Source organism: Streptomyces sp. NPDC047081, from assembly GCF_040643775.1.
Lineage (GTDB): Bacteria > Actinomycetota > Actinomycetes > Streptomycetales > Streptomycetaceae > Streptomyces.
In genome coordinates this window covers 512,526-567,721 of record NZ_JBEYUY010000002.1, presented here as the reverse complement: position 1 = coordinate 567,721, position 55,196 = coordinate 512,526, and the positions used below count along the sequence as shown (strand labels likewise).

Below are 55,196 nucleotides of genomic sequence, written 5' to 3'. Positions count from 1 at the left end.
CTCGTCGGGGTCGCCGACGTGGTTCCAGCCGCGGCTGGAGACGCCGACCGGGATGGTGCCGATCCCGGTGTACCGGTTGGCGCTGTTGGCGGGGACCTCCACCGAGGTCAGGCCCTGACTCTCGGTCAGCGGGTCGGCGCGGTCGGAGCCGACCTCGGTCCAGGTGTCGGCGGCGGAGGCGGGCGGAGCGGCCGACAGGACCGCCGCGGCGGCCAGGGCGAGGGCAGCCGTGAGAACTGCTTGACAACGTTGCCGGGCGCGCAGGGGCATGGGAGGGCTCCTCCATGGCGGGGGTGGGCGCGGGGCGTGCTCGGCGGACAGTCTGGCCCGCTGGTGTGGTCATGTACAGACCAACAGGCTAACGGGGGCTTTCGGCTCGGCGACGGTCGGTGCCGGGTACTGTCGTGACCGCCGCCGGGGACGCTCCCGCGTGTGTTGAGGGATGGTGGAGGTGGGCGACGGGGGCGTCACAGGGACGGTTGAACGCGGTAGAACATGGGGAGTCGGCACGGGGGACGGCGTGCCGCGCGAAACGGGCGAAGGCGGTGCGTGGGATGAGTGCACCCGGGTTTCCGGCGGCCGAGGGCCAGGAGCCGGTGCGGCCGAGCGGGCTGCTCGACGTGCTGGGCGTGGCCTCGGTGGTCCTGGACGCCCGCGGGCACGTCGTGCTGTGGAGCCCGCAGGCCGAAGAGCTGTTCGGCTATCCCGCGCAGGAGGCGCTCGGGCAGTACGCGGCCCGGATCATGGTCCACGAGGAGCACCTGGACCTGGTGGTCAAACTCTTCGCCGACGTCATGCTCACCGGCCAGAGCTGGGCCGGGGCCTTCCCCATCCGGCGCAAGGACGGCACCACACGGCTGGTGGAGTTCCGCAACATGCGGCTCCTCGACGACCACGGCGACGTGTACGCGCTGGGGCTGTGCGCCGACCGTTCGACGGTACGGCGGCTGGAGCGGGACGTGGCGCTGTCCACGCAGGTCATCACCCAGTCCCCGGTCGGGCTCGCCGTCTTCGACACCGATCTGCGGTACGTGTCGGTCAATCCGGCACTGGAGCCGCTCAACGGGGTGCCCGCCGGCGAGCACATCGGCCGCTCCGTCCGCGAGGTCCTGCCGCTCCTCGACGTCGACGCCATCGAGACGGCGATGCGCCGGGTGCTGGAGACGGGCCGGCCCGTCGTCGACCGGAAGACGGTCGGGTGGACGCCGGCCGCCCCGGAGGACGAGCGTGCCTGGCTGATCTCGCTGTACCGGCTGGAGGACGCCACCGGCACCGTCCTGGGCCTGGCGGGCTCGGTCGTCGACGTCACCGAGCAGCACCGGGCGGGCATAGAGGCCGAGGCCGCACGCCGGCGGCTGGCCCTCATCGCCGACGCCTCGGCCCGTATAGGCACGACGCTGGAGCTGGACCGCACCGCACGCGAACTGGCCGACGTGGCCGTGCCGGAGCTCGCCGACATCGCCGCCGTGGACCTCCTCGAAGCGGTGGTGGAGGGCAGACGAAGCAGCCTGGGTCCCTCGGAGTCGGCGGTGATCCGGGCCCTGGCCGTGGAGGCGGACGACGCCCCGGAGGCGCTGCGTGCGGCCGATCCGCCCGGGCAGGTGGCCCGGTACGGCCCGGACCGCCTGGTGACCGAGTGCGTGCGCACCGGCCGGCCGGTCATGGTGGCCGAGGTCCGGCCCGCGGACCTGCCCCGCATCGCCCGCTCCCCCGAGGCGGCCGAGCTGCTGGCCGAGGCGGGCGTCCACTCCTATCTGGCCGTACCCCTGATCGCGCGCGGCGAGGTGCTGGGCGCCCTCGATCTCAAGCGCACCCGCAACCCGGTGCCGTTCGGCGAGGACGACCTGCTGCTCGCCCGGGAGCTGGCGGCCCGGGCGGCGGTGCAGATCGACAACGCCCGCTGGTACCAGAACGCCCGCGACACCGCCCTCACCCTCCAGCGCAGCCTGCTGCCCAGCCACCCACCGGTCACCGGCGGCCTCGAGGTCGCCTCCCGCTATCAGCCCGCGGGCGCCACCAGCGAGGTCGGCGGCGACTGGTTCGACGTGATCCCGCTGGACGACGGCAAGACGGCGCTGGTGGTGGGCGACGTGATGGGCAGCGGCATCAACGCGGCCGCCACGATGGGCCGGCTGCGCACCGCGACGAACACGCTGGCCTCCCTCGACCTCGATCCGGCGCGGCTCCTGGAACACCTGGACCGGATCACCGATGGCCTGGACCACTCCATCGCGACCTGCGTGTACGCCGTCCACGACCCCGAGCTGCGGCAGTGCAGGATCGCCAACGCCGGCCATCTGCCGCCGGCCCGGCTGCGCGCGGGGCGCCCGCCGGAGCTGCTCGAACTGCCCACGGGAGCCCCGCTGGGCGTCGGCGGCGTCGCCTTCTCCACCACCACGGTCGACCTCGAACCCGGCGACCGCCTGGTCTTCTACACCGACGGTCTGGTGGAGACCCGCCAACACCCGCTCGACGAACGCCTGGACGCGCTGCTCGCCCTGCTGGACGGCCCCGACCGGCCGCTGGAGGAGGTCTGCGACCTGCTGCTGCGCACCCTGCACCAGCCGGACAACTCCGACGACGTGGCGCTTCTCATCGCCCGCGTGCAGAAGGCGAGTTGAGGATCCTCGTAGACCGGGGACGTACGCCCGGTTTTCACAGGTATTGATTACCTGCCCCTTATCGCCGCCATCGCACAATCACAGCAAGGCATGGCATGGGGATGCCGGGTGCCGTGGCCGATGGGAGCGAGCCGTGATGCACGAACCGGACGAGGAACAGGGCGGGACCACACCGGAGTGGGAAGTGATGACCGGCCCGGGCGGCCCCGAGCGGGCGCAGGAGCCCGCCTGGGACAGGGTCTGGCGCAAACGCTCCACCCGGTCGCGGGCGGTCATCGCGGTGGCCACGGTCGCCGTGCTGGCGCTGGGCGGCACGGTCGCCTACGCCGCGACCAGCAGCGGTCCGGCCACGGGCGCCACGCCCTCGGCGTCCGGTTCGCCGTCCCCGAGCGGGCCCGACGGCGGGCACGGCGGCCGGTGGTTCGACTTCGGTGGCATGGGCGTGCACGGCGAGTCGACCGTCAAGGACCAGGACACCGGCAAGTGGGTCGTACGGGTGTGGCAGCGCGGCACCGTCGAGAAGGTGTCCGGCGACCAGGTCACGGTCAAGAGCGAGGACGGCGCCGAGTGGACGTGGACCGTGAACTCGGACACGACCGTGCTGCAGGACGGCACGAAGAGCACCGGCTCCGGTGACCTGAAGAAGGACGAGACCGTCTTCCTGGTCGGCACCCGCTCGGACAGCGGCACCAGGACGGCGACCCGGGTGCTCTCCGGGACCTTCGACGACAAGGGACAGGACGGCAAGGGCCCGGGCGGCGACGGACGCGGCGGATTCCCGGGCCACGGCCCGCGGGACTGGCGCATGCCTTCCCCGCCGGCCAGCCCGTCACCGAGCCCTTCGGGGAGCGGCGCGACGACGTGAGAACCGGGCGCGTTAGGCCCTGATACCGATCACCACGTTCGCGTACCGCTCCTCGTCGGTCGCCAGACGTGCCTTCAGGCCGCTGTCGGCGAAGGCTTCCACGGCCGCCGGGGCCTGCGCCTCGCTCGTCTCGACCAGCAGGCAACCTCCCGGCGCCAGCCAGCGCGGCGCCTCTACCGCGACCCGGCGCAGGACGTCGAGGCCGTCACCGCCGCCGTCGAGGGCGACGAGCGGCTCGTGGTCGCGGGCCTCGGCGGGCAGCAGGCCGACCTCGCCGGTGGGGACGTACGGCACATTGGCCGCGAGGATGTCGATACGACCGCGCAGTTCGGCCGGCAGGGCCTCGTACAGGTCGCCCGCGTGGACGTGGCCGCCGACGCCGGCGACATTGCGGCGGGCGCAGCGGACCGCGGCCGGGTCGATGTCGGCGGCGTGCAGCTCGATCTCGCCGAGCGCGGTGGCGAGAGCCGTGCCGACGGCCCCCGAGCCGCAGCACAGGTCGACCACGACGGACGCCCGCGGGGCCAGGGCGAGGGCCTGTTCGACGAGGAATTCGGTACGGCGGCGGGGCACGAAGACGCCAGGTTCCACCGTGATCCGCAGTCCGCGGAACTCGGCCCACCCGAGGACGAGTTCGAGGGGAAGGCCGGCTACCCGGCGGTCGACCAGGCCGGACAGTTCCTGCGGGGTGCGGGCGGCGGCCAGGATCAACCGGGCCTCGTCCTCGGCGAAGACACAGCCGGCGGCGCGCAGCGCGGCGACGACCGAGTCGCGTACGGACGGAGAGATTGGAGGCATGGAAGCCGAGAGCCTTTCGGGGAGTCGAAGGGCGCTCTCGCGGTCGCCTACCGGCGGTGATCCGCGTCGATCCGAGGTGAGAGCACCCGACCTGCCACAGCGGTAATGGGTCTCACCTCCTCGGTCTTTGGCGGCCGGGTCGATCCACGGCCGCCGGTCACATTACCCCAACGCTCAGACGCCGACGGTCTCCTCGACCTCCTCTTCCTCGGCAGCCCGTCGCCGCCGAAGTACAGGAAGCTGCGGATGCCCTCGACGAATCCGGCGCCGTTCCAGAAGGCGTGCAGGGTGCCGAAGAAGCCGTTCTGTGGTCCAGCGCTTGAGGAAGGTGTGCAGGCCCACGCCGATGAAGAGGATGCCGGCGGAGTAGAGCCAGGCCATGCCCCACAGGCTCGTGAGGTCGTGGTGGGCGAGGCGGAAGACGGGTCCGGCGAGCAGCGCGCCGATGCCGCTGACGACCGCCGAGACGTCGAGCGCGGCGACGGACGCGTAGGAGCCGATGCTCAGCGCGATCAGCAGGAACAACAGGCCCTGTCCGGCAGGGTCGTCGTCGACCGGGGCGGCGATGTCCGTCACCATACGTGGAGCTTGTCTCCCGGCCCCGTCCTTGACGTCACTGCGAACACCTTGGCCTCGGGCCCGGCGCCGACCACGGCGACCGGCAGATGGTGGGGCTCCGGAGTCACGGACGCCCCCCATGTACGCGGGCCCCATGCCGACGACGCCCAATGGTTGACTTATACAACTCCCACCAAGTTGTACTATACAACCAGGCGAGTGAGGGAGATACCGGTGGACGCGGACGAGGCCGTGGAGGCGATCCAGCGCGAGATGACGGTCTTCGCCCGCCGGGCCCGGGCCTCGGCGGGACGCATGCACCCCGAGCTGTCCCTGGTGTCGTACACCCTGCTCGGGCACCTGGAGGAGAGCGGCGGCTGCCGGGCCACCGATCTGGCCGCGCACTACGCGCTGGACAAGTCGACGGTCAGCCGGCAGGTCGCCGCGCTGGAGCGGGCCCGGCTCGTGGAGCGGCGGCTGGACCCGGACGACCACCGCGTCCAGGTCCTGCATCTGACCGAGCCGGGCCGCCGGATCCTCGCCCAGGTGACCGACAGTCGCCGCGCGGCCTTCCGGGAGCGGCTCGCGGGCTGGGCCGAGGACGACCTGGAGCGGTTCGCCGACTACCTCGTGCGCTACAACTCGTGGACACCGCCGGAGGGCGACGCCTAGGAGAGGGCCAACGCCCTCTCGTCCGGGAGGTGTTGGGGCGCGCGGGCCGCCCCGAACACGGTGGTGCGGCGCAGGGCGAAGCCGAGGGACTCGTACAGGCGGATGGCGGTGGTGTTGGCGGCGCCGGTGTGCAGGAACGGGGTCTCGCCGCGCTCCCGGATGCCGTGCGCGACGGCCAGGATCAGCCGGGTCGCGAGGCCCTCGCCGCGGTACGCAGAGTCGGTGCAGACGGCGCTGATCTCGGTCCAGCCGGGCGGGTGCAGCCGCTCCCCCGCCATGGCGATCAGGGCGCCGTCCCGGCGGATGCCCAGGTAGGTGCCGAGCTCGATGGTGCGTGCCTCGAAGGGGCCGGGGCGGGTGCGGGCGACCAGGTCGAGCATCTCGGGCACGTCGGCGGGGCCCAGACGGACGGCCTCCGGGTCCGGTGCGGCGTCCAGGCCGTCGTCGACGAGCTGTACGCCGTCGATCTTCATGGTGATCTCCCAGCCCTCCGGGACCTCGCCCCGGAAGCCGGGCAGCGGCACCTCGGCGCCGGGGCCCCAGAGCGCCGCGAGGTCCGCCCAGTCCTCCGCGTCGGGCTGGTCGGGCAGCGCCAGCCAGGGCGAGACGTCGACGGGGTAGCGCAGTACCCGGCCGCGGCGTTCGGCGAAGTGCGCGTGCGGACCGGTGAGGGAGGCCAGGGCGGGGTTGTCGAGTATGTGGCTCATCCCGCGACCTCGATCACGATCTTGCCGCGGGCGTGGCCCTCCTCGACCGTGCGCAGCGCCTCGCCCGCCCGCTCCAGCGGGAAGGTCTGCGTGACGTTCGGGTCGAGGTCGCCGTTCAGCACCAGCTCGGCGACGGCGTCGAGCACGGCGGCGGTGCGGGCCCGGGCGACCCGGGCCCCGCCGAGTTCCTCGACGACCTCGGCCGGTGCTCCGGCGGTGATCAGTTTCGTACGGTCGTCGAGGAGGCTCGCGGCCTCGGTGAGCACCTCGCCGCCGACCAGGTCGTACACGGCGTCGACGCCGTCGGGGGCTGCCGCGCGCACCCGCTCGGCGAGGTCCGGGCCGGACGGGACGTGGACCGCGCCGTACGCCTCGACGAAGTCCTTCTTGGCCTCGCTCGCGACGCCCACGACACGCAGCCCGAAGGCGCGGGCGATCTGCACGGCCGCGATACCGACCCCGCCGCCCGCGCCGGTGACCAGGACCGTGGCGCCGGCGGGCAGGTCGAGCTGGCGGATCCCGTCGTGCGCGGTGGCCGCGGCCACCGGGAGGGTCGCGGCGTCCCGGAAGGAGAGCGCGGACGGCTTGCGGGCCGTGACGGCGGTGGGCAGCAGGGTGTACTCGGCATAGCCGCCGGTCGCCGTGTTCCCGAAGACCTCGTCCCCGACCGCGATCCCGGCCGCATCGGGGCCGGTCTCGACGACGACGCCGGACACCTCGTTGCCCAGCACCACCGGGAACTCGCGCTCGCCGCTCTCGCCGGGCCGCCGGTAGCCGGTGCGCTGCTTCCAGTCGACCGGGTTCACGCCCGCGGCACGCACCGCGACGAGCACCTGGCCCGGGCCGGGCACCGGCCGGTCCACCTCCACGAGCTCCTCGGTCTCCGGTCCGCCGTACCGGGTGAAGACGTACGCCTTCGGCATTGCTCCCACTCTCCTTCGCTCGCGCCTGGCATCAGTCGGCAAGGAAGATCGGCGAGCTGCTATTCCCCGTGCGCGGGAGTGTTCATACGGCCGCAATGATCGCCGCGCTGACCAGGGACGGAGCACCGAAGACGGCACGTTACGGTTGAAGCATGAACGTCACCCGAGGCTTCACCGGACGCGCCCGCGTCCACAATCCGGGGCTGCCACCCGGCCAGTACGACGCGGGCGAGGACTGGCCCGTGCTGTCCGCCGAGGTCACGCCCGAGCTGACGCCGGCCGACTGGAGCTTCCGCGTCGACGGGCTCGTGGAACGGCCGCGCAGCTGGGACTGGGAGCAGGCGCACGCGCTGCCGGCGTCGGAGTACCGGGGCGACATCCACTGTGTGACGAGCTGGTCGAAGTTCGGGGTCCGGTTCGGGGGCGTGTCTTTGGACGCCTTCTTCAATGTGGTGCGGCCACATGTGTCCGCCACACATGCCGTCGCCTACTCGCACACCGGCTACACCACGAACCTCCCGCTCGCCGACCTGACCGGCGGGCGCGCCTGGATCGCGTTCGAGTACGAGGGGAAGCCGCTCGACCCCGAGCACGGCGGTCCGGCGCGGCTGCTGGTGCCGCATCTGTACTTCTGGAAGAGCGCCAAGTGGATCGCGGGCATCCGGCTGCTGGACCACGACGAGCCGGGGTTCTGGGAGCAGAACGGCTATCACGCGCGGGGCAACCCGTGGGAGGAGCAGCGGTACTCCGGTGACTGAGACCTTCACTCCCCCGACCCGCTTCGCCGTGCCCGGCCGGATCGCGGTGAGCAACCGGGCCGCCGCGGTGTGGCAGACCGCCACGCTCACCGAGATCCGCCGTGAGACTCCGCACGCCTCGACGTTCCGGTTCGCGGTGCCCGCCTGGGCCGGGCATCTGCCCGGCCAGCATCTGATGCTGCGGCTGACCGCCGAGGACGGCTACGCGGCCCAGCGGCACTACTCCATCGCGTCCGCGCCCGAGGACGCCGGGCACATCGAGCTGACCCTGGACCATGTCGAGGGCGGTGAGGTGTCGGGCTGGTTCCACACGGTGGCCAAGCCCGGCGACGAGGTCGAGGTGCGCGGTCCGCTGAGCGGCTTCTTCGCCTGGCCCGGCGACCGGCCCGCGCTGCTGATCGGCGCGGGCTCCGGGGTCGTACCCCTGATGTCGATGGTGCGGCACCACCGGGCGCGCGGCCTCGACGTGCCGTTGCGGCTGCTGGTGTCGGCGCGCAGTCCCGAGGAGCTCATCTACGCGCGGGAGTTCGGCGCGGAGACGACGCCCGTCTTCACACGGATTGCGCCGGAGGGTGTGGCGGTAGGACGTATGGCCGCGGCACATGTGGCGCCGCTCCTGGCCGAGCAGCCTTCTGGTGGGTGGGAGGCCTATGTGTGCGGGTCGAACGCCTTCGCGGAGCACGCCTCGCGGCTGCTCGTCGCGGCCGGGCAGCCCGTGGACCGGATCAGGATCGAGCGCTTCGGCTGATTTTCCGGTCGCTTCGGCCGATTTTCCGGTGCCGCCGGGCCCGAACGACGTGAACGTTCTCCGACGGGTTGGGTATCCGGTTGTTACGGGCACTCGCGCGCAAACACGGTGCGGAGAGACAATACGGATCTGACACGGTACGGCCCCTCCGGCTCCGGTGACGGCGAGGAGGTCGAGATGCGAACCCGGGTGCGCGGCTGGCGCTGGCGGCGCAATCCGCTGCGGCGTCGGTCGGACGTCGTCGAGGCGTGGACGGCGCTGGTCGCCGCGGTGCTGCTGTTCGTGGGCGCGCCGCTGGTGGGCGCGCTCGTCGGCTGGTGGGCGCACGGCGAGGCGCGGTCCGTCGCGGCGGCGGAACGGGCCGAGCGGCACCGGGTGCGAGCCAAGGTGATCGGCACGACTCCCGACCAGTTGCCCTCGGTGCAGGGCGGGCGTGAGCACTCGTTCCGGGTGGATGTGCGCTGGACGGACCCGGTCACCGGCACGCACACCACCAGGGCACGTGTCCCGGCGGGGACCGGTCACGGCGACACGGTCGACGTCTGGCTCGACGCCCAGGGCCGGACGGTCAGCCCACCACCCGGCCAGACCCAGATCTGGCAGCACACGGTCACGATCGGCACCTGCGCCGCGGGCGGCACGGTGGCGGTGGTCCTCCTGGCCAACGCGGTGATCCACCGCGTGACCCTCGGCCACCGCCTGACCGAGTGGGAAGCGGAGTGGACCCGCACGGAACCCTTGTGGACACGGAGGCAGGCGGGCGGGCCCGACAGTGGTCCGGCGGGGACGGTGTGACGAACGCTGAACGGTTGGGCGAGGACGGTCTGACGACGGTCAGGCCGGGCGCGGTGTGACGATGCTGGGGCCGGGTACGGCGATGCCACCCGAGCCGCGGAGCCGCCGAGCCGCCGAGCAAGCCCGCGATCCCGTCTGCACGATCCGTCAGCAGCCCGGTGAGCGCGGCGTGACGGCGGTCCGGCACGCGGTCTCACGGCTCCCCGGCGGGTGCGGTCCGACCGCCGCCCCCTCGGCCCCCGCCGCTAGCCGGCCCCCTGCATCCGACGCGCGACCCGCCCATGGTCCCGCAGTGCATCCGCCAGCCCCGGCAGCACAGGTTCGGCCCGGTCCACCAGTACCCGGCCACCCACCACCGTCGTCCAGGCGCGAGCCGGCCCGCAGCGGAGCCAAGCCTCGATCGGGTCGGTCAGCGCGCCCGCCAGGGCGACCTCGTGGAGGTCCCAGACGACCAGGTCGGCGCAGGCGCCGGGGCGCAGGTGCCCCAGTTCGTCGGCGCGGCCGAGGCAGCGGGCCGAGCCACGGGTCGCGAGGTCGAGGGCGTCACGGGCGGTCATCGCGCCGGGGCCACCGCGGTAGCGGCCCAGCAGCAGGGCGCCCCGCGTCTCCATCCAGAGCGAGGCGTGGTCGGTGGAGGCCGAGCCGTCGCAGCCGATGCCGACGGGCAGCCCGAGTTCGCGCATCTCCCTCACCCGGGCCGTACCGCCGCCGATCAGCATGTTGGAGCTGGGGCAGTGCGCCACCCCGACACCGGCGTCCGCGAGCCGGCGCAGTTCGTCGTCGTTGGGATAGATGCAGTGGGCGACCCAGGTGCGGTCGCTCATCCAGCCGCAGTCCTCGAAGTACTCGACGGGCCGGCAGCCGTACGTCTCCAGGCAGTACGTGTCCTCGTCGTGGTCCTCGGCGAGGTGCGTGTGCAGGCGTACGTCGTACCGCTCGGCCAGCTCCGCGGTCGCCGTCATGACCTCCTTGGTCACCGAGAACGGCGAGCAGGGCGCGAGCGCGACCCGGATCAGCGCGCCCGGTTCCGGGTCGTGGTGCGCCTTGATCAGCCGCTCGCTGTCGGCGAGGACCTCGTCCGTGGTCTGGGTGACGCTCCGCGGCGGCAAACCGCCGTCCTCCACGGAGCGCGTCATCGAACCGCGCGTGGCGTGGAAGCGGAAGCCGATGTCGCGGGCGGCGCGGATCTCGGCGTCGACGAGGTTCGGGCGGGGGTGGACGTACAGGTGGTCGGACGACGTGGTGCAGCCGCCCATGAGCAGTTCGGCCATGCCGACGTACGCGGACACGTAGGCGGCCTCCTCGTCGAGGGCGGCCCACAGCGGGTAGAGCGTGGTCAGCCAGTCGAAGAGGGTGCCGTTCACGGCGGGGGCGTAGGAGCGGGTGAGGTTCTGGTAGATGTGGTGGTGCGTGTTGATCAACCCGGGGGTGACGAGCCTCCCACCTGCGGAGACGGTCGTACGCGCCGCGGGCTCGCTCCCGGGCGTGCCCACCGCCGTGACCCGGCCGTTCGTCACGGCCAGCCAGCCGCCGGGGATCTCCCGATCCCCGTCGACGACCAGCAGTCCGGCGTCCTTGACCAGCAGATCCACGAGTGACGACATGGCGCCATCGTAGAGGCGCGGTCCGGGAAGGACCTGGCGAGTCGTCCGACCTCACACGTACGGTGTGATCATCCGGTACGTCCCTACTCAAAGGCGGTCCTACATGGCCCTGTTCGACCTCCCCCTCGACGAGCTCCACGAGTACCGCAGCGCGTCCGCCGAGCCCGAGGACTTCGACGCGTTCTGGTCCAAGACCCTGCAGGAGGCCCGCGAGCACGACCTGGACGCCCGCTTCGAACCGGTCGACACGGGTCTGACGACGGTGCGGGTGTACGACGTGACGTTCGCGGGGTTCGGCGGGCACCCGGTGAAGGGCTGGCTGACGCTGCCCGCCCAGGCGGCCGAACCGTTGCCGCTGGTCGTGGAGTTCATCGGTTACGGGGGCGGACGCGGCCTCCCGCACGAGCACCTGCTGTGGGCGTCGACCGGCCGGGCGCACTTCGTGATGGACACGCGCGGCCAGGGCAGCGCGTGGGGCGGCGGCGGTGGCACCGCGGACCCGGTGGGCGGGGCGCCCGCGTACCCCGGATTCATGACGCGCGGCATCGACGCGCCGGAGAACTACTACTACCGCCGCGTCTTCACGGACGCCGTGCGCGCCGTCGAGGCGGCCCGCTCCCACCCCCTGACCGACGCCTCCCGCACGGCGGTCCTCGGCGCGAGCCAGGGCGGCGGCATCACGATCGCCGTCGCGGGCCTGGTACCCGACGTCGTCGCGGCGGCCCCGGACGTCCCCTTCCTGTGCGACTACCCGCGCGCCGCGACCCTGACGGACCGTCACCCGTACCGCGAGATCGGCCTGTTCCTCAAGACCCACCGCGGCCGCTCCGCGGACGCCCTGCGCACCCTCGCCTATTTCGACGGCGTCCACTTCGCCGCCCGCGCCCGCACCCCCGCGCTGTTCTCGGCGGCCCTGGAGGACCAGACCTGCCCACCCTCGACGGTCTTCGCGGCCTTCAACGCCTGGGCCCACGAGGACAAGCAGATCGAGGTGTACGACTTCAACGACCACGAGGGCGGGGGGCCTTACCAGGAGGCGGCCAAGGTGAGGTGGCTTCGGGAGTACGCCTGAGCGGCTCCAGACCGCGCCCGGGCGGACGGTGATCGTCAGGGATAGACATATTCCACGCGGATCCCAGCCTGCTCGGGCAGGACGATGACCTCAGGGTGGTCGAAGGTCCACCCGCTCGGGATGAGGAAGAGCTTGCCGTCCGAGTACGCGACGAGCTTCAGCCCCTCGTACCGGTAGCGGTATGCCCCGGGAGAGTCGAAAACGGTGGGCCGGACACCAGGTGCACCGTACAGACGAAGATCCTTGTCGCTGAACACCGTCACGCTGGTGGTGTCACCGAGGTGCGCGACCAGGCTCTTCGCGGCGCCTCGCCCTTGGATCTCGGCGAAGGTGCCGGCGGTCCAGAACAGAAGGATCACGACGAGCCCCAGGACGTAGACAGCCAGCGAGGCGCTCCAGGTCAGCCAAGCGGGCCCGGGCGCCCGCTGCCCCTCAGTTTCGTCCTCGTCCTGCGTGGGCGGCCGGTTCTCCCCGCCGGCCTGCGTTCTGGCCCACAGAGCGCCGGCCCAACACGCCAGCAGTACCCCCACAGTGAGCGATGCGGGCAGCCCCAGTTCCCACCATCGCGGCGAGAGCCGCAGAAACGCCCAGGTGCAGACCGGGACCACGACGAGGCACGAGACAAGTCCAGAACAGACCCGGCTGCGGAGCCTCTCGCGATCCGTGGACAGCCTCACCAGAAGGGGATCGGCGATCCGCCAGAGCAGCGCCACTCCGGCAACGATCAGCAGTGGATCGAACAGTGCCGCGATGCTGCTGAGCACATACCTCTGCGCCGATGAATTGAGCTGGCTCTCGGAATAGCCGAGATAACCGGAGAATGCCTGGTTCCTCTTCCATCCGAAATAGAACAGCAATGCGGCCAGCAGTGAAACCTGCGCTGCCATGGTCGCGCCGGCCTGCACCAGAAAGGCCCGAATGGACGAGGCGCCGGATCGCGGCGTCCGGAGCGGCTCAGGGGTGCTCATGCCGGCGGTCAGCAGCGGCCGAAGGTGCCGTTGTCGCCGGTCGCGACGTGGAAGCGCGCGTCCGGGTGCTCGCGGTGCAAGGTCACCAGCTGTTCGAGCAGCAGATACCCGTTACCCTCCTCGCAGCCGGTGTCCGCCAGGCCACCGGAGGACGAGAGGGCGTAGTACGCGCTCTCCGCAACCTTCCAGTCCGCCTGCCCCTCGGGCGCCACGGCCGGGCAGACGGCCCTCAGGCCCCGTAGCAGCGTTGCCAGGCCGTCCTGCGCCTGGGTGTCCTGTACGTCTTCGCACTCCTGGTACACGAGGCTCGCGTACCAATCGGACGAAGACACGTCCAACACGGCGTCGGACGGCGTCGTGGTGTCCTCCTCAGGAGAGGTGTCACCCTCGGAAGGACCTTCACCCGGGGGCGGAGTGGATCCGGTGGGGCTGCCCGAAGGTGCGCCAGTCTCACCGAATCCCGGCCAGCTGACCCCTACGTCCGGCCTCTTACCGACCGGGCCCCCCTTCGATGCCGACGGGGCCGGCGCACCGTGGCCGGGGCCGGCAGTCCCGGTCTGCGTACGGGTGACCTCACCTCCGGGCGCGGTGCCGGAATCGACCGCTGTGTCCGTGACATCCGACGGCACTCTTCTTTGTTCCGGAGATCCGCACCCAAGAGCGGTTGCCAGAACCATCGCCACGACAAGTGAAGCCAAGCGCCACGATTTAGTGATCCGCCTCATCGACATCCCCCTCCCGGTAACGACGAATTCGCCGAATCGGTAGCAGGATTATGCGCCCCTGCTCCGGACCGGAAAAGGGATGAGCCTGTTTATGAACTCCCCATCCCGGAACGCGACTTCACCAAGGCACCAGCTACATCCCGCCGCACATCTTCCCTCCAGTCCGACCAGTCGGTACGTTCTGGATGCCCGGGCCGCAGCGTCGCGGTCCGGGGTTCCGGTGGACGGCGGAGGATCCCATGGCGGAGCGTGAGCCACACGTGGACGGTCACTGCGACGAACGGTTCGCGGTGGTGCGGGAGGCGTTCGAGGAGAACTTCCGGGAGCGGGGCGAGCTCGGCGCCGCCGTCACCGTTCGGGTCGGTGGCGAGACCGTGGTGGATCTCTGGGGCGGGTGGGCCGACTCCGCGCGCACCCGGGCCTGGGAGCGGGACACGCTCGTCAATGTGTGGTCCACGACCAAGGGGCCCGTCGCCCTGTGCGCGCACATCCTCGCCGACCGGGGGCTGCTCGACTTCGACGCGCCCGTGGCCCAGTACTGGCCGGAGTTCGCCGCGGCCGGCAAGGAGAAGGTGCTCGTACGGCATCTGCTGTCGCACCGGGCCGGGCTGTCCGGGCCGCGGGAGCCGCACTCGCTGGAGCAGCTCTACGACTGGGAGTTCACGACGCGGCGGCTCGCGGCGACCGAGCCCTGGTGGGAGCCGGGGACCGCGTCCGGGTATCACGCGTTCACGTACGGCTTCCTCGTCGGGGAGGTGGTGCGGCGGGTCTCCGGGCTGCGGCCGGGGGCGTTCCTGGAGCGGGAGGTGACCGGGCCGCTCGGGATCGACTTCACCGTCGGGCTGCCGGAGGCGGAGGCCGGCCGGGCGGCGGAGCTGGTGCATCCGCCTGCCGCGTCGAGCAGCGAACAGGCCGCGATCTTCAGCCAGTTGACGCCCGCGGCGCTCGCCGCGCTGACCAATCCGATCGTCGGCGCCGACGAGGCCAACACCGCCGCGTGGCGGGCCGCCGAGATCCCGGCCGCGAACGGTCACGGCACCGCGCGGGCCGTCGCCGCGCTGTACGGGATCTTCGCGGGACGGGGGTCGTACGACGGCCACCGCGTCCTGTCCGAGGCGGCGGCCGAGCGGGTGCGCGAGGGGCAGGGCGGCTGCCGGGACCTGGTGCTCGGCATCGGGCTCGACGGCGAGACGGAGCTCGGGCTCGGCCTCTGGCTGAGCGGGGAGAACGGATCGTACGGGCCCAACCCGAAGGCTTTCGGACACGACGGCTTCGGCGGCTCCTGCGGACTCGCCGACCCGGAGACGGGCGTCTCGCTGGGGTACGTCATGAACCGGATGGGGCCTCATATCGCCAACGACCCGCGGAAGATGGCACTGATCGAGGCCCTCTACAGCGCGCTGTGAGCGCCATTGCGGGCGGTGCGGTTTCGGCCGAACCACCGGGTCGGCCTTCCCTGGTGGTTTAGACCAATGCTAGATCTGGTGACGCAATCAGCCCGCACGACTACGGCACGTCACCAACAGGAGGCGCGGCATGGCCCGCACCACCCCGCACGATCACGCCCGCGCCGAGGGGCGGCCACTGTACCGGCGCGTCGCCGCGCAGCTGCTCGGCGAGCTGCGCGACGGCACGGTTCCGCCCGGCGAACGGCTGCCGGGCGAACGGCAGTTGGCCGAGCACTTCGGGGTCAGCAGGGAGACCGTACGGCAGGCGCTGGAGGTGCTGCGCCGGGACGGCCTCGTCGCCACCGACCGGCGCGGCAGCCACGCCACGCTGCCCGGACTGCCGGTACAGACCCCGTCCACGCCGGCCTTCCCGCTCGGTGCCCGGACCGCCGACCCCGCTTCGGCCGACCGGTCCACGGTCGCCTGGGAGACTCCCCCGCCGGAACACGCCGAGGCCCTGGGGCTCGCCCCGCACCGGCCGACGCTGGTGCACCGCTACGAGTCGGCGAGCGCGGACGGCCTTGGCCGCCGTACGGCCGTGACGTCGTTCTCGGCCGTCGCCCTGTCGGAGGTCGAGGAGCTGGCCCGCTACCGCGACCGCGCGGACGGCGCCGCCTCGGCCCAACTCCGGCGCGCCTACGACTGGATGCGCAGGGCGGGCCTGACCCTATACCACCGCGACTCCATCACCCCGCTCGCGGACGCACCGTCGGTTCGGGTGCGGCGGCGCGTGCACGACCAGTACGCACGACCGCTGGAAATCACCGACCTGGTCGTGGACGCCCAACAGGACGCCCTGGTCTATGAGTTCACGTTGCCCGCGGCCGGGTGAGGGGCGGCGGGCCTGAGGACGGCATCGCCTGCGTCCAGTCCGTCCCGGACGAAGGCGGTCATGCCACTTCTCCCTCCTGCTCGATCCGCAGGCCCGGGACCCGGTCCCAGCCCGTCACCCTCATCACCCGCTGGATGTGCGGGGCGACGCCCGAGAGTTCGAGGGTGCCGCCGGCCGCGTACAGGCCGAGGGCGGTGAACACCAGCAGGCGCAGGGCGCCCACGTCGATGAAGCTCAGTTCGTGCAGGTCGAGGCGGGTGCGGAAGCCGTTCGCGGTGCGGGTGTGGGCGCGGAGGGTCTCGGCGTGCAGGGCGCGGGCGACGGCGGTGACGTTGGTGTCGTCGACCTCGCCTGCCAGCGCGAGGCCCGGGGGTGCGAACGTGCGGGTGATGGCCAGGAGGTCGTCGCGCCAGACGTCGTCGGCGCCGACCCGGCCGTGGTGGAGCCCGGTGAGCGGGGCGAGTTCGGTCTCGTCGAAGACGCGGCGGTCGTACTGGCAGATGCCGAGCACCGGCATCGAGGCGAACACGGGGTCGAGCAGCAGCTCGCTGTCGTGCAGGGTCTTGAGGCCGCTGCCGGCCCGGGCGCGCAGGGTCTCGGTGCACACCCGCAGGCCGAGGAAGCCGTCCCCGACCGCGAGGCGCGCCTCCCGGCGGATCACCTCGTCCAGGTCCCACAGCCCGTCGGGCCCGGCGAGATGCGGGTCGACGCGCAGCCGGCCGGCCGCGATCTCCTCGTCGACCCGGCAGCCGTGCGTCTCCAGGAAGGAGAGGGCGAGTCCCGCCGGGATGTCGGCGGGCGGCAGTAAGAGCCCGCGGTGGCCACTGGCGAGGCCGTCCAGCAGGAACGCGGCGAGTACGGTCTCGCGCTCCTCGTCGGTGTCGTATCCGAGCAGCAGATGGTCCCCGTGTCGCATCTGTCCCACGGTTTTCTGGGTGGGTACGACGGCCATCCCCGCACCTCCCTGTGTGTGCGGACCGCTTCCACGGTACGCCCGCAACACTGCTCCCGTGAGGCGTTATGGTGACCGCCATCGGTTCCGGTGAGGGGGGACGATGGCGGCCTCGGTGCAGGGCGGCAGGACCGGCAACCTTCCCGCGGAGGCGAACTCCTTCATCGGCCGGCGCGCCGAACTCACCGAAATCGCCGGACTGTTGGGGACCGAGCGCCTGGTCACACTGACGGGCCCCGGAGGTGTGGGCAAGTCGCGGCTGGCGCTGCGGGCGGCCCATGCCGCGCGGGCCGGCCTCCCCGGCGGGGCCTGGCTGGTGGAGCTGTCGGAGCTGCGCAATCCGGATCTGCTCACGAACGCGGTGGCGCAGGCGACCCGGCTGGCGGAACAGACGCTGCGCCCGCTGCTGCAGGCGGTGTGCGAGCACCTGGAGGGGGCGCCGGTGCTGCTGGTGCTGGACACCTGCGAGCACGTGCTGGACGAGTGCGCCCGTGTGGTGCGGGAACTGCTCGCGAACGTACCGCAGTTGAGGGTGCTGACCACCAGCAGGCAGCCGCTCGGGGTGCCGGGCGAGCAGCTGCTGGCCGTGGCCCCGCTGCCGCTGGGCGAACGGGAGGACGCGGTGGCGCTGTTCGCGGCCCGGGCCGCCGCCGCGGAGCCGTCGTTCGCGCTGACCGACGCCAACCGGGCGCGCGTTGCCGCGGTGTGCGCCCGTCTGGACGGCATACCGCTGGCCCTGGAGCTGGCCGCGGTCCGGCTGCGCGGCCTCCCGCTGGACCGGCTCCTGGAGGGCCTCGGCTCCCGCTTCGACCTGCTGGTCTCCCCCGCCCGGCCGCGGCCGGCCCGGCATCAGACGCTGCGCACCGCGATCGGCTGGAGCCACGAGCTGTGCACGCCTCTGGAGCGGCTGCTGTGGGCCCGGCTGTCGGTGTTCGCGGGCGGCTGGGACGTCGAGGCGGCCGAGTTCGTCTGCCACGGCGGCCCGCTGGACCCGGAGGAGATCCTCGCGCTGCTGGCCTCGCTGACCGAGAAGTCCATCGTCGCCCGGGACGACCAGGAGTCGCCGGTGCGCTACCGGATGCTGGACACGGTCCGCTCGTTCGGCGCCGAGTGGCTGACCGGTCTGGGCGAGGGAGAAGCCGTACGGCGCCGGCACCGGGACTACTTCCGGTGGATCGCCCGGCAGGGCGAGGCGGAGTGGCTCGGGCCCGGGCAGCGCATGTGGGCGGAGCGGCTGAGCGCCGAGCACGCCAATCTGCGGCTCGCCGTCGAGGAGTGCCTGACGGCGCCGGAGCCCGAGACCGCGCTCGAACTCACCGGCTCCCTCTGGTTCTTCTGGTTCGCCTGCGGTTTCGCCGAGGAGGGCCGCGCTTTCCTGGAGCGGGCCCTGCACCGGGCCCCGAAGGAGGGCGGGCCCGAGCACACCCTCGCGGTGTGGGCGCACCGGCTGGTGACCGTCGTACCGGACGACCTGGAGGCCGCCGAGTCGGTCAGCGCCGCCTATGTGTGGCTCGCCGAGGAGCGTCAACTCCCTGTTCCCGCACTGCCGTTGACGGGGGCGAGCCTGGCGGTGCGGGGCGAGTCGGCGCGGTCGGCGGTGCTGTACGGGAGCGTCGGGCAGGCGCCGGCCGGGGACGGCGGGGCCGAGTTCTTCCAATTGCTGACCCTCGCGCTGCAGGCGTATCTGCTGGCCGGCCAGGCCGCGTTCGAGCGGTGCGCTGCGGTCGCCGAGCGGCTGCGGGCCGAGTGCGCCGAGCGCGGGGAGCTGTGGATGCGGGCCTGGGGCGACTTCTTCGTGTCCCTTGCCGGGATCGGCCTGGGGCGCGCGGAGGAGGCGGTGCGGCACGCGCGTGCGGCGCTGGCCGCCAAGTGGCGGGTGCACGACCGGCTGGGCGCCGCCGCGGTGGCCGACCTGCTGGTCGCCGCGCAGGCCGCGCGCGGCGAGGACGAACTCGCCGCCCGCCTCCTCGGCGTGAGCCGGCGCCTCTGGTACGCGGCGGGCCTGCCGCAGCTCGGCAGACCGGACCGCACGGTCTTCCACCGCGAGTACGAGCGCCTGCTGCGCGCCTCGCTCGGTGACGCCCGGTTCAGTGAAGTGGTCAGCGAGGGGCGGGAGTTGGGCCCGGACGCGGCGATCGCGCTGGCGCTGGGCGGCGCGCTCGACGCGTCCGACCTGTGATCGGCGCTGGGCTCAGGTCCTGACGGCGGTCACCAGCCGCACCCGCGGGCTTCCGTCGTCCCGCCGCCCGAACTCCGGCAGCGCCGCCAACTCGACCCGGAACCCGGCCCGTTCCAGCTCCCGCCGCACCTCCCCGAGCCGGAAGGCCCGGTAGTACATGACGAAGGGCGGCCGCCACACGGCGTTCCGCACCCGCATCACGGCGTCGAAGCCGAGCAGCATCCAGTACGCGGGGGACGTCGGCCGGGGCGGGGCCAGCACCGGGAAGGCGAAGCGGCCACCGGGCCGCAGCACCGAGTGGACCTCGGCGAACAGCCCCGGCAGCTCCTCCGGCAGGAAGTGGCCGAAGGCCCCGAAGCTCACCACGAGGTCGAAGCCCGCCCGGAACGGCAGCGCGCGGGCATCCGCCCGGACCCAGGACACCTCCGGCCCCGCCGGCCGCACCTGCTCCTGGGCCACCGCGAGCATGCCCGCACTGAAGTCGACCCCGGTGACACTCCGCCGGCACACCCGCGCCAGCACCTCGACGCCCGCGCCGGTCCCGCAGCACAGGTCGAGGCCGGTGTCGAAGGGCCCGGAGCGGGCCAGCGCGGCGGCGACGGCGTCCAGCACCGAGGCGGGCGTACGGAAGGGGGTGTGGTCGAATTTCGGCGCGAGCAGGTCGTAGCCGTGCTCGACGGACGACAACGCCTGGACGGCGAGTTCACGCAGGCTGGGGCCTTCGGGGCTGAACATCCGCATCAGGTTAGTGGACACCCTTACCGCGACTGATTACCCTCATCCACACCTACTCAACAAATTGATTATGAGGTGGTGTGATGCGAGCGTTCCGCGAGGCGGTCGAGGTCGGGGACATGGACGCCGTCGAGGCCTTGCTGGCCGAGGACGTCGTCTTCACCAGCCCGGTCGTCTTCAAGCCGTACCCCGGCAAGGCCATCACCGCGGCGATCCTGCGCGCGGTGTCGCAGGTCTTCGAGGACTTCCGTTACGACCGTGAGTTCGCCGGCGGCGACGGCCGCGACCACGCGCTGGTGTTCACCGCGCGGGTGGGCGATCGGACGCTGACCGGCTGCGACTTCATCCACCTGGACGAGAGCGGCCTGATCGACGAACTCATGGTCATGGTGCGGCCGTTGTCGGGCGCCCAGGCCCTGGCCGAGGCGATGGGCGCACGGTTCGAGGAGATCGCCAAGGAGGCGGAGGCACGGTCGGCCGCCGCCCCCTGAACTCACGCCACCGTCAGGACGAGCGCGCCGGTGTAGCTCTTCCCGGCGGCAAGGGCGGTCTCGGTGCCGTCCACCGTCAGCTTCACCGACTTGCCGCGCGGCGCCTTCACGGCGGCGTCGGCGGCGAGGGTGAGGGAGGTGAGGTACGAGGTGCCGGTGACCGTCCAGGTGGAGCCGCTGTTCAGCCGCACGATCGCACCGTTGTTGACGGCGGCCTGGACGGTGTTGGTGACGATGCCGAGCTCGTAGTAGGTGGACGAGTCGATGCTGGAGACCCGGTGCTTGGCCTTGGTCGAGGAGATGACGCCCTCGACGGTCGAGTCCTCGAAGGTCAGGACCATGTTCTTGCCCTTGCGCATGCCGTTGTAGAAGTCTCCTCCGACCGCGATCGACGTGAAGGTGGCGGCTCCGTCGGCCGTGTGCACGGCCGTGGTGTCGAAGGTGGAGTCCTTGGTCGGGTCGGTGGTGGGCTCGGTGTAGACGCCGACGTTCATCATCTTGCCGTTGACGTTGACCGGGCCCGGGTCGTCCAGCTCGATCATCTGCAGGATGATCCCGTCGCGCGGGTTGAGCCGGGCGCCCTGGGAGCCGTCGACCGAAATGGTGGTCTGCTGCCCCTTGTTGAGGAAGGTGGCCCGCTCGGAGTTGATGACCGTGCCGCCGTCGAGGGTCAACTGGCCTGCGCCGAAGAACATGTAGCCGAAGTGGCCGGAGTTCACGACCGTGCTGCGGGCCTGGATCGACGCCAACTCGGCGGCGGTCAGCCCCAGTTCCAGCTCGGTGTTGAGGGCGGCCACGGCCTCCTTGGCGCTGTCGCCGTAGTGCACCACCGCGGCCGGCCCGGCGATGATGGTCGCGTAGCTGCCGACGTCGAAGCGTGAGCCTAGGACGCGGACCGTGGCGTCGCCGATGGCGTAGGTGCCGTACCCGTACTCGCCGGTGTTGCCGACGTGGCTGTTGACCGCGGTCAGTTTGAGCCCGCTGCCGCCCTCGACCGACAGGGCGCCCCAAGTCTCGGAGAACACGGTGGAGTTGAGGTAGGTGGCCCGGCTGTTCTTGCCGATGAGGTTCGTCGCGCGGACATTGCCGTCGAGGCCGAGCATCCAGGGCACGGACTCCATGTACGGGGTCTCGACGGTGGCCTGGTAGTCGGCGGGCAGGACGCCGTTGCGGCAGCGGACGGTGGAGTTCTTCACGACGACGTTGGCACCGTCGTTGGAGATGACGCCGGTGCGGACGACGCCCTTGTTGCTGATGCGGGCGCCGTCCACGACCAGCTTGGTGGTGGAGCCGTCGCCGACGACCGCGGCGCCGTAACCCGCGAAGTCGCAACGGCCGTTCCCGGTCAGGGAGATGGTGGGGCGCTCCAGCGTGTAGGTGGCGTCCTGGACGAACACACCGTCGAAGCACTCGCCGGTCGAGGTGACCGACACGTTGCGGGCGAGGGTGTCGGTGAGCCTGCCGCCGAGGACGGCCGCGAGGACGGACCTGTCGCGGTCGACGCCGTCCGCGTCGACGTAGAGGGCCTGGCGGAAGGGGAAGGTGAGCGTCTCGTACGTCACCTCGTTCGCGGCGGCCACCGTGAGGACCACGTCGCCCTGGTAGGTCCCGGCCTGGATCAGGGTCGCCGTGCCTCCGGTCTCGGTCAGCAGCTGGCCCGTCTCCACTCCGTTGACGGTGAGGGAGAGGCTGTAGCCGTCCGGGGCGGCGATCCTGCCGCCCTCCGCGATGGTCAGTCGGCTCACCCGGGTGGTCGCGGAGAGCTCGTACGTCTCGCCGGAGCCGACCGTGATCTGCTTGCCGGTCGCCGCCGGCGCGGCCGTGGCCGAGCCGACCGGGACGAGCAGGGCTCCGGCCGTGGCGGCCGTGCCGGCGATCAGGAGGGAGCGTCGGGTGATGAGCGTCATTGCATGCCTTCCCAGGGGATCGGTGCGCCATTGCGCAGCGTGACGAACCGGCCGTCTGAATGCGCGGCGGAGACGGCTCGGACCAGGGCACCTGAGGTGCGCACGAGGGAGTGAAGCAGCCGTGAGGAACAGGGAACAGGCACCTCACACACGCATCCCGGAACCCGATGCCTCGGATCGGGGGGCCGGTTTCATGGCGATCACACAGAGTGGCCATAGGGCGTTCGGCGGCGCACGCACGACGGCGAGGCGGGCGGCTGTCACGCCGTCCACCTCGCCGTTCGCGGAGTGTTGTTCGGTTACGCGGGTGCGATCATCCCCGCCGACAGGTCGATGTCGGCCCCGCACAGGCCGGGCATCGCGAGCATCGCGACCAGCGCCCGGGCCACCTCGTCCTCCTCGACGAGCCGGCCGAGGGCGGCCCGGGAGGCGAAGTCGCGTTCGGCCTCCTCGACCGTGCAGCCGGTGAGTTCGGCCGTGAGGCGGAAGTTGCGGTCCATGCGCGGGCCCCGGACCGGGCCCGGGGAAAGGGAGTTGACCGAGACACCGTACGGGCCGACCTCGCCCGCGAGTGTGCGGGTGAGGCCGATCAGCGCCATCTTGGAGGCCGTGTACGGGGTGCGGTTGAGCAGGGGACGCTTGCCGCTGACCGAGGCGACGTTGACGACGTCTCCCCGGCCGGCCTCGATCATCGCGGGCAGGAAGGCGCGGCACATCAGGTAGACACCGCGGACGTTGACGGCGAACACCTCGTCCCACTCGTCCGGTTCGACGTCGACCAGCGGCCGCACCGGGCCCGCGACGCCCGCGTTGTTCACGAGCAACGACACGTCCTCGTCGGCGAGTTCGGCGGCGAGTGCCCGCACGGACGCCGGGTCGGAGACGTCGCACACGGCCGTGCGCGCCGCGTCGCCCACCTTGGCCGCCGCCTCCGCGAGGGCCTGTTCGTTGCGGCCGACCAGCACCACCCGGGCCCCGGCGTCCGCGAGGGCCAGTGCGAAGGCCCGGCCCAGCGGCCCTCCCCCGCCGGTGACGAGCGCCGTACGCCCGTCCAGCCTCACGCGGTGTTCCAGGGCAGCTCGTCACCGGCGGCCTTGGCGGCCCGTACGTCGCCGGAGCGGGCGTGGCCCTCGAACAGCTCGACGCGGGAGGCGCGCCCGCACAACCGGCCGAGCAGGGCCTGCGACTCGGTGTCGGTGACCTCCTGGTACGTCACCGTCTTGAGGTACTTCCCCACCCACAGTCCGCCGGTGTAGCGGGCGGCGCCGCGGGTCGGCAGCACATGGTTCGTGCCGATGACCTTGTCGCCGAAGGACACGCAGGTGCCCTCGCCGAGGAACAGGGCGCCGTACTGGGTCATCCGCTCCAGGGCGAGGCGCGGTTCGGCGGTGAGCACCTCGACGTGCTCGAAGGCGAACTCGTCGGCGAGTGCGTACAGTTCGTCGATCGTGTCGACGACGTGCACCTGGCCGTGGTCGCGCCAGGCGGGCTCGGCGTAGTCGCGGGTGGGCATGCCGGGCAGGATCCGTTCGACCTCGGCGATGGTCTGCTCGGCGACCTCGCGGGAGGTGGTGATGAGGACGGCCGGGGAGTCGGGGCCGTGCTCGGCCTGGGAGAGCAGGTCGACCGCGCACACGAAGGGGTCGGCCTGCTCGTCGGCGAGGACGAGGATCTCGGTCGGGCCGGCGAACAGGTCGATGCCGATCTCGCCGAAGAGCTGCCGCTTGGCCTCGGCGACGTAGGCGTTGCCGGGCCCGGCGATCAGATTCACGGGCTGCATGGTGTCGGTGCCGACCGCCATCGCGGCGACGGCCTGGACGCCGCCGAGCAGCCAGATCTCGTCGGCGCCCGCGAGGTGCATGGCGGCGACGGTGGCGGCCGGGATCTCGCCGTGGATCGGCGGCGTACAGGCGACCACCCGGGGCACTCCCGCCACCTTGGCGGTCACGATGGTCATGTGGGCGGAGGCGGTGAGCGGGTAACGCCCGCCGGGGATGTAGGCGCCGGCCGCCTGCACCGGGATGTGCTTCTGCCCGAGCCGCACGCCCGGCAGGGTCTCCAGCTCGAACTCGCCCATGGAGTCCAGCTGGCGGCGGGCGAAGGTGCGCACCTGCTCCTGTACGAACCGGATGTCGTCGATGACCTGCTGCGGCACCGACGCGACGATCTTCTCGACCTCCTCCTCGCTCAGTCGGAAGGAGTCCGGGCTCCACTTGTCGAACTTCTCGGAGTACTCGCGCACGGCCAGGTCGCCGCGCTCGCGGATGTCCGCGATGACTCCGGCGACGGTCTCGCGCACCTGGCCGAGGGAGGCGGTGACCTCCGCCTTGGGTACGGCGTGCTTCAGGATCTCTGCCACAACGGCGGCCTTTCTGCGGGTGGTTGCTCAGACGGGCGGCGCTTCGAAGAGCACGTCGGGGTCGTTGAACTGCTCTTTGGCGACCGACTCGCTCATCGGGTCGGCGGTGCCCCACTGGTCCTGGGTGATCGGGTCGTCGACGTCGTGCCGGCCGGGGTGCCACAAGTCCTCTTCGAGGACGGCCAGTTCGGTCGTGTACTCGACGGTGTTGCCGTGCGGGTCGTGGAAGTACGAGAAGGTGTTGTCGCCCGCGAGATGACGTCCGGGCCCCCAGGTGAGCCGGGTCCCGGCACGCAGCGCCCGCCCGGTTCCGCGCATGTACTCCTCGACGCCGCGCATCTCGAACGACGCGTGGTGCAGGGAGACATGGGGCCCGCGGGCGATGGCGAAGGAGTGGTGCAGCGGGCTGCACCGCAGGAAGTACATGAGGTCGCCCATGTGCGTCGAGAACAGGGTGTCGGTGAGCCGGAAGCCCAGGTGCTCGACGTAGAAGTCCCGCAGCCCTTCCGGGTCCTGGGAGTTGACCACGCAGTGCGACAGCCGTACCGGGATCGCCTCCCGCTCCTCGATCTTGCGGTGGGTGCGGGTCTCGACGTCGGCGGACACCTCGACGACGCGTCCGTCCGGGTCGAAGAACCGGAAGCCGTATCCGCCGCCGGGTGTGTCCAACACCTTTGGTTCATGGACGAGTTGGATCCCGGCCCGTCCCAGCCGCACCGCCAGCTCGTCCACGGCGGCCGGTGAGACCGCCCCGAAGGCCACCAGGTCCATCCGCTTCCGCTCGTCCTCGCGGATCCGCACGATGTACTGCTCCGGGCTGCCCTCGGCCGCGAAGAAGGCGATACCGCTGTCGTTCGCGACCTCGGTCAGCCCCCAGGTGGTGCCGTAGAAGGCGCGCTGGGTGTCGAAGTCCGGTACGGCCAGGTCGACATGGCGCAGATGGGTGATCGGCTGGAAGCTCATGCGTGGCTCCTGACGGTGTTGCGCTGGTGGCCCAGACCGGTGATCTCCGCCTCCACGACGTCCCCGGGCTTGAGGAAGACGCCCCAGTGCGCGCCGTTGCCGGCCGGGGAGCCGGTGAGCAGCAGGTCGCCGGGGCGCAGAGTGGTGGTCGTGGAGACGTACGCGATGAGCCGCGGGATGTCGAAGATCATGTCCTTGGTGGACTCGTCCTGGCGGACGACTCCGTTGTGCCGCAGGGTGATCCGCAGGTCGTTCGGGTCGCCGACGAACGCGGCCGGCACCAGGAAGGGCCCGGTCGGCAGGAAGGTGTCGGCGTTCTTGGCGGTGAACCAGTCGGTGCCGATGGCCTTCAGGTCGGGGCGGTAGAGGCGGTCGCGGGTGGTGAGGTCGTTGCAGATCGTGTAGGCGGCAACGTGGCTCATCGCCTCCTCTACCGGGATGTTCCGGCCCGACTTCCCTATGACGAGGGCGAGTTCGAGCTCCCAGTCGTGCTGCTCGCCGAGTTCGGGGAGCACGATGTCGTCGTACGGGCCGCACATCGCGCGCGGTGAGCCCAGGAAGACGTACGGGACGCCGCTGCGGATCCGCTCGTCCATCATCTTCTCGGCGTCGGCGCGGGCCTCCTCGGGCGTGGCGCCGTGGACGCTCTCCTTCTCGGCGGCGACCAGATCCACCACGTGCTTGCGGTAGTTGGCGCCGCTCTGCAGGATCTGGCCCGGCTCGATCGGGGTCAGCACGCGCAGCCCGGCGAGCTCGTGCCAGGTGCCGTCGGCGGAGGCGGCGAGGTCGTGCAGGCGGGGCAGCCAGGTGTCCCAGTCGTCGACCAGGGCGCGCACGGACGGCACCTGGTCGAAGAGGTCACGCACACGCGTGCCGGCGACCAGGCCGGGGAAGGCGGCTGCGCCGCTGCTGAAGGTGCCGAGCGCGAACGGTCCGGCGTGGGTGGGAAGCGGGTCGGGCACGGGCGGCTCTCCTCGTACGGATGCGGGTGCTCACCGTCGACGCTAGGCAGCCGCGCGGGGCGGCGGAAATGGCCGTTGGCGATGCCTGCCATCGGCGGCCCGTCTCCCCACTGACCTCGTCGATTCGCCGCTCCGCCGGGCGGCGCCTCCATCGCCGTACGGGATGGATGACGTCCCCCTTGCCGATGCCTCGATCCGTTGACCCTGCACGGACCGCCGATCAGGCTCGGAGCACCCCACCCCGAGGAGAACGACGTGGTAGTCGAGCATGCCGGGCTGACCGTGGCGGCCGGCCGGGAAGAGGAGTTCGAGGAGGTCTTCGGCAAGGCCCGCGAGGTGCTCGCCGAGGCCGACGGGTTCCGCTGGGCCGAGCTGCTGCGCTGCGAGGAGCGGCCGCGGACCTACCTGCTGCTGGTCGGCTGGGACTCGGTCGAGGCGCACATGACCGGCTTCCGGGAGTCCGAGCGCTTCGGCCGCTGGCGGGCCCTGGTCGGCCCGTTCTTCGCCGAGCCGCCGACCGTCCAGCACTACCACGAGCTCGGACCGCGCTTCTCCGGCTGACCTCCCCTTTTGCTTCTTCTACGTTCGCAAGGATCGCCCATGCCCGTACACAAGGTGCTCGTCGTCGGCGGCGGCATCACCGGAAGCGTGCTGTCGCTCGCGCTCGCGCAGCGCGGCGCCGACGTCGACCTCGTCGAGATCTCCCCCCAGTGGTTCGGGGTGGGCCACGGCATCACCATCCAGGGCAACGCGCTCAAGGCGCTGCGCTCGGTGGGGGTCCTGGAACGGGTGCTCAAGCGGGCGGTGCCGTTCGACATCCTGCGGCTGCGGCGGGCGGACGGCGGGCTGATCACCGAGCTGCCGACCCCGCACACCGGCGGCCCCGACCTGCCGTCCACCGCGGGCGCCCTGCGCTCCGACCTGCAGGACGCGCTGTGCGACGCGGTGTACGCGCACGGCGTCCAGGTCCGGCTCGGACTGACCGTCGAGGGGCTCGACCAGTCCCCCGGGCACGTGGACGTCACCTTCACCGACGGCACCACCGGCCGCTACGACCTCGTCGTCGGCGCCGACGGCATCAACTCGGCGATGCGCGGGCTCATCGGCATCGCGGAACGACCGCGCCCGGTGGGCATGTCGATCTTCCGGGTGGTCGCCGAGCGCCCGCCGGAGATGGACTGCGCGGAGGTGTACTACGGCGGCCCCCGCTTCAAGGCGGGCTACAGCCCCATCTCCGCCGACCGCTGTTACGCCTACCTCCTCGACGAGAATCTCGACGCCTCGCTGATCGGCCCCCGGGCCTCGCTGGCGCTGATGCGGGAGCGCGGCGCCGGGTACGGCGGCACCTGGGGGAAGGTCGTCGCCTCGCTGCCCGAGGACACGGCGGTGGACTACCGCTGGATCGAGGCGGTGCTGGTGGACGAGCCGTGGCACCGCGGCCGCACGATGGTCGTCGGCGATGCCGCGCACGCCTGTCCGCCGCTGATCGCGCAGGGTGCCGCGATGTGCATGGAGGACGCGGTGCTCCTGGGGGAGCTGGTGACCGGGGAGGAGCCGCTGGAGAAGGCCCTCGACCACTTCATGTCCCGCCGGCTGCCCCGGGTGGGGATGGTGCTGCGCAACTCGCTCCAGCTGGCCGAGTGGGAGATCCATCCCGGCACACCGGGCGCGGACCCGGCCCGCATCATGTCGGAGACGCTCGAGTCGCTGACGGCGGCCGCATGAGCACGCCGGTCGTCGACTTCCACGGCCATCTCGCGGTCCCCGCGGCCGATGCCCTGGTGGCCGGCACTCCGGGCTTCGCCGCCGAACTGGCGGCGGAGCAGCGCGCCCACTCCCCCGCGTCCCTGGCCGCCAACCAGGCCCAACTCCAGCGCCTCGCCGGAAAGTTGACCGACGTCTCCGAGCGCCTCGCCGACCTCGACGCGATGGGCGTCGACATCCAGGTGGTCGGCCCGATGCCGATGCACCACTACTGGGCCGACCCGGATCTCGCCGTCCGCCTCGCCCGCACCGTCAACCAGGCGGTGGCCGAGCACTGCGCGCGGTCGCCCGAGCGGCTGTACGGCCTCGGCACGGTCCCGCTCCAGCACCCGGATCTCGCGGTGGCCCTGCTGGACCGTGCGGTCACCGAGCTCGGCCTGTACGGCGTGAGCGTCTCGACGACGGTCGACGGACGGGAGCTGGCCGACCCGCTCCACGACGAACTCTGGCAGAAGGCCGAGGAGTTGGGCACCGTCGTCTTCGTCCACCCGTGGGGCTGCTCGCTCGGCGAACGGCTCGCGGCGAACTACCTCGGCAACACGGTCGGCCAGCCGGTCGAGACGACGGTCGCGCTCTCGCACCTGATCTTCACCGGGGTCCTCGACCGCTACCCGCGGCTGAAGCTGGTGGCCGCGCACGGCGGCGGCTATCTGCCGACATACATCGGACGCTCCGACCACGCCTGGCAGGTACGGGAGGACGCGCGCGGCTGCGCCGAACCGCCCAGCAGCTATCTGCGGCGGATGTGGTTCGACGCGCTCGTCTACACCCCGCGCGCGCTGCGCCACCTGGTCGAGGAGGTGGGCGCGGACCGGGTCGTGCTCGGCACGGACCACCCCTTCGACATGGGCGTCGACGACCCGGTGGCCCGTCTGGACGCCGCCGGGCTGTCCCCCGCCGACCGTGCCGCGATCGCCGGGGGCAACGCCCTCGACCTGCTGCTGAAAGGACGTACCCGATGACCCCCCACTCCCCCCTCGGCCCGATCGAGGAAGAACTCGCCAAGGCCCGTGCCGCGTACCGCAACTGGGGCCGCTGGGGCGCGGACGACGTGCTGGGCACGCTGAACTTCGTCGACGACGCGATACGGGCCCACGCGGCCGGACTGGTGCGGCGCGGCCGGTCCTTCTCCCTGTCGCTGGAGTTCAACGAGGACGGCCCGCAGCGCGGTTTCCGCGGCCGGATCAACCCCGTCCACTACATGAAGGACACCGGTTCCGACGCGGCGGCCGGCACGCAGGGCTTCCCGCACGGCTTCGGCGGCGCGGACGACCACATCGTGATGCCCCTGCAGGCCTCCACCCAGTGGGACGGGCTCGGCCACATCTACGACAACAAGCAGGCCTGGAACGGCCGTCCGTGCACCATCGTCAACGGCGACGGCGACTCGGTCACCGGCATCGAGCACATGCGGGACGCGTTCACCGGCCGCGGAGTCCTGCTGGACGTGGGCCGCGCGGTCGGCGACGAACTCGGTGAACTCCCCGACGGCTTCCCCATCCTGGAGGAGCATCTGCGGACCACGATCGAGGCGCAGGGCGCGACCTCGACCGTCCGCCGCGGCGACCTGGTACTCGTACGGACCGGACAGATCGGCCGGGTACGCCGGCTGGGCGGCTGGGGCACATACGCCGCCGGCGACGCACCCGGGCTCTCCTTCACCACCCTCGGCTGGCTGCACCGCACCGAGATCGCGGCGATCGCCTCCGACACCTGGGGCCTTGAGGTACGTCCGTACGAGTTCGCCGAGCCCGCGATGTCCCCGCTGCACCAGATCGCCATCCCCAACATGGGCCTCCCGCTGGGCGAGATGTGGGACCTGGAGACGCTGGCCGAGGACTGCGCGGCCGACGGCGTCTACGAGTTCCTGCTCGTCGCGGCGCCGCTGCCGGTGACCGGCGCGGTGGGCGCCCCCGTCAACCCCGTCGCGATCAAGTGAGCACCGCCATGAACCGATTCTCCGGCACCCTCCACTTCCCCGGCGACGCGGACTTCGCGGAGGCCTGCTTCGGCCGGGTCTTCAACGCCCGCCGCCCCTCGGGCCGTTCACCGGCGGCCGTGCTCAAGGCGCGTACCGAGCAGGACGTCGTCGAGGGCGTACGGCTCGCCCTGGAGCGCGGCTGGCAGGTCGCCGTCCGCTCCGGCGGGCACAGCTGGGCCGCCTGGTCGGTGCGCTCGGACGCGCTGCTGGTCGACCTCGGGGACTTCCGGGAGATGGCGTACGACGCCGAGTCCGAGGTCGTCACGGCGACGCCCAGCGTCAAGGGCGGCGACGAACTCAACCCGTTCCTCGGCGAGTTCGGCCGTTTCTTCAACGGCGGGCACTGCCCCTCCGTCGGCATCGGCGGCTTCCTGCTCCAGGGCGGGCAGGGCTGGAACGCGCGCGGCTGGGGCTGGGCGGCGGAGAACATCGTGGCGATCGACGTCGTCACCGCCGAGGGCGAGCTGGTCCGGGCGGACGAGACGCAGAACAGCGATCTGTTCTGGGCGGCGCGCGGCGCGGGCCCCGGCTTCTTCGGTGTCGTCACCCGCTTCCACCTGCGCACCCGCCCACTGCCGAAGCACCTGGGCCACACCGTGCACGCCTATCCGCTCGACCTCTTCGACGAGGTGATGACCTGGCTGCACGGCATGCACCACACGGTCTCCGACCTGGTGGAGATCGTCGCGCTCACCCAGACACCGCCCGACCTCGACGAACCGGTGCTGCTGGTCACGGGCGTGTCGATGACCGACACCCCGGAACAGGCCGCCGAGGCGCTGGCCCCGCTGCACGCCAACCCGTACGCGGACCGCGCCCTGTTCCGCGTCGAGGCCCAACCCACCACGCTGGCCGAGCAGTTGGCGGGCCAGCGCACCGCCAACCCCGAGGGCCACCGCTACCTCGTCGACAACGCCTGGCTGACCGGCCCCGCCGAGGAGGTCGTTCCGGCGATCCGCAAGGCGTTCACCGAGCACCCCACTCGGCAGACCTTCACCATCTGGTTCTCCATGGCGCCCCTGCGCCAACTTCCCGACATGGCCTTCTCGTTGCAGTCCGAGATCTACTGCGCCAGCTACGTCGTCCACGACGAGCCCGAGCGCGACGCCGAACTGCGCGCCTGGCTGGACGACGCGATGGCGGCGATGCAGCCGGTGACGGCGGGCCAGTACCTCGGGGACTCCGACTTCACCGTGCGGCAGCTGCGGTTCATGGGCGAGGAGCAGTGGCGGCGGCTGCAGGAGATCCGCGCGGCCCGCGACCCGAAGGGCCTGTTCGCGGGCTACCTGAGCACGGGAGCCGTGACCAACACCAACCACTGGGAGCAGTGAGCCATGCGTTTCGCGACATACGAGTTCCAGAGCGAGGAGCGCGCCGGCGCGGTGCGGGACGGAGTGATCCACCCGCTGCCCGAGGGGGTCACGGTCCTCACGCTCGTCGAGCAGGGGGTGCTGCACGCGGCCGGCGTCGAAGCCCTGCAGTACACCAGCGACTTGACGGTGAATCAGGTACGACTCCTGCCGCCGCTGAAGCCGCCGTCCATCCGGGACTTCGTGGGCTTCGAGGCGCACATCGAGGGCGTGTCGAAGTCCCTGGACGGGCTTGAGCACGTGCCCGAGGAGTGGTACCGGGCGCCCAACTTCTACTTCACCAACCCGCACGCGGCCTACGGCGCCCACGACGACATACCCGTCCCGGCCGGCTGCTCGGTGCTCGACTTCGAGCTGGAGGTCGGCGCGGTCATCGGCCTCAGCGGACGCGACCTCACGCCCGAGCAGGCCCGGGAGCACATCGTCGGCTACACGGTCTTCAACGACTGGTCGGCGCGCGACCTCCAGAAGCCCGAGAAGAACCTCGGCCTGGGCTTCTCCAAGGGCAAGGACTTCGCCAACACGCTCGGCCCCTACCTCGTCACCGCCGACGAGGTGGAGGACCGGCGGGACGCCGACGGCTTCCTCGACCTGGAGATGACGGTCACCCTCAACGGCGAGCTCATCGGCCGCGACACCCTCGCCAACTGCTCCTGGACCTTCGAGGAGATGGTCGCCTACGCGGCCCGGGACACCTGGGTGCGTCCCGGGGACGTACTCGGCTCCGGCACCTGCGGATGGGGCGCGCTGGCGGAGTTCTGGGGCCGGCTCGGCGAGCGCACCCCGCCGCCGCTCACTCCGGGTGACGAGGTCACGCTCACCGTGGAACGCCTCGGCAGCCTCTCCAACCGCGTGGTCCCCGGACGTACCGACGTGTACCTCCCGCGCGCCCGCAAACGGGGCCGCACCCCGCGGTCGTAACCCCACCGCCCGGCTCTGACCTGCATGCATCCAGGGATCCGATGGCTGTTATCGGATCCCTGTGAGTTGCCTCCGAGCCCCTTCCTCGGCGCGAAACCCATCGTTACGCTCCGATTTCACCGAGCTTCAACGACGCGGCCGGAAGGAAACACCCCATGGGTCTCGGAGCAATCGACCTGAATCTTCTGGTGGCGCTGGAAGCCCTCCTGGAGGAGAAGAACGTCACGCACGCGGGCGTACGGCTGTCCACCAGCCAGTCCGCGATGAGCGGCTCGCTGGCCCGGCTGCGGCGGCACTTCAACGACGAACTGCTGGTGCGGGTGGGCCGCGAGTACGAGCTGACACCGCTGGCCGAGCGGCTGCTCCCTGTCGTACAGGCGTCGCTGCACAAGGCGGAGGAGGCCCTGTCGCTGACCCGCCACTTCGATCCGGCCCGCAGCCGCCAGCGCTTCTCGGTCGTGATGTCCGACTACGTGATGATGGTGTTCGTCGAGCCACTGCTGCGGGTCATCGCGGAGGAGGCGCCGGGCGTCCGGATCGACTTCCACCCCATCGTGCACGGGCAGATCGAGACCGAGACCCATCTGCGCTGCCACGACCTGATGATCGTGCCGCTCGGCTACCAGCTGCCGGGGGTCAGCGAGACGGTGATGCACGACCGGTTCGTGTGCGTGCTGGACCCGGAGAACCCGCGGCTGGTGGACGGGCGGCTCACGCTGCGCGACCTGTCGGAGATGCCGCACGCCGCGTGCGCGATCGGCCAGCTCACACATGCCGACCGCCAGCTGGAGACGCTGGGCATCACGCCGAAGGTGCAGGTCAGCACGCCCGGCTTCAACGTCCTGCCGTTCCTCGTGGGCGGCACGGACCTGGTGTCCCTGGTGCCGGAGCGGCTCGCCCGGCGCTACGAGTCCTTCGCGCGCTGCGCGGTCGTACCGACGCCGTTCCCGGACGTGCCGCTGGTGGAGGCCATGTACTGGCACCACAACCGGCACTCCGACCCGGCGCACCGGTGGCTGCGCGAGACCGTGCGCAAGGTCGGGGCCGCGCTGGGCGAGTCCTCGGCCGAGGAGATCGCGGCCGCGGATGACAGCCATGACGAACACGCGTTTCCGGAGCTGACCGTGGCTTCCTAGCGTGGACGGGAGACATCCCGCAGCCACTGGAGGAGCCGTGAGCCGTACGCGTCTGGCGGGCCGCACCGTCGTCGTCACCGGAGCCGCGCAGGGGCAGGGGGCCGCCGAGGTGGCGGCTGCCGCCCGGGAGGGCGCGACGGTGATCGCGACCGACGTGCTGGACGAGGCGGGCGAGAAACTGGCCGCCGCGCTGCGCGCCGACGGCCTGGACGTGACCTACCGGCACCTGGACGTGTCGTCGCCGGACGACTGGGCGTCGCTCGCCGCGTCCCTGGAAGTGGTGCACGGGTTGGTGAACAACGCGGGCATCCCGATGCGAGCCCGCCTCGGCTCGGTCGAACTCGCCGACTGGAACCGGGCGTTCGCGGTCAACACGACCGGCGCCCTGCTCGGCATCCAGGCCCTGACCCCGCTGATGCCGCCGGGTTCCTCCATCGTCAACGTCGGCTCGGTGGCCGGCCTCACGGCGCACCACGCGGTGGCGTACACGACGAGCAAATGGGCGCTACGCGGCCTGTCGAAGGTGGCCGCACTGGAGCTGGCCCCCCACGGCATCCGCACGAACGTCATCCACCCCGGCTACATCGAGACCCCCCTGATGACCTCCGCCAACCCGGTCTTCGTCCGGGCCCACGTCTCGATGACCCCCCAGGGCCGCGGCGGCACGGTCGACGAGGTGGCCCCCTTGGTCGTCTACCTGCTCTCCGAGGAGGCCTCCTACGTCAACGGCGCGGAGATCACGGTGGACGGTGGCTACGCGTCCCACGGCGGCGTGAAGGCGATCACGAACGCGTTGGACGCGGGGTAGCCGCCCTGTCGGCGGTGACCATGTCGACGGGCGGTTGCGGCCCGCGGCGCAGCAACAGCAGCGCGCAGGACAGCCCGGTCGCCGCGAGTGCGACGCACGCCGTGAATCCGTCCCGGTAGCCCGTCGTCAGGGCCGCCGGGTCTCCCGCGCCGCCGGTGTGGGAGAGCGCGACGGACGTGACGACCGCGACCCCGAAGGCCCCGCCGATCTGGAAGGCCGCCGTGTTGATCCCGGAGGCGATGCCCGAGTCCCGTTCACCCACGCCGGTCAGGGCGGCGATGGCACCTGCGACCGCGCAGGCGCCCAGGCCCGGGCCGAAGAGGAGCAGGCCGGGGAGGAGGTCGGGCACGAAAGCGCCGTCGACCGGGACCTGGGCCAGCAGCAGGCTGCCGGTGCCGACCAGGGTCAGCCCGCCGACCGCGACCGGGCGGGCGCCGATACGGGTGACCAGGGCCTGACCGGCGTACGAGCCGACGACCGCACCCACCGGCATCACGACGTTCGCGAGCCCGAACCGCAGCGGCGAGTAGCCGAGGACTCCCTGGCCGTACTGGGAGAGGGTGTACGACATCCCGAAGGCGCTCGCGCCGAGCAGGAACACCACCAGGTTGCCGCCGCCGACCGAGCGGGACCGCAGCAGGCGCAGGGGGACCAGGGGCGCCGGGGCGCGGGCCTCGACGCGTGTGAACAGCACGGCGAGCAGGACGGCGGTGGCAAGGAGCCCGGTCGTGCGGGCCGAGAGCCAGCCGGCGCTGGGTGCCTCGACGACGGCGTACACACAGGTGACGAGGGCGGCTGTGGCGGTGAGGGCGCCGAAGGGGTCGTAGGAGCGGGCTCGTTCCTCGGTGCGGCTCTCTCGCAGGAGCAGCGGGGTGAGTGCCAGCAGGGCCACCGCCACCGGGACGTTGAGGAAGAACACCCATTCCCAGCCGAGGACGTCGGTGAGGGGGCCGCCGATCAGCAGGGCGGCCGTCGCGCCGAAGCCTCCGCTGCCGGACCAGACGGCCAGCGCCTTGTTGCGTTCCCGGCCCTCCTCGAAGGTGTTCACCAGCAGCGACAGCGCGCTCGGCGCCATCACCGCGGCCGACACGCCCTGTACGGCGCGTGCCGCGATCAGCACCGGACCCGTCCAGGCCAGGCCGCACAGCAGCGACGAGAGCCCGAAGAGGAGTGTGCCGGTCATGAAGACCCGGCGGCGGCCCAGCAGGTCGGCGGTGCGGCCGCCGAGGAGCAGCAGGCCGCCGAAGCTCAGCAGGTAGGCGCTCATCACCCACTGGGCGCCGTCCTCCGACAGGCCCAGGCCGTCCGTGATCGACGGCAGGGCGAGGAGCACGATCTGCGCGTCGAGGATGACCATGAATCCGGCGACGCAGAGCAGGGCGAGGGCGTACCGGCGGCGGGCGTCGGTGACGGGCACGTCAGCCTCCCAGGCGGAGGCCGGCGAGCCAGACCTCCGGGGTGCCGGACGGCCGCGGTACGCCCACAAGTGCGGCGAGGGCCCGGCGAAGTCGTTTGCGCGCTTGAGCGGTCATCGGAGTCTCCCATCGTGAGGTCTTTTCACCCCACCGACGAACGGGGTCTACGCCGATCGACACTCCGCGAGCCGCTTTTCCAGGAATCTCCGCTCGGCCTCGTTCTCCACCAGCTCCAGCGCCCGTTCGTACGCCTCGGCCGCCTCTTTGGCGCGTCCGGCGCGGCGCAGCAGGTCGGCGCGGGTGGCGGGCAGCAGGTGGTAGTCGGCCAGGTCGCCTTCCCGCTCCAGCTCGGCGAGCAGCGCGAGGCCGGCTTCCGGGCCCTCGGCCATGCCGACCGCCACCGCGCGGTTGAGGCGGACCACGGCGGAGGGAACGAAGCGGGCGAGCTCGCCGTACAGGCCCGCGATGTCGGCCCAGTCGGTCTCCTCGGCCGTGGCAGCGGTGGTGTGGCAGGCGGCGATGGCGGCCTGGATCTGGTACGGGCCGGGCCGGCCGCGGCGCAGTGCCGTCTCCAGCAGGGCCGTGCCCTCGTCGATCTCGGCGCGGTCCCAGGCCGTACGGTCCTGGTCCTCCAGGGTGACCAGTTCACCGGCCGCGTCCACGCGCGTGTGCCTGCGTGCGTCGTGCAGCAGCAGGAGGGCGAGCAGACCCGTCGTCTCCGGCTCGTCGGGCATCAGCCGGGCGAGCACGCGCGCGAGGCGGACGGCCTCGGCGCAGAGGTCGGTGCGGACGAGGTCGGCGCCGGTCGTGGCGGCGTACCCCTCGTTGAAGAGGAGGTAGAGGACGCCGAGCACGCCGGTGGTGCGTTCGGGCAGGAGGTGGGCGGGCGGCACCCGGTACGGGATGCCGGCGTTGCGGATCTTCTTCTTGGCGCGCACCAGGCGCTGCGCCATCGTCGCCTCGGGGACGAGGAAGGCGCGGGCGATCTCCGGCGTGGTGAGGCCGGCGAGGGTGCGCAGGGTCAGCGCGACCCGGGCCTCGATGGGCAGGGCGGGATGGCAGCAGGTGAAGATCAGCCGCAGCCGGTCGTCCTCGACACCGCTGTCGTCACCGTCGTACTCCGGGTCGTACGGTCCCTCGTCCCGCGCCAGCACCGCTGCCTCCCGGAGTTTCGCCGCCCCGACCGCCTCCCGGCGCAGCACGTCGAGGGCGCGGTTGCGGGCGGTCGTGGTGAGCCAGGCGCCGGGGCGGCGCGGGACGCCGTCGCGCCGCCACCGGTCCAGGGCCTGGGCGAAGGCGTCCTGCGCGCACTCCTCGGCGAGGTCCCAGTCGCCGGTCACTCGGATGAGGGTGGCGACGACCTGCCCCCAGTCCTCGCGGAAGGCGGCGGCGACGGCCGCCTCGACCTCGTCCGTGGCGCTCACTCCCAGACCGGCCGCACCTCGACCGAGCCGCCGTCGGAGGCGGCCGGGTGGCTCGCGGACAGCGCGATGGCCTCGTCGAGGTCCGCCACGTCGATGAAGTCGATCCCCGCGATGTACTCCTTGGTCTCCGCGAACGGCCCGTCGCTGAGCAGCACTTCGTCGCCCCGGACGCGCACGGTGGTGGCGTCGGCGGGCGGCCGCAGCCGTGCCCCGCCGGTGCCCCGGCCCGCCTGCGCGACGTAGGCGGCGAACCGCGGATCGCCGGCGTGCTCCGCCGGACTGCGCTCCTCGCCCCCGACCGGGGAGCAGAACAGCAGGGCGTACTTCATCACGCCTCCTCCGGGTCCTCGGTCTCGGTCAGCAGCGTGACGTGCTCGTGGACGATCGCCCAGCGCAGGCCGAGGTCGCGGTAGCCGGTGGTGACGCGCAGGACGTCGTCCAGCGGGGTGCCGTCGGCCCGGGTGGCGCGCATCCGGATCCGGGCGTGCGAGAAGGCGATGCTCTCGTCGGCGCGGACGCTCAGCTCCAGCACCTCACGGGTCACGGGCCCGGCGGTGTCGGTGAGCATCTCGTGTACGGCCTTGCGGTAGGCCTCGATGCCTCGGTGCGCGCGGTGGCCGCCGAAGACCTCCACGTCGGGGGCGTAGCAGGCCAGCATCCGCTCGACGTCCCGTTCGCGGGCCGCCTCGGTGAGCTCCGCGTCGAGGGCGCGGACCGCCTTCTCGGGGTCCTCCTCGTCCCCCATGGGCCAGAAGGGCCGTACCTCCATGGCGCCGATGGTGGCGACGGGGTGCCTGGCGGCGGCCTGCACCGCCTCCTCCAGGGTGTCGCACTCGAGGACGTCGAATCCGGCGACGTACTCCTTGGTCTCCGCGAAGGGGCCGTCGGTGCGCAGCACCTCGCCGTCGCGCACCCGCACGGTGACCGCCTCCGCGGGCAGGGCCAGCCGGTGGCCGTGCAACCGGACGCCGCGGTCTCCGAGGTCCTCCACCCAGGGTTCGACAGGTGGCATGTCCGAGGCGTCGGCGGTGTCGTCGCCGCAGACGAGCAGCATGTACTTCATGGGTCCTCCCGGTCGTCATGAGCTTCCTACACCCCACCGACGAACGGCACCCACCCGAATCGACACCACCACCGAATCCGCCCCGGACGGCCTCACGACATGCCCTCGGTCTCCCGCACCAGCTCGATGGCCCGGGCCAGCGTGGCGAGCCGGGCGTCCAGAGTCCGTCCGGCCGGATACAGGCGTACGGTGTCCACGCCCGCGGCCCGCCACACGCGCAGCCGCTCGCGCACCATCGGCTCGGTGCCGATGAGCGTCGTGCCGAGCACCATCTCGTCGGTGACGAGGGCGGCCGCGCCGTCCCGGTCCCCGGCCTGCCAGCGCTCGCGCACCTCGGCGGCCGTCTCGGCCCAGCCCTGGCGGCTGTAGGCGTCGTTGTAGAAGTTGACCGACGCCGAGCCCATGCCGCCCAGGCTGAAGGCGAGTTCCTTCCTGCGTCCGGCGATCATGACGCCCAGCGCTTCCTCGTCGGGGGCGAAGGCCACCTCGGCGCCCTGGCAGACGTCCAGGTCGGCGCGGTCGCGGCCACGGCGGGCGAGGCCTTCGTCGAGGTGGGCGAAGTAGGCGCCGGCCGCGCCCTCGGGCACGAAGCTGGTGCCGAGCCAGCCGTCGGCGAGCTCACCGGTCAGCCGCAGCATGGCCGGGGACAGGGCGGCGAGGTAGACGGGGATGTCGTGCTCGGCGCGTGTCGACAGACGCATCGGGACGGCGTCGCCGCCGGGCAGCGGGATGGTGAACACCGTTCCGGAGTAAGAGAGTTTGCCGCCGTCGAGGACGCGGTGCACGATCTCGACGGTTTCCCGGACGCGGGCCAGCGGGCGGGCGAAGGGCACCCCGTGCAACCCCTCCATCACCTGCGGGCCGGACGCGCCGAGGCCCAGCAGGAAGCGTCCGCCGGAGAGGTTCGACAGTGTGATCGCGGTCTGGGCGACGGCCACCGGGGTGCGGGTGCCGACCTGGATGACGCCGGAGCCCAGCAGCATCCGGTCGGTGAGGGCCGCGTAGTAGCCGAGGGCGGACGGCGCGTCGGAGCCCCAGGCCTCGGCCACCCAGCAGACGTCCAGTCCGAGTTTCTCGGCCTCGACCACGAAGTCGGCCTGCTGCGACCAGTGTTCACCGCCGGAGGCCTCGACCGTGGTCGCGGTGCGCATCAGCTCTCCGCCAGCTGCTTGATGTGGTTGAGGGTGGCGGTGATGTTCTGCTCGATCTCCCGCATCCGTACGAACACGATCTGCTGTTCCTTCTCCGGCATCCGGTCGATGGCCGGGGAGAGCCCGGAGCGGCCGGGGCCCATCTGCATCCACTCCGACAGCTCGGTGCCGCCGTCTCCGGCATGGAGCCTGAAGCGCCAGATCGCCGTCGGGTCGGCGGGGTCCTCCACCGCCCAGGCGAGGACACGGCCCGGTTCGTACTCGATGACGTGCGAGGTGGTGACCCACTCGCCGAGCGCCTCGTGCTTGTTGCGGCCGAGGAAGCGGGCGCCGACCGCGGGTCCGGTGGCGCCGTCGAGCCATTCGACCGACTGGAGTTCGCGGCTCATGCTCGGCATCCGCCCGACGTCCGCGACCAGCGCCCACACCCGCTCGGGCGGGGCGTCGATCCAGGTCCGCACCTCGACCGTGGGCTTGTCCGTGTAGCGCGCGCCGGTCCACTTCACGCCGGTCGGCCTCCTCGCCGTCAAGGCGTCATCCGACCATCAGCGTTGCGTGACGAGACTCGGCGTGTCAACGACAGCCGCAGCCTCTGCCAGCAGATCCACGGTTTCAACCATCAACTTCATTCCTTTCCTTAAGTGTTGACGGTTGTCGACACGACCTGCCATGGTCTGCACCAGCTCGAACCTCACCCCACCTTCCGCAGCCTCCAAGGAGCGAGGTCCACCATGCCCACCCCCCACCTCCGTGCCTTCCGCCTCAGACGCTTCGCCGTCGTCGCCGCTCTGGCCGCCCTGCTCACCGCGCTGTTGAACGCCACGCCCGCCGTCGCCGCGGACGGTCAGATCACCGGGCTGGCGGGCAAGTGCGTCGACGTGGCGGGCGCAAACAGCGCCAACGGGACGGCCGTACAGCTCTACGACTGCAATGGGACCGGCGCCCAGAACTGGTCCAACCCGGGTGACGGCACCCTGCGCGCCCTCGGCAAGTGTCTCGACGTGGTGGACCGCAGCACCGCCGACGGGGCCGCCGTACAGCTGTGGGACTGCTCGGGCGGCGCCAACCAGCAGTGGGTGGTCAGCGGCGCCCACGACATCGTGAACCCGGCCGCGAACAAGTGCCTGGACGTGCGCGACAACAACAGCGCCAACGGCACACGGCTGCAGATCTGGACCTGCGCGGGCACGGCGAACCAGAAGTGGAACGCGCCCGCGAGCGGCGGAGGCGGCAACACGTCGGGCTTCGTGGTGAGCGAGTCGCAGTTCAACCAGATGTTCCCGAACCGGAATTCGTTCTACACGTACAGCGGGCTGACGGCCGCGCTGTCGGCCTACCCGGGCTTCGCCACCACCGGCAGCGACACCGTGAAGAAGCAGGAAGCCGCCGCCTTCCTGGCCAACGTCAACCACGAGACCGGCGGCCTCGTCTACGTGGTCGAGCAGAACACCGCCAACTACCCCACCTACTGCGACTGGAACCAGCCGTACGGCTGCCCGGCCGGGCAGGCCGCCTACTACGGACGCGGACCCATCCAGCTGTCCTGGAACTTCAACTACAAGGCCGCCGGGGACGCGTTGGGCATCGATCTCCTCAACAACCCCTGGCAGGTGGAGCAGAACGCCTCCGTGGCCTGGAAGACCGGCCTGTGGTACTGGAACACCCAGAGCGGACCGGGCACCATGACCCCGCACAACGCCATGGTCAACTCCGCCGGCTTCGGCCAGACCATCCGCTCGATCAACGGCTCGCTGGAATGCGACGGCAGGAATCCGGCGCAGGTACAGAGCCGCGTCGACGCCTACCAGCGCTTCACCGCCATCCTCGGCGTCAGCCCCGGCAACAACCTCTACTGCTGACGCGGGAGATGCGATGCGGAACCTGAGGTCTCTCACCAAGGGCCTGCTCGGTGTCCTCGGGGCGCTGACGCTCGTCGTCGCCGTGCCGGCGAGCGCCCATGCCAATGTCCTGCAGCTGCTGCCGCAGAACGCCGACGGACTGGAGCAGAGCTTCTCACCGGCCTACGACTACGACGGCGACGGCTGCTACGCGACGGCCGCGATCGGCGCCGACGGCACGATCAACCCCGGGCTGAAGCTCGGCGGTGACGTCAACGGGCACTGCCACGACTACGCGCAGCTCGCCAACGCCAACACCTACTCGCGGGAGAAGTGCAACAACGGCTGGTGCGCGGTGATGTACGCCAGCTACTTCGAGAAGGACCAGGCCACCCTCGGTCCGGCGGCGATCGGGCACACGCACGACTGGGAGCACGTCGTGGTGTGGATCAGCGACAACGAGGTCCAGTACGTGTCGGTGTCGCAGCACAGCGGCTACCAGGTGGCGGCCCGCTCCACGGTGCGCTTCGACGGCACCCATCCCAAGATCGTCTACCACAAGGACGGTGTCTCGACCCACTGCTTCCGCTTCGCGACCGGCAACGACGAGCCGCCGGAGAACGCGACCGGGGGCTGGTTCTATCCGCGGCTGGTGGGCTGGAACGGCTATCCGGCCGGCTTCCGCGACAAGCTCCTGAGCGCCGACTTCGGGGCGGCCACCATCAAGATCAAGGACGGCGACTTCGCCTACGCGCTCGCCCACTCCATGCCCTCGGGTATCCCGTTCGACCCGAACGCCTGACGGCACGAGAGAGGCCGGGGTCGACGACCCCGGCCTCTCCCTTCCGCGCGAGTTACGCCGACGCCGTCTGCACCGTCGGTTCGCCCGCGCCCACTGCCGACCGGGCCGCGTTCTTGCGGACCAGCAGCAGCGTGACCAGTGCGCCGAGCAGGGAGGCGCAGCCACAGATCACCACGCCGACCGCCATGCCGTGGCCGAGCGCGGTCTGCGCGGCGGCCCTGGCGCTGTCGCTGCCGGCGTTGACGACGGCCAGCGGGCCCGCGGCCGCCTCCATGCCGGCGTCCGCGCCACTCAGCTTGCCCACCAGGACCCCGGAGGCGGCGCTCATGGCGACCGTGCTGATGACGGCCGGGCCGAGCGCCTGCCCGAACTCGCGCACCAGACTGGTCGCGCCGCTGGCCATGCCGGTCATGTTGATCGGTACGGCGTTCACGGCGGCGGAGGTGAGCGAGGAGACGACGCAGATGAACCCGACGCCGAGCAGCAGCACCGGACCGATGAAGGCCGCGAGGTTCGTGGTGGTGATGGGCAGCGCGGCGATCCAGAACTGACCGGCGGCCATGGGCAGCAGGCCGCCCATCAGCAGCCAGCGCGGCTCCACCCGGGTGAGCATCTTGCTCAGCACCGGCGCCAGCAGCAGCGGGATCAGCTGCAGGATCACGAACGGCATGCCCGCCCGCAGCGCGCTCAGGTGCATCACCGCGCCGAGGCGGATCGAGACGCAGTACGCGGTGCCGATGAAGCCGAACATGCCGGCCAGGGCGACGACGGCCGCGGCGGCGAACGAGGGGATCCGCAGCAGGTCCAGGTTGAACATGGGGGACGCGGAGCGCTTCTCGGCGACGACGAAGCCGACCAGGGCCACGGCGGCGAGGGAGAGCGAGCCGACGATCGCCGCGCTGCCCCAGCCGCGGTCGCCGCCCTCGATGATGCCCCACAGCAGCGCGGTCAGACCGACGGCGATGGTGACCTGGCCCGGCCAGTCCAGCGTGCGGCCCTCGGGCGCCTTGGAGTCGGTGACCAGGATCCAGCAGGTGACACCCACGGCCAGACCGAGCACGACCGGCGGCACGAACGCCCAGCGGAAGTCGGCGACCGTGGCGAGGACGCCGGAGGACAGCGGGCCGAGGGCCGAGGCCAGCGAGATGCTCAGCGCCCAGGTCGAGACCGCCTTGGCGCGGTCCTTCTCCTCGGGGGTGGCGGCCGCGATCACCGCGAGGGAACTGGGGAAGAGGGCGGCGGCGCCGACACCGGCGAGGGCCTGGCCGATCCAGAGCATGGTGATGTTCTGGGAGGTGGCGTTGAGGAGTTCGCCGAGCGCGAGCACGAACCCGCCGAGCACCAGCAGCCGCTTGCGGCCGAAGAGGTCGCCCACCACACCGAAATTCAGCTCCAGAATGGCGGTGGGCAGAATGAAGGCGGAGGTCACCCAGGCCACCTGGGAACCCGAGGCGCCGAAAGCGGCCTGAATGTTTCCGTTGATCGGGGAAGGCACCGTAATGCACAGCTGTGCCGCCGCGACCGCGAGACAGCACGCTATGAGCGTCCCCATGTCGAGTTTCTTCAAGGAAATCGATTCCGTCATCGCGCGTGCCCTCACTCTGCGTTTTTCTCTATGAGTTCGATGAGATTTCCCTCGGGGTCACTGACCCAGGCCATGCGGATTCCGGGCTCGGGTGAGGGCCCGGGTTTCATGACCTCGCCCGCACCGAGGGCCACCAGGGCCTCGTAGACGGGTTCGAGTTCGGGGGTGGTGACCGCGAAGTGCCCGTATCCCTCGGTAAGGACGGCGGTCATCGGATCCGGCGCCCTGAGGCCGGGCACGGATCCGGGTCTGGCGAGGAGTTCCAGGCGCCAGCCGTGCGGATGGGCCAGGACGACGCCGCTGAGGCCGGGGCCGTCGAGCCGGAACTCGAAGACGGGCGCGAGCCCGAAGGCGTCCCGGTACCAGGCGGTCTGGGTGACGAGGTCGCGTACGTTGAGGCCGACGTGGTCGAATCGCGCGAGCACGGCCGCTCAGCCCGCCATCGCGCTGTCGCCGCCGTCGACCATGAGGTTGGCGCCGTTGACGAACGCGGCCTCGTCGGAGCAGAGGAAGGCCGCGGCGCGCGCGATGTCCTCCGGTTCACCGACCCGTCCGACCGGGATCCGGGCCTCCAGCTGGGCCCGTGGGCCGTCCGGGTCGTCCAGGAAGGGGGCGGTGGCGGCGGTGCGGGTCATGCCGGGGGCGATGGTGTTGACGCGGATGCGGTGCGGGGCGCCGGCCGCGCACAGGTGCTTGCTCATGGCGAGCACCCCGCCCTTGGCGGCGCCGTGCGGCACCATCGGCATGAACGGCGCGCCGCGTACGGCGGCCACCGAGGCCACGTTCAGGACGGCCCCGCCACCGCGCGCGATCAGGTGCGGCCAGGCGGCCTGTGTGCAGAAGTAGGGGATGTCCAGCTCGTTCTTGATGGTGAAGTACCAGTCCTCGGCCGGCATCGTCTCGAACGGGCCGTTCCGCAGCGCGGACGCGTTGTTGTAGAGGATGTCGATCCCGCCGAAGGCCTCGATCCCGGCGTCGATCCACTGCCGCGCGCCGGCTTCGGTGGACAGGTCGACAGGCGCGAGGGACCGCATCAATCCGCCGGATTTCTCGACGAGTTCCACGGTTTCCGCGGCCCTGTCCTCGTCGATGTCACAGCCGAATACAGTGGCGCCTTCGGCCGCGAATACCTGGGCCGCGGCCCTGCCTATTCCTGCCCCCGTTCCGCTGATGAAAGCGATTTTCCCGGCCAGTCGACCCATGATTGCCCAAGTCCCTTGTCCCATGCCCGCCGGAGTGCGGTGATGGCAGAGTAGGTAGGGGGTTGGGCCGGAACAAGAAATAGGTCAGGGAAGGGGCATCGGGGGTTCGTATGGCAGGTATACGGCTCGGGCCCGAAGGCGTCAGTCCACGTCCAGGACCGCCTTCCCGCGCAGCCTGCGGCCGCCCAGCGCCTCCACCGCGTCCGCGATCTTGTCCCAGGGTCCGCGCCAGCCGACCGGAACGCGCAGCTTCCCGGCGTCGACGAGGGCGAGCAGCCGCCCCAACTGGGCCTGGCGGTCGGTGAGTCCACCGCCGTTGTAGACCGACACGATGGTCTTGGGCGCCCTGCTGCCGAGCGTGGATCCGACCGGGAGGACGGCTTCCCGCCCGGAGGCCCAGCCGATGCTCTGCAGGCTGCCCCCGGACGCCAACAGGCCGTAGGCGGCGGTGAGTTGGTCGCCGCCCACCGTGTCGACCACGACGTCGACCGGCTCCGTGACCCGGTCGACCCCGCCGACCACCTCGTCCGCGCCGAGTTCCGAGACCCACCGCAGCCCGTCCGCGGACCCGGCGACCCCGATGACGTGCGCCCCGCCCAGCGCCGCGAGCTGCACCGCGAACCCGCCCACGCCGCCGGACGCCCCGGTCACCAGGACCCGGCGCCCGAGCAGGGGCCCGGCCTGTTCCAGTGCCCGCAGCGCGGTGCCCGCCGCGACCGGCAGCGCGGCGGCCTCCCCCAGGTCGACGCCGTCCGGAACGACCGCGACATCGGCCACGTCCATGGCCCGCAGCGCGCCGAAGCCGCCGCCCTCCGCGAAGCCGACGACCCTGCTGCCGACCCCGGGCCCGGTGCCGTCCGCCGCGGCGCGCACGACGACACCGGCCGCGTCGAAGCCGATCACCTCACCGGGTGCCGCCTGCTGCGCGAACCAGAGCTCGGCCGAGTTCAGCGAGGTGTGCCCGACCTCGACCAGCACCTGGCCCGGTCCGGGCGCCGGATCCGGGGCCTCCCCCAGGCGCAGCCGTCCGGGTGCCTCGGGGTCCACGATCAGTGCGCGCATGACTTGCCCTTCCCGTCGTCGGACATCCGTCCCAGGCCAACCGTGGCCGATCCGGGGTTCTTCCCGCCATCCGAAGCCCGGCCGCGGTTGGATATCCGCATGAGCACCGACGAGCACACGCGGTTCATGCGGGCCAACCAGGCCAACTGGGACGCCCGCACCCCCGTCCACCTCGCCAGCCGCTTCTACGGCCTCGACCAGGACCTCGACCCGGAGCGCTGGTTCGCCTCCTTCGAGTGGGCCGACCTCGGCGACCTGCCCGGCCGCGACGTGCTCCATCTGCAGTGCCACCTCGGCACCGAGACGATCGCCTTCGCCCGGCGCGGCGCCCGCGCCACCGGCCTCGACTTCTCCGCGGCGTCGGTGGCCGCGGCGAGGGACATCGCGACGAAGGCCGGCCTGGACGTGGACTACGTACAGGCGAACGTGTACGACGCCGTACAGGCCCTGGACGGGCGGCAGTTCGACGTCGTGTACACGGGCAAAGGTGCGCTGTGCTACCTGCCGGACCTGGACCCGTGGGCCGACGTCGTCGCCCAACTCCTCCGCCCAGGCGGCCGGTTGTACATCGTCGAGTTCCATCCCCTCCTCAACTCCCTCGGCCCGAAGCCCGCTCCCGGCGAGGGACCCGAGCTGCTGCTGCGCCACGACTACCTGGCGGGCGGCGGTCCGGTGCACCGGGACGCGACGCACACGTACACCGACGGCCCGGCCGTCGAGGGCGCCACGGACAGTTACGAGTGGATGCACGGAATAAGCGAGGTCATCAACGCGTTGACGAGGGCAGGACTGACCATCCGTAGCCTTCGCGAGAGCGACGAGCTGCCCTGGCCCCGCTGGCCGCAGATGGTGCGCACGCCGTCCGGCTGGTGGCGCCTTCCGGAGCCCCGGATCCCGCTTCTCTACGGCCTGCTCGCCACGCGCTGACAGGTTTGACGCCGTAGCCACTGTGGTACCGTCCAGCTAGCACTTGTGTACGCCCCGTGTCAGGGCGCCGGTGCCAGTTCCTCTTCAGTACGCCGATCAGCCCGCCGTTTCCCGGCCGGTGCACCGGCATTCCGGCTCCGCCTCGTACCCGGTACGGCTCAGCCATACCCCGAGGCAGCTGTTCCCGCCGCCGAAGGCGCATGACCACATGCTCGCCTTCCCGTCGCGGCTCTCCCCTCCCTCCCGCATGTCTCATGCCATCCGTCTTCGAACGGACCGAAAGGACCAACCACCATGACCACCACTCTCGAACCCCCTGTGAAGCAAGAAGCCCCGACCCAGATCGCCGTCGGTGTCCTCGACATCGACGCGGGCGGGAAGGGGCACCTGCGCGCCGAAAGCCTGCACGCCTCGCCCTCCGACCTCCCGGTCTCCCCCGCGCTGATCCGCCGTCACGGCCTGCGCAAGGGCGACCTGGTCGAAGGCGTCCGCGACGGCCGGCGCGCGCTGACCGAGGTCGTACGGGTCAACGGGCGCACGCCCGAGGACCTGCGCGGCCGACGTCACTTCCGTGACCTCACGCCGCTGCACCCCAACCAGCGGCTCCGTCTCGAACACCCGGCGGCCGGTCTGACCGGACGCGTCGCCGACCTGATCGCGCCCGTCGGCAAGGGCCAGCGCGGGCTGATCGTGGCCCCGCCCAAGACCGGCAAGACCGTGCTGCTCCAGCAGATCGCGGCGGCCGTCGCCGGCAACCACCCCGAGTGCCGCCTGATGGTGGTGCTGCTGGACGAGCGTCCCGAGGAGGTCACCGAGATGCAGCGCTGTGTGCGGGGCGAGGTGTACGCCTCCACCTTCGACCGGGCGCCCAAGCAGCACATCGCGCTCGCCGAGCTCGTCATCGAGCGGGCCAAGCGGCTCGTCGAGGCGGGCGAGGACGTCGTCATCCTGCTCGACTCCCTGACCCGGCTGTGCCGGGCGCACAACAACGCGGCCGCTTCCGGTGGCCGTACCCTCAGCGGCGGTGTCGACGCGGCCGCGCTGCTCGGCCCCAAGCGGTTCTTCGGCGCCGCCCGGCTGGCCGAGGAGGGCGGCTCCCTCACGATCCTCGCCACCGCGCTCGTGGAGACCGGTTCGCGCGCCGACGACTACTTCTTCGAGGAGCTCAAGAGCACCGGCAACATGGAGCTCCGCCTCAACCGCGAGCTCGCCTCGCGTCGCGTCTACCCGGCCGTCGACATCAACCCGTCCGGCACCCGACGCGAGGAACTCCTGCTCTCCCCGGCCGAGTTGACCGCCGTCCGCGGGCTGCGCCGCGCGCTGCAGACACGCGACGGCCAGGGCGGCCTGGAGACCCTCCTGGAGCGCATGCGCGACACCCCCGACAACGCGACCTTCCTGCGCCGCATCCAGCCGACACTGCCGGCCGAGTGAGCCAGCATCCCCTAATACCCCGTATATCCGGCGGAGTTGGGGGCTGACGGCTAGCGTGTCGGCTGCAGTGCATCTACCTGAGGGGGAACTCGCCGTGACCGGCATCGAGATCGCTGTGGGATACGTCTTCGCCTGGGCCGTGCGCAAGGTGCGCCGGGCGGCACCGAGGGCGGACGCGGAGGTCGACCGCGCGATCGACACGGGGATGGACCGGCTTCACGACCTGGTCAGCGCGAAGCTGGGTGACGACCCCGCCCTCAGCAGGGCCATCGCGGAGGCCGACGGCGGCTCCGAGGAACTGAGCGAGCGAACCCGTCGGCGCCTCGAAGACTCCCTGGCGGACGCCACCGACGACGACCCCGACTTCAAGACGGCCCTCGAACAGGCCGTCGCCGAGCTCCAGGCGGCCGGCGCCCCCGTACCGACCCGGACGGTCACCGCCTCCGGCACCCGGGCCGTGGCTGTGGGCGGCAACGCGGGCGTCATCATCACCGGCGACCGGGCGAGCATCCCCGCAGGCGCCCCTGCCGTCCCGCCCCGGAGCGGCGAGAGCACGCCCGCGGCCCGGCAGACGGACATCGAGGCCTCCGGGGAGCGCGCCGTCGCGGTCGGTGAGGACGCGGGCCACATCGTGACGGGCGACGGCCCCAACGCCTGAAGCGGCCTCACCACCTGAAACGGCCCCAACGCCTGGAATGGCCGGGCTGCCCCCGCCCAGCCCCCATGCCTGGCCTGGAAGAGCCCCATCGCCAGAAAGAGCCCACCGCCCGACAAGGCACTGCGGCATCCGGGTGCTCCCGCCCCCACCCCGGCCCGGCCATCGCCGCGTACGGCGGAGTGATTTCTACGTTGGCGGTATGACTATCGGATTCTCATCCCGGGCGGTCGTCACGACCTGCGCCCTCTGCGCTGCGGGCGTGCTCGCGTTCACGCCCGTCGCGGCGGCCGTCGGCGCGGAGCCCACCCCGCCCGGCGGGCCGCGGACGGCGGTGCCGCAGCCGTCGTTGCTGTATCGAGCGGGCACCCAGGTGCGCGCCCATCGCGGAGCGCCCGGGCTTCCGGACGTCTCCGCGCTGTCCTGGCTGGTGGCCGACGCCGACAGCGGTGAAGTGCTGGCGGCGCACGACGCGCATCGTCGGCTGCCGCCGGCGAGCACCCTCAAGACCCTGTTCGCCCTCACCGTGCTCCCGGCCCTGCCGGCCGGTGTCCGGCACACGGTCAAGGAGGAGGAGCTGGCGGGCATCGGGCCGGGCAGCAGTCTGGTCGGGGTCGCCGAGGGGCGCACTTACCAGGTCGCGGACCTGTGGCGCGGGGTGTTCCTCAACTCCGGGAACGACGCCGTGCACGTCCTGGCCGCGCTCAACGGCGGCTGGCGTACGACGGCCGTACGCATGCAGGCCAAGGCCCGTGCCCTGGGCGCCCGCGACACGCATGTGCGGTCGCCGGACGGCTACGACACGCCGGGGCAGGTGTCGTCGGCGTACGACCTCGCGGTGTTCGGCCGGGCTGGGCTGCGCAACGCGGACTTCGCGCGGTACTGCGGGACGGCCGAGGCGAAGTTCCCCGGCGGGGGCGGATGGTCGTACGAGATCGCGAACACGAACCGGCTGCTGACCGGGGCGGACGGCGTGCAGCGGTATCCCGGGCTGATCGGGGTCAAGAACGGCTACACCAGCAACGCGGGCAACACGCTGGTCGCCGCGGCCCGCCGGGGCGGGCGCACGCTCGTCGTCACGGTGATGAACCCGCAGGCGGGCGGCGGGTTCGCCGTCTACGAGGAGGCCCGGGAACTGCTCGACTGGGGGTTCGCGGCCGCCGGGCGGGTGGCGCCGGTGGGGTCCTTGGACGCGCTGCGGATCAGGCCGAGGCCGGGGCCGGAAGCCGTTCCCGTGGTCGCGGCGGTCGCGCCGGAGGGCGGGCCGGGCTGGGCGGAGACGGGGTTCATCGCGGGTGCGGCGGCGCTCGGCGCGGGCGCGGTGGCGCTGGCTCTGTGGGCCAAGGGCAGGCGGACCGCGGGGAGTTGACCGACCGGCATGCCCACGAGCAGGCCCAGCGTGATCCATGCGTAGATGTTGCTGCCCAGGAATCCGTCGATGCCGGAGGCGTCGTGGAACCACAGCCACACCACGCTCGTGCACAGCATCGCGTACAGGGCGCCCGCCACACGCGGGTGCCCCGTGCGGATGAGCACGGCGAAGGACGGCAGCAGCCACACCAGGTGGTGGACCCAGGTGATCGGGCTGACCAGGCACGCGGTCAGCCCGGTCAGCGCGAAGGCGGCCGCCCAGTCCCCCGCGGCGACGGCCTGCTGGGACCGCCACGCCCAGACGCCCAGCACCAGCAGCACCGCCAGCGCCCAGACCGGACGGTCGGTGATGCCGAGGCGGGCCAGGATGCCCTGCACCGACTGGTTGGAGACGTAGTCGAGGCGGCCCACCCGGTTGGTGTCCCACAGGGCCTCGGTCCAGTAGAAGCGCGAGGCACCGGGGGCGACCAGGGCGGCGAGCCCGGTCGCCGCGCAGGTGACGAGGGTCGCCACGGCGGCGGCGCGCCACCGGCGGGCGATCAGCAGCAGGCCGATGAAGACCGCGGGCGTGAGCTTGATCGCCGCAGCGAGGCCGATGCCGACGCCGGCCCAGCGCTCGCGCCCGGTGCGCAGCAGCCAGGCGTCGGTGAGCACGAGGGCCAGCAGCAGGAGGTTGACCTGGCCGAAGCTGAAGGTGTCGCGGAGCGGCTCGAAGAGGGCGAGGACACAGGCGCCCAGGGCACAGCCGTACCAGCCGTAGCGCCGCCAGGCGCCGTCGGTCAGGTAGTGCAGGACGAGGGCGAGGGCCGCCAGGTTTAGCAGCAGGGCGAGGGCGATCGCGGTGCGCAGGCCGACGAAGGTCATCGGCAGCATGCTGACGGCCGCGAACGGCGGGTAGGTGAAGCCGTACGTCGTCCCCGGCACCTGGTAGTCGTAGAGCCGTCCGCCGTGGTGGATCCAGGTGTTGACGGCGCCGTAGTAGACGCGCAGGTCGAACCAGTCGCGCAGCAGCGGCACGGTCGCGGTGAAGGCCGTGACGGCGGCGGCGAGGGCGAGGACCAGGAGCAGGCGGCCGCGGTCGGTGCGGGGCCCGGTCATGCGGTACCTCCCAACGCGGGTGCCTGGGCCGCCTGGTGGGCCTGCCACAGCACGACCACGGCGAGCAGCCCGCCGGAGACGGCGAGCACCAGTTCGTCGGTGCCCGCGGGCATTCCGCTCGGCAGGGCGAGGAACGCGACGACTCCGGTCACCACGGCGAGTCGGCGCCGTATCGACGTGCTCGGTGCCGCCGCGGCGATGAGGAACAGTCCCCACAGGGCGTACCAGGGGCGGATCGCCGGGCCGAGGACGACCACCGCGGCCAGGCTCAGGCCGAGCGCGTACACGGGCGAGATGCCTCCGCGGCGCTTCCATATGACGAGGATCGCGACGCCGGTGGCGACCAGGCCCAGGGCCTGCCAGGCCGGTACCGCGAGCGGGGCGAGATCGCTGCCGACCTTGGTGAGCAGGGCTGCGGTGGCGCGGCCGAGCAGGCTGGTCAGGGCCCAGTTGTGGGGCGACACGGGGGTCTTGAGGGCTCGTATCCAGCCGTATCCCGTGCCGGTCACGGCGGTGACGGCGACGGTGGTGGCGGCAGCGGCGGCCGCGGTCGTCAGCACCGCGCGCAGCGGACTGCGGCCCGCGCGGATCTGGAGCGCTATGACCGCCGCGAGCCCCAGCACGGCGGGCGCCTTGACCAGGGCGGCGAGCGTGACGAGCACCGCCCCGAGCAGCGGCCAGCGGCCGAGCGCGGCCACCAGGCCCATGCCGAGCAGACCGAGCATGATCGCGTCGTTGTGGGCGCCGGCCACCAGATGCAGCAGCACCAGCGGGTTGAGGGCGCCGAGCCAGAGCGCCTGGGCGGGGTCGGCGCCGCTGTGGCGGGCGAGGCGGGGCAGGGTCGCCGCCATCAGCGCCACGCCGAGCAGAGCCACCAGGCGCATCCCGAAGAGCCCTGCGGGCAGTTCGCCGCGGGTCAGGCCCGACAGGGCGGAGGCGACACCGAGGAAGACCGGGCCGTACGGGGTTCCCGTGTGCTGCCACAGCGGCGGGACCTCGTTGGCGAGCGGGCCGCCGAGATGCGCGGGACCGTACGCGTAGACGTCCATGTGGGCGTCGACCATGGCGCCCTGGGCGAGGTAGCTGTACACGTCACGGCTGAACAGGGGCGGCGCGAGCAGCAGCGGCGCCGCCCACACGGCCAGGACCAGCAGCAGGGCGCGCGGGGTGGGCGGCTCGGCGCTGCGGATGAGCCGGCCGAGCAGCACCCAGGCGGCGATCAGCAGGACGACGCCGAAATAGGCGCCGACGACCCCCAGGGCCACACGGACGTTCGAAGGGTCCAGGAGCTCTTCGACGGGCAGGGCGCCGGCCGTCTCACCTCCGAGTGCGAGGAAGGCGGTGCCGGCCAGGCCCAGGACCTGACAGCGGCGGAGATCGACGGGGAAAGCCATGGCCAACACTCGGAAAGCGTGTCAACGCCGGGTGGCCGGAAATTGACGTGCCGGTCGCCGGGCGGGGGCCTGCGCGTGACCGGCATGTGATCTCGCCGTCCGGGCGATGAATTCGCCGCGTCCGGCCGGTCTCATCGATACCCGACCCACCTGTGAAGGACGTGATCGCTGTGCCGAGCAGCTCCGGATACGCCAAGGTCAACGGCCTTGAGATGTACTACGAGGTCCACGGTCCCGCCGCTGCCGCGCGCCGTCCGCTGGTGCTGCTGCACGGCGGAGTCCACACCGTCGGTCTCTCGTTCGCGGCGGTGCTGCCCGCGCTGGCCGCCGACCGGCGGGTGGTGGCTCCCGAACTCCAGGGCCACGGCCACACCGCCGACACCGATCGCGACCTCACGGTGGCGAACCTCGCCTCGGACGTCGTGGCGCTGCTGGACGAACTCGGCATCCAGCGGGCCGACTTCCTCGGCTTCAGCCTCGGCGGGCTGACCGCCCTGGAGGTCGCCGTGCGCCACCCGGAGCGCGTGGACCGCCTCGTGCTCGCCGCGACGCAGTACCGCCAGGACGGCTACCACGACGACGTCCGGACCCCCGATTTCACCTCACCCCGCCTGCCCAGCCAGGCGGACTTCCAGGAGATGGCCGACGCGTACGCGGCCGTCGCGCCGCACCCCGAGCACTTCCAGGACTTCCTCGCCAAGGTCACGGGCGCCGCCCACGCCCCGCTGCCCTGGACCGCCGACGACCTGCGAGGAATCGATGCGCCGACCCTCCTGGTCGTCGGCGACCGCGACTTCGTACGCGTGGAGCACGCGGCGGAGATGCGGGAGCTGATTCCGGGGGCGCGGCTGGCGGTGCTGCCGTCCACGACGCATGTGGAGCTGATGGGCCGTACCGCGCTGTTGGTGCCGCTGCTCACGGAGTTCCTGGACTGAAGGCTCGGCGGTTCAGAAGACCGACAGTCCGGTCAGGGTCGTGAAGCGGTCCAGGGCCGCCACTCCCGCCACCGAGTTGCCGCGCTCGTCCAGGCCCGGACTCCACACGCACAGCGTGCACCGCCCGGGCACGACCGCGATGATGCCGCCGCCCACCCCGCTCTTGCCGGGCAGCCCCACCCGGTAGGCGAACTCGCCCGCCGCGTCGTACGTACCGCAGGTCAGCATCACGGCGTTGACCTGCTTGGCCTGGCTCTGGGTCAGCAGCCGGGTGCCGTCGGCGCGGATGCCGTGGCGGGCGAGGAAGCTGGTGGCCAGGGCGAGGTCGGCGCAGGACGCGGTGATGGAACACTGCCGGAAGTACTGGTCGAGCAGGGCCGGGATCGGGTTGTCGATGTTGCCGTAGGACGCCATGAAGTGGGCGAGGGCGGCGTTGCGGTCGCCGTTGGCGGTCTCGGAGGCGGCGACGTCCTTGTCGAAGTCCAGGCCCGGGTTGCCGCTCTCCGTACGCAGGAAGGCGAGCAGTTCGCCGGCCGCGTCTCCGGTACGGGTCTGCAGCCGGTCGGTGACGACGAGCGCGCCCGCGTTGATGAACGGGTTGCGCGGGATGCCGCTCTCGTACTCCAGCTGGACCAGGGAGTTGAAGGGGTTGCCGGAGGGCTCGCGGCCGACGTGCTCCCAGAGTTCGTCGCCCTCGCGGGCCAGGTCCAGGGCGAGGGTGAAGACCTTGGTGATGGACTGCGTGGAGAACGGCTCGCGCCAGTCCCCCACGCCGTACACCGAGCCGTCCAGCTCCGCGACCGCCATGCCGAAGCGGCGCGGGTCGCAGGCCGCGAGCGCCGGGATGTAGTCGGCGGGGCGACCCCGGCCGGGGGTGCGCTCGATCTCCTCGGCGATGCGCTCCAGGATCGGCTGGAAGGAATGGGACGACGTCATTGTCATGATCACCATTGTGCCTCCGCGCCGGTCCCGGCGCGTCGTCGCAGGTCGGATGCGGGTCGTATGCAGGTCGGATGCGAGGCGGATCCGCGTCAGGCCAGGGGCGAGCCACTGCCCGCGACGACCTCGGGCCGCAGCAGGTCCGCGAGGGTCTCGGCGGTCAACAGGCCCTTCTCCAGGACGAGTTCGGCCACGCCACGGCCGGTGACGAGGGCCTCCTTGGCGATGTCGGTGGCGGCCGTGTACCCGATGTGCGGATTCAGCGCCGTGACCAGCCCG

At 71.9% G+C, this 55,196-nt stretch carries 54 protein-coding genes and 2 pseudogenes (2 of these 56 cut by a window edge); 26 read left to right on the top strand and 30 right to left on the bottom strand.

What is annotated here, in order from left to right; genetic code table 11:
- Positions 1-270, bottom strand: partial view of a hypothetical protein gene (locus tag ABZ848_RS05675; protein WP_360825779.1) — the start only. Its footprint begins 603 nt before the window's first position; 270 of the gene's 873 nt are visible here — the first part of the coding sequence; the start codon lies at positions 268-270; its stop codon lies beyond the left edge, outside the window.
- A gap of 284 nt (positions 271-554) precedes the next feature.
- Here ABZ848_RS05675 and ABZ848_RS05670 point away from each other — a divergent pair, with 284 nt between their 5' ends.
- Both ABZ848_RS05670 and ABZ848_RS05665 read left to right on the top strand, forming a co-directional pair.
- Positions 555-2,621, top strand: a complete 2,067-nt coding sequence (locus tag ABZ848_RS05670; protein ID WP_360825776.1) for a SpoIIE family protein phosphatase — start codon at positions 555-557, stop codon at positions 2,619-2,621.
- A gap of 136 nt (positions 2,622-2,757) precedes the next feature.
- The gene (locus tag ABZ848_RS05665; RefSeq protein ID WP_360825836.1) at positions 2,758-3,486 is read left to right on the top strand and encodes a hypothetical protein; all 729 of its coding nucleotides are present in this window, start codon (positions 2,758-2,760) and stop codon (positions 3,484-3,486) included.
- Positions 3,487-3,498: 12 nt separating this feature from the next.
- On the opposite strand, the gene ABZ848_RS05660 is transcribed toward ABZ848_RS05665, so the two are convergent.
- Together ABZ848_RS05660 and ABZ848_RS05655 are read right to left on the bottom strand one after the other, a co-directional pair.
- Positions 3,499-4,284, bottom strand: coding sequence for a putative protein N(5)-glutamine methyltransferase (locus tag ABZ848_RS05660; protein ID WP_360825773.1), 786 nt, complete (start codon positions 4,282-4,284; stop codon positions 3,499-3,501).
- A gap of 206 nt (positions 4,285-4,490) precedes the next feature.
- Positions 4,491-5,049 (bottom strand): annotated as a pseudogene (locus ABZ848_RS05655) (hypothetical protein); the annotation flags it as partial.
- Positions 5,050-5,076: 27 nt separating this feature from the next.
- Between ABZ848_RS05655 and ABZ848_RS05650 the strand changes: the two are divergent.
- Positions 5,077-5,514 (top strand): MarR family winged helix-turn-helix transcriptional regulator, encoded by a 438-nt coding sequence (locus ABZ848_RS05650; RefSeq protein ID WP_360825770.1) that lies wholly within the window; start codon positions 5,077-5,079, stop codon positions 5,512-5,514.
- Here ABZ848_RS05650 and ABZ848_RS05645 read toward each other — a convergent pair.
- Positions 5,511-6,221, bottom strand: a complete 711-nt coding sequence (locus ABZ848_RS05645; RefSeq protein WP_360825767.1) for a GNAT family N-acetyltransferase — start codon at positions 6,219-6,221, stop codon at positions 5,511-5,513. The two genes, ABZ848_RS05650 and ABZ848_RS05645, sit on opposite strands and share 4 nt — an antisense overlap.
- Positions 6,218-7,144: an NADP-dependent oxidoreductase gene (locus ABZ848_RS05640; RefSeq protein ID WP_360825764.1), complete on the bottom strand. Its 927-nt coding sequence runs from the start codon at positions 7,142-7,144 to the stop codon at positions 6,218-6,220. The genes ABZ848_RS05645 and ABZ848_RS05640 overlap by 4 nt, the downstream gene beginning before the upstream one ends.
- 152 nt (positions 7,145-7,296) lie before the next feature.
- On the opposite strand from ABZ848_RS05640, the gene ABZ848_RS05635 reads away from it, so the two are divergent.
- From ABZ848_RS05635 to ABZ848_RS05625, 3 genes are all read left to right on the top strand, one after another.
- Positions 7,297-7,902: a sulfite oxidase-like oxidoreductase gene (locus ABZ848_RS05635; protein ID WP_360825761.1), complete on the top strand. Its 606-nt coding sequence runs from the start codon at positions 7,297-7,299 to the stop codon at positions 7,900-7,902.
- Positions 7,895-8,650: a ferredoxin reductase gene (locus tag ABZ848_RS05630; RefSeq protein ID WP_360825758.1), complete on the top strand. Its 756-nt coding sequence runs from the start codon at positions 7,895-7,897 to the stop codon at positions 8,648-8,650. Before ABZ848_RS05635 ends, ABZ848_RS05630 begins: the two co-directional genes overlap by 8 nt.
- A 177-nt stretch (positions 8,651-8,827) precedes the next feature.
- Positions 8,828-9,445, top strand: a complete 618-nt coding sequence (locus ABZ848_RS05625; RefSeq protein ID WP_360825755.1) for a hypothetical protein — start codon at positions 8,828-8,830, stop codon at positions 9,443-9,445.
- Between the two features lie 245 nt (positions 9,446-9,690).
- Here ABZ848_RS05625 and ABZ848_RS05620 read toward each other — a convergent pair whose 3' ends face one another.
- A complete protein-coding gene (locus ABZ848_RS05620) occupies positions 9,691-11,049 on the bottom strand; it encodes an 8-oxoguanine deaminase (protein WP_360825752.1) in 1,359 nt (452 codons plus the stop codon).
- A gap of 103 nt (positions 11,050-11,152) precedes the next feature.
- Here ABZ848_RS05620 and ABZ848_RS05615 point away from each other — a divergent pair, with 103 nt between their 5' ends.
- On the top strand, positions 11,153-12,121 hold the full coding sequence (locus ABZ848_RS05615) for an acetylxylan esterase (RefSeq protein ID WP_360825749.1): 969 nt from the start codon (positions 11,153-11,155) through the stop codon (positions 12,119-12,121).
- Between the two features lie 35 nt (positions 12,122-12,156).
- Here ABZ848_RS05615 and ABZ848_RS05610 read toward each other — a convergent pair whose 3' ends face one another.
- Positions 12,157-13,089: a hypothetical protein gene (locus ABZ848_RS05610; protein ID WP_360825747.1), complete on the bottom strand. Its 933-nt coding sequence runs from the start codon at positions 13,087-13,089 to the stop codon at positions 12,157-12,159.
- Between the two features lie 8 nt (positions 13,090-13,097).
- Positions 13,098-13,421 (bottom strand): hypothetical protein, encoded by a 324-nt coding sequence (locus ABZ848_RS05605; protein WP_360825744.1) that lies wholly within the window; start codon positions 13,419-13,421, stop codon positions 13,098-13,100.
- Positions 13,422-14,053: 632 nt separating this feature from the next.
- Here ABZ848_RS05605 and ABZ848_RS05600 point away from each other — a divergent pair.
- Both ABZ848_RS05600 and ABZ848_RS05595 read left to right on the top strand, forming a co-directional pair.
- Positions 14,054-15,220: a serine hydrolase domain-containing protein gene (locus ABZ848_RS05600; protein WP_360825741.1), complete on the top strand. Its 1,167-nt coding sequence runs from the start codon at positions 14,054-14,056 to the stop codon at positions 15,218-15,220.
- 130 nt (positions 15,221-15,350) lie between these two features.
- Positions 15,351-16,094 carry a GntR family transcriptional regulator gene (locus ABZ848_RS05595; RefSeq protein WP_360825738.1) on the top strand — a complete coding sequence of 248 codons (744 nt, stop codon included), beginning with the start codon at positions 15,351-15,353 and terminating at the stop codon, positions 16,092-16,094.
- A 58-nt stretch (positions 16,095-16,152) separates the two neighbouring features.
- On the opposite strand, the gene ABZ848_RS05590 is transcribed toward ABZ848_RS05595, so the two are convergent.
- Entirely contained in the window at positions 16,153-17,010 is an 858-nt protein-coding gene (locus tag ABZ848_RS05590; protein ID WP_360825735.1) for an MEDS domain-containing protein, read from the bottom strand.
- A gap of 139 nt (positions 17,011-17,149) precedes the next feature.
- Between ABZ848_RS05590 and ABZ848_RS05585 the strand changes: the two genes are divergently transcribed.
- Positions 17,150-19,225 (top strand): AAA family ATPase, encoded by a 2,076-nt coding sequence (locus ABZ848_RS05585; RefSeq protein ID WP_360825732.1) that lies wholly within the window; start codon positions 17,150-17,152, stop codon positions 19,223-19,225.
- Between the two features lie 12 nt (positions 19,226-19,237).
- Here ABZ848_RS05585 and ABZ848_RS05580 read toward each other — a convergent pair whose 3' ends face one another.
- On the bottom strand, positions 19,238-19,960 hold the full coding sequence (locus ABZ848_RS05580; RefSeq protein ID WP_360825730.1) for a methyltransferase domain-containing protein: 723 nt from the start codon (positions 19,958-19,960) through the stop codon (positions 19,238-19,240).
- Positions 19,961-20,043: 83 nt separating this feature from the next.
- Between ABZ848_RS05580 and ABZ848_RS05575 the strand changes: the two genes are divergently transcribed.
- Positions 20,044-20,451 (top strand): nuclear transport factor 2 family protein, encoded by a 408-nt coding sequence (locus ABZ848_RS05575; RefSeq protein WP_360825729.1) that lies wholly within the window; start codon positions 20,044-20,046, stop codon positions 20,449-20,451.
- A 2-nt stretch (positions 20,452-20,453) separates the two neighbouring features.
- On the opposite strand, the gene ABZ848_RS05570 is transcribed toward ABZ848_RS05575, so the two are convergent.
- From ABZ848_RS05570 to ABZ848_RS05550, 5 genes are all read right to left on the bottom strand, one after another.
- Positions 20,454-22,358, bottom strand: a complete 1,905-nt coding sequence (locus tag ABZ848_RS05570; RefSeq protein ID WP_360825726.1) for a hypothetical protein — start codon at positions 22,356-22,358, stop codon at positions 20,454-20,456.
- 299 nt (positions 22,359-22,657) lie between these two features.
- Complete coding sequence (locus ABZ848_RS05565) at positions 22,658-23,419, bottom strand: SDR family oxidoreductase (protein ID WP_360825723.1); 762 nt, start codon at positions 23,417-23,419, stop codon at positions 22,658-22,660.
- Complete coding sequence (gene hisD / locus ABZ848_RS05560; protein ID WP_360825720.1) at positions 23,416-24,717, bottom strand: histidinol dehydrogenase; 1,302 nt, start codon at positions 24,715-24,717, stop codon at positions 23,416-23,418. Before hisD ends, ABZ848_RS05565 begins: the two co-directional genes overlap by 4 nt.
- 27 nt (positions 24,718-24,744) lie before the next feature.
- A complete protein-coding gene (locus ABZ848_RS05555; protein WP_360825717.1) occupies positions 24,745-25,680 on the bottom strand; it encodes a VOC family protein in 936 nt (311 codons plus the stop codon).
- On the bottom strand, positions 25,677-26,642 hold the full coding sequence (locus ABZ848_RS05550; RefSeq protein WP_360825714.1) for a fumarylacetoacetate hydrolase family protein: 966 nt from the start codon (positions 26,640-26,642) through the stop codon (positions 25,677-25,679). The genes ABZ848_RS05555 and ABZ848_RS05550 overlap by 4 nt, the downstream gene beginning before the upstream one ends.
- 255 nt (positions 26,643-26,897) lie before the next feature.
- On the opposite strand from ABZ848_RS05550, the gene ABZ848_RS05545 reads away from it, so the two are divergent.
- The 8 genes from ABZ848_RS05545 (at position 26,898) to ABZ848_RS05510 (ending at position 34,622) form a co-directional block, all read left to right on the top strand.
- Positions 26,898-27,203 (top strand): antibiotic biosynthesis monooxygenase, encoded by a 306-nt coding sequence (locus ABZ848_RS05545; protein ID WP_360825711.1) that lies wholly within the window; start codon positions 26,898-26,900, stop codon positions 27,201-27,203.
- Positions 27,204-27,242: 39 nt separating this feature from the next.
- Positions 27,243-28,367, top strand: a complete 1,125-nt coding sequence (locus tag ABZ848_RS05540) for an FAD-dependent monooxygenase (RefSeq protein WP_360825708.1) — start codon at positions 27,243-27,245, stop codon at positions 28,365-28,367.
- On the top strand, positions 28,364-29,368 hold the full coding sequence (locus ABZ848_RS05535; protein WP_360825704.1) for an amidohydrolase family protein: 1,005 nt from the start codon (positions 28,364-28,366) through the stop codon (positions 29,366-29,368). Before ABZ848_RS05540 ends, ABZ848_RS05535 begins: the two co-directional genes overlap by 4 nt.
- Positions 29,365-30,345 (top strand): cyclase family protein, encoded by a 981-nt coding sequence (locus tag ABZ848_RS05530; protein ID WP_360825700.1) that lies wholly within the window; start codon positions 29,365-29,367, stop codon positions 30,343-30,345. The genes ABZ848_RS05535 and ABZ848_RS05530 overlap by 4 nt, the downstream gene beginning before the upstream one ends.
- An 8-nt stretch (positions 30,346-30,353) precedes the next feature.
- Entirely contained in the window at positions 30,354-31,718 is a 1,365-nt protein-coding gene (locus ABZ848_RS05525) for an FAD-binding oxidoreductase (RefSeq protein WP_360825697.1), read from the top strand.
- Between the two features lie 3 nt (positions 31,719-31,721).
- Positions 31,722-32,678 (top strand): fumarylacetoacetate hydrolase family protein, encoded by a 957-nt coding sequence (locus ABZ848_RS05520; RefSeq protein WP_360825694.1) that lies wholly within the window; start codon positions 31,722-31,724, stop codon positions 32,676-32,678.
- 155 nt (positions 32,679-32,833) lie between these two features.
- Positions 32,834-33,814 carry a LysR family transcriptional regulator gene (locus ABZ848_RS05515; protein ID WP_360825691.1) on the top strand — a complete coding sequence of 327 codons (981 nt, stop codon included), beginning with the start codon at positions 32,834-32,836 and terminating at the stop codon, positions 33,812-33,814.
- Between the two features lie 37 nt (positions 33,815-33,851).
- Complete coding sequence (locus ABZ848_RS05510; RefSeq protein WP_360825689.1) at positions 33,852-34,622, top strand: SDR family oxidoreductase; 771 nt, start codon at positions 33,852-33,854, stop codon at positions 34,620-34,622.
- Here the strand turns inward: ABZ848_RS05510 and ABZ848_RS05505 are convergent.
- From ABZ848_RS05505 to ABZ848_RS05475, 7 genes are all read right to left on the bottom strand, one after another.
- Positions 34,597-36,039, bottom strand: coding sequence for an MFS transporter (locus ABZ848_RS05505; protein WP_360825686.1), 1,443 nt, complete (start codon positions 36,037-36,039; stop codon positions 34,597-34,599). The genes ABZ848_RS05510 and ABZ848_RS05505 overlap by 26 nt on opposite strands.
- Positions 36,040-36,201: 162 nt before the next feature.
- Positions 36,202-37,461: an RNA polymerase sigma factor gene (locus ABZ848_RS05500; RefSeq protein WP_360825683.1), complete on the bottom strand. Its 1,260-nt coding sequence runs from the start codon at positions 37,459-37,461 to the stop codon at positions 36,202-36,204.
- Positions 37,458-37,790 (bottom strand): YciI family protein, encoded by a 333-nt coding sequence (locus tag ABZ848_RS05495; protein ID WP_360825680.1) that lies wholly within the window; start codon positions 37,788-37,790, stop codon positions 37,458-37,460. The genes ABZ848_RS05500 and ABZ848_RS05495 overlap by 4 nt, the downstream gene beginning before the upstream one ends.
- On the bottom strand, positions 37,790-38,524 hold the full coding sequence (locus ABZ848_RS05490; RefSeq protein WP_360825677.1) for a nuclear transport factor 2 family protein: 735 nt from the start codon (positions 38,522-38,524) through the stop codon (positions 37,790-37,792). The genes ABZ848_RS05495 and ABZ848_RS05490 overlap by 1 nt, the downstream gene beginning before the upstream one ends.
- Positions 38,525-38,616: 92 nt before the next feature.
- Positions 38,617-39,675, bottom strand: coding sequence for an LLM class flavin-dependent oxidoreductase (locus ABZ848_RS05485; protein ID WP_360825674.1), 1,059 nt, complete (start codon positions 39,673-39,675; stop codon positions 38,617-38,619).
- Positions 39,675-40,181 carry an SRPBCC family protein gene (locus ABZ848_RS05480; RefSeq protein ID WP_360825672.1) on the bottom strand — a complete coding sequence of 169 codons (507 nt, stop codon included), beginning with the start codon at positions 40,179-40,181 and terminating at the stop codon, positions 39,675-39,677. Before ABZ848_RS05480 ends, ABZ848_RS05485 begins: the two co-directional genes overlap by 1 nt.
- A gap of 39 nt (positions 40,182-40,220) precedes the next feature.
- Positions 40,221-40,370 (bottom strand): hypothetical protein, encoded by a 150-nt coding sequence (locus ABZ848_RS05475; protein ID WP_360825669.1) that lies wholly within the window; start codon positions 40,368-40,370, stop codon positions 40,221-40,223.
- Between the two features lie 36 nt (positions 40,371-40,406).
- On the opposite strand from ABZ848_RS05475, the gene ABZ848_RS05470 reads away from it, so the two are divergent.
- Together ABZ848_RS05470 and ABZ848_RS05465 are read left to right on the top strand one after the other, a co-directional pair.
- Complete coding sequence (locus ABZ848_RS05470) at positions 40,407-41,534, top strand: glycoside hydrolase family 19 protein (protein WP_360825666.1); 1,128 nt, start codon at positions 40,407-40,409, stop codon at positions 41,532-41,534.
- 13 nt (positions 41,535-41,547) lie between these two features.
- Positions 41,548-42,315, top strand: a complete 768-nt coding sequence (locus ABZ848_RS05465) for an NPP1 family protein (protein WP_360825664.1) — start codon at positions 41,548-41,550, stop codon at positions 42,313-42,315.
- 52 nt (positions 42,316-42,367) lie between these two features.
- Here the strand turns inward: ABZ848_RS05465 and ABZ848_RS05460 are convergent, their stop codons facing one another.
- The 4 genes from ABZ848_RS05460 to ABZ848_RS05445 form a co-directional block, all read right to left on the bottom strand.
- Positions 42,368-43,867 (bottom strand): MFS transporter, encoded by a 1,500-nt coding sequence (locus tag ABZ848_RS05460; protein WP_360825661.1) that lies wholly within the window; start codon positions 43,865-43,867, stop codon positions 42,368-42,370.
- A gap of 44 nt (positions 43,868-43,911) precedes the next feature.
- Positions 43,912-44,325, bottom strand: a complete 414-nt coding sequence (locus tag ABZ848_RS05455) for a VOC family protein (protein ID WP_360825658.1) — start codon at positions 44,323-44,325, stop codon at positions 43,912-43,914.
- 6 nt (positions 44,326-44,331) lie between these two features.
- Positions 44,332-45,102 carry an SDR family NAD(P)-dependent oxidoreductase gene (locus tag ABZ848_RS05450; RefSeq protein WP_360825655.1) on the bottom strand — a complete coding sequence of 257 codons (771 nt, stop codon included), beginning with the start codon at positions 45,100-45,102 and terminating at the stop codon, positions 44,332-44,334.
- A gap of 141 nt (positions 45,103-45,243) precedes the next feature.
- A complete protein-coding gene (locus tag ABZ848_RS05445; protein WP_360825652.1) occupies positions 45,244-46,164 on the bottom strand; it encodes a zinc-binding dehydrogenase in 921 nt (306 codons plus the stop codon).
- A 99-nt stretch (positions 46,165-46,263) separates the two neighbouring features.
- On the opposite strand from ABZ848_RS05445, the gene ABZ848_RS05440 reads away from it, so the two are divergent.
- The 4 genes and pseudogenes from ABZ848_RS05440 to ABZ848_RS05425 all read left to right on the top strand — a co-directional run.
- Positions 46,264-47,091, top strand: coding sequence for a class I SAM-dependent methyltransferase (locus ABZ848_RS05440; protein WP_360825649.1), 828 nt, complete (start codon positions 46,264-46,266; stop codon positions 47,089-47,091).
- 294 nt (positions 47,092-47,385) lie between these two features.
- Complete coding sequence (gene rho, locus ABZ848_RS05435) at positions 47,386-48,525, top strand: transcription termination factor Rho (protein WP_360825646.1); 1,140 nt, start codon at positions 47,386-47,388, stop codon at positions 48,523-48,525.
- A 94-nt stretch (positions 48,526-48,619) separates the two neighbouring features.
- The gene (locus tag ABZ848_RS05430; RefSeq protein ID WP_360825643.1) at positions 48,620-49,183 is read left to right on the top strand and encodes a hypothetical protein; all 564 of its coding nucleotides are present in this window, start codon (positions 48,620-48,622) and stop codon (positions 49,181-49,183) included.
- 37 nt (positions 49,184-49,220) lie between these two features.
- Positions 49,221-50,261, top strand: a pseudogene (locus ABZ848_RS05425) (serine hydrolase); the annotation flags it as partial.
- A gap of 35 nt (positions 50,262-50,296) precedes the next feature.
- Here ABZ848_RS05425 and ABZ848_RS05420 read toward each other — a convergent pair.
- Both ABZ848_RS05420 and mptB read right to left on the bottom strand, forming a co-directional pair.
- On the bottom strand, positions 50,297-51,649 hold the full coding sequence (locus ABZ848_RS05420; protein ID WP_360825640.1) for a glycosyltransferase 87 family protein: 1,353 nt from the start codon (positions 51,647-51,649) through the stop codon (positions 50,297-50,299).
- Positions 51,646-53,043, bottom strand: a complete 1,398-nt coding sequence (mptB, locus tag ABZ848_RS05415; RefSeq protein WP_360825637.1) for a polyprenol phosphomannose-dependent alpha 1,6 mannosyltransferase MptB — start codon at positions 53,041-53,043, stop codon at positions 51,646-51,648. Before mptB ends, ABZ848_RS05420 begins: the two co-directional genes overlap by 4 nt.
- Positions 53,044-53,213: 170 nt before the next feature.
- Here mptB and ABZ848_RS05410 point away from each other — a divergent pair, with 170 nt between their 5' ends.
- A complete protein-coding gene (locus ABZ848_RS05410) occupies positions 53,214-53,978 on the top strand; it encodes an alpha/beta hydrolase (protein ID WP_360825634.1) in 765 nt (254 codons plus the stop codon).
- 12 nt (positions 53,979-53,990) lie between these two features.
- Here ABZ848_RS05410 and ABZ848_RS05405 read toward each other — a convergent pair whose 3' ends face one another.
- Both ABZ848_RS05405 and aspA read right to left on the bottom strand, forming a co-directional pair.
- Entirely contained in the window at positions 53,991-54,929 is a 939-nt protein-coding gene (locus ABZ848_RS05405; RefSeq protein WP_360825631.1) for a glutaminase, read from the bottom strand.
- An 80-nt stretch (positions 54,930-55,009) separates the two neighbouring features.
- A protein-coding gene (gene aspA, locus ABZ848_RS05400; protein WP_360825628.1) for an aspartate ammonia-lyase crosses the window boundary here: on the bottom strand, positions 55,010-55,196 show its final stretch. Its footprint extends 1,226 nt past the window's final position; the window shows 187 of its 1,413 coding nt (coding positions 1,227-1,413); its start codon lies beyond the right edge, outside the window; it ends in the stop codon at positions 55,010-55,012.

What these genes read in the sequence shown, in the direction of transcription:
- ABZ848_RS05670 (WP_360825776.1), top strand. Translation starts at nt 555, where the DNA reads ATGAGTGCACCCGGGTTTCCGGCGGCCGAGGGCCAGGAGCCGGTGCGG.
- ABZ848_RS05590 (WP_360825735.1), bottom strand. Translation starts at nt 17,010, where the DNA reads ATGCGACACGGGGACCATCTGCTGCTCGGATACGACACCGACGAGGAG.
- ABZ848_RS05665 (WP_360825836.1), top strand. Translation starts at nt 2,758, where the DNA reads ATGCACGAACCGGACGAGGAACAGGGCGGGACCACACCGGAGTGGGAA.
- ABZ848_RS05645 (WP_360825767.1), bottom strand. Translation starts at nt 6,221, where the DNA reads ATGAGCCACATACTCGACAACCCCGCCCTGGCCTCCCTCACCGGTCCG.
- ABZ848_RS05635 (WP_360825761.1), top strand. Translation starts at nt 7,297, where the DNA reads ATGAACGTCACCCGAGGCTTCACCGGACGCGCCCGCGTCCACAATCCG.
- ABZ848_RS05450 (WP_360825655.1), bottom strand. Translation starts at nt 45,102, where the DNA reads ATGGGTCGACTGGCCGGGAAAATCGCTTTCATCAGCGGAACGGGGGCA.
- rho (WP_360825646.1), top strand. Translation starts at nt 47,386, where the DNA reads ATGACCACCACTCTCGAACCCCCTGTGAAGCAAGAAGCCCCGACCCAG.
- ABZ848_RS05660 (WP_360825773.1), bottom strand. Translation starts at nt 4,284, where the DNA reads ATGCCTCCAATCTCTCCGTCCGTACGCGACTCGGTCGTCGCCGCGCTG.
- ABZ848_RS05515 (WP_360825691.1), top strand. Translation starts at nt 32,834, where the DNA reads ATGGGTCTCGGAGCAATCGACCTGAATCTTCTGGTGGCGCTGGAAGCC.
- ABZ848_RS05470 (WP_360825666.1), top strand. Translation starts at nt 40,407, where the DNA reads ATGCCCACCCCCCACCTCCGTGCCTTCCGCCTCAGACGCTTCGCCGTC.
- ABZ848_RS05585 (WP_360825732.1), top strand. Translation starts at nt 17,150, where the DNA reads ATGGCGGCCTCGGTGCAGGGCGGCAGGACCGGCAACCTTCCCGCGGAG.
- ABZ848_RS05595 (WP_360825738.1), top strand. Translation starts at nt 15,351, where the DNA reads ATGGCCCGCACCACCCCGCACGATCACGCCCGCGCCGAGGGGCGGCCA.
- ABZ848_RS05440 (WP_360825649.1), top strand. Translation starts at nt 46,264, where the DNA reads ATGAGCACCGACGAGCACACGCGGTTCATGCGGGCCAACCAGGCCAAC.
- ABZ848_RS05460 (WP_360825661.1), bottom strand. Translation starts at nt 43,867, where the DNA reads ATGGGGACGCTCATAGCGTGCTGTCTCGCGGTCGCGGCGGCACAGCTG.
- ABZ848_RS05570 (WP_360825726.1), bottom strand. Translation starts at nt 22,358, where the DNA reads ATGACGCTCATCACCCGACGCTCCCTCCTGATCGCCGGCACGGCCGCC.
- ABZ848_RS05420 (WP_360825640.1), bottom strand. Translation starts at nt 51,649, where the DNA reads ATGACCGGGCCCCGCACCGACCGCGGCCGCCTGCTCCTGGTCCTCGCC.
- ABZ848_RS05625 (WP_360825755.1), top strand. Translation starts at nt 8,828, where the DNA reads ATGCGAACCCGGGTGCGCGGCTGGCGCTGGCGGCGCAATCCGCTGCGG.
- ABZ848_RS05530 (WP_360825700.1), top strand. Translation starts at nt 29,365, where the DNA reads ATGACCCCCCACTCCCCCCTCGGCCCGATCGAGGAAGAACTCGCCAAG.
- ABZ848_RS05405 (WP_360825631.1), bottom strand. Translation starts at nt 54,929, where the DNA reads ATGGTGATCATGACAATGACGTCGTCCCATTCCTTCCAGCCGATCCTG.
- ABZ848_RS05575 (WP_360825729.1), top strand. Translation starts at nt 20,044, where the DNA reads ATGCGAGCGTTCCGCGAGGCGGTCGAGGTCGGGGACATGGACGCCGTC.
- ABZ848_RS05555 (WP_360825717.1), bottom strand. Translation starts at nt 25,680, where the DNA reads ATGAGCTTCCAGCCGATCACCCATCTGCGCCATGTCGACCTGGCCGTA.
- ABZ848_RS05615 (WP_360825749.1), top strand. Translation starts at nt 11,153, where the DNA reads ATGGCCCTGTTCGACCTCCCCCTCGACGAGCTCCACGAGTACCGCAGC.
- ABZ848_RS05445 (WP_360825652.1), bottom strand. Translation starts at nt 46,164, where the DNA reads ATGCGCGCACTGATCGTGGACCCCGAGGCACCCGGACGGCTGCGCCTG.
- ABZ848_RS05540 (WP_360825708.1), top strand. Translation starts at nt 27,243, where the DNA reads ATGCCCGTACACAAGGTGCTCGTCGTCGGCGGCGGCATCACCGGAAGC.
- ABZ848_RS05520 (WP_360825694.1), top strand. Translation starts at nt 31,722, where the DNA reads ATGCGTTTCGCGACATACGAGTTCCAGAGCGAGGAGCGCGCCGGCGCG.
- ABZ848_RS05580 (WP_360825730.1), bottom strand. Translation starts at nt 19,960, where the DNA reads ATGTTCAGCCCCGAAGGCCCCAGCCTGCGTGAACTCGCCGTCCAGGCG.
- ABZ848_RS05490 (WP_360825677.1), bottom strand. Translation starts at nt 38,524, where the DNA reads ATGAAGTACATGCTGCTCGTCTGCGGCGACGACACCGCCGACGCCTCG.
- ABZ848_RS05600 (WP_360825741.1), top strand. Translation starts at nt 14,054, where the DNA reads ATGGCGGAGCGTGAGCCACACGTGGACGGTCACTGCGACGAACGGTTC.
- ABZ848_RS05620 (WP_360825752.1), bottom strand. Translation starts at nt 11,049, where the DNA reads ATGTCGTCACTCGTGGATCTGCTGGTCAAGGACGCCGGACTGCTGGTC.
- ABZ848_RS05495 (WP_360825680.1), bottom strand. Translation starts at nt 37,790, where the DNA reads ATGAAGTACGCCCTGCTGTTCTGCTCCCCGGTCGGGGGCGAGGAGCGC.
- ABZ848_RS05610 (WP_360825747.1), bottom strand. Translation starts at nt 13,089, where the DNA reads ATGAGCACCCCTGAGCCGCTCCGGACGCCGCGATCCGGCGCCTCGTCC.
- ABZ848_RS05525 (WP_360825697.1), top strand. Translation starts at nt 30,354, where the DNA reads ATGAACCGATTCTCCGGCACCCTCCACTTCCCCGGCGACGCGGACTTC.
- ABZ848_RS05485 (WP_360825674.1), bottom strand. Translation starts at nt 39,675, where the DNA reads ATGCGCACCGCGACCACGGTCGAGGCCTCCGGCGGTGAACACTGGTCG.
- mptB (WP_360825637.1), bottom strand. Translation starts at nt 53,043, where the DNA reads ATGGCTTTCCCCGTCGATCTCCGCCGCTGTCAGGTCCTGGGCCTGGCC.
- ABZ848_RS05535 (WP_360825704.1), top strand. Translation starts at nt 28,364, where the DNA reads ATGAGCACGCCGGTCGTCGACTTCCACGGCCATCTCGCGGTCCCCGCG.
- ABZ848_RS05640 (WP_360825764.1), bottom strand. Translation starts at nt 7,144, where the DNA reads ATGCCGAAGGCGTACGTCTTCACCCGGTACGGCGGACCGGAGACCGAG.
- ABZ848_RS05465 (WP_360825664.1), top strand. Translation starts at nt 41,548, where the DNA reads ATGCGGAACCTGAGGTCTCTCACCAAGGGCCTGCTCGGTGTCCTCGGG.